We start from the raw sequence: 57,201 nt of genomic DNA on the forward strand, positions 1-57,201 counted from the left end.
CGCACCTGTTTCATTCTCCCTGAAATCGGAACGTATGAACCGTGCTGAACTATGCACTCAGACGACTGATGATGCTGCCGATCGTCCTCTTCGCACTGTCGTTGATGATCTTCGCGCTGCAGATGTCGCTTTCGCCGACCCAGAGACTGGCGGCCTATGCGCCGTCGCCCGATTATCTCAAGGGTGGTCAGGAGAGCATCCGCAGGATGATCGAGCAGTATGGGCTCAATGATCCCACCTACATCCAGTATGGCCGCTGGATCGGCGGTGTGCTCAGCGGCAATCTCGGCTGGTCGGAAACCGCCCGTCAGCCGGTGTCGACGGCGCTGATGTCGCTGTTTCCGGCAACACTGGAACTGGTGGTGCTCGCCTTCGTTCCCTGCCTGCTGCTCGCCGTCTGCCTCGGTTCGCGCGCCGGCATCTATCTCAACCGCTGGCCGGACCACGTCATCCGCATCTTCACGATTCTCGGCTGGTCTTTCCCGGTTTACGTCTTCGGCCTGTTGATGCTGTTGATCTTCTATTCGGCGCTTGACTGGTTCCCACCCGGCCGGCTCAGCCAATGGGCCCAGACCGTGGTCAGCTCCAGCGACTTCGTCCGCTACACCGGCGCCAACACCGTCGACGCATTGCTGAACGGCAGTCTGGCGATCTTCGCCGATGCGCTTCGCCACCTCGCAGCACCCGTCATCACGCTGACCTATGTCAACGTCGCCAGCATGACGCGGGTGATGCGCACCTCGATGCTGGAAACGCTGCGACAGGATTATGTGCGCACCGCCCGTGCCAAGGGTCTGCCGCGCCGCGTCGTCGAATTGCATCACGCCAGGCGCAACGCACTTCTGCCGCTTGCGACCATCGCCGGCATGGAACTGGCCGTAATGATGGGTGGCGTCGTCATCACCGAGACCATCTTCGATTATGCCGGACTCGGCCAGTTCGCCGCCAAGACCGCCGCCAATCTCGATTTTCCTGCCGTTCTCGGCTTCGGCCTCTATTTTGCGGTTGTCCTGGTGCTGATGAACCTGATCGTCGACCTCATCTATCCGTTGCTCGATCCGAGGGTGAAGACGCAATGAAGTTTCTTCGTTACCTCGCACGAAATCCGGTGTCCCTGTTCGGCGTCGTGATCCTCACCGCCTTCGTGCTGATCGCCGTTTTCGCGCCGGTCCTGGCGCCGCCGCAAAGCTTCCAGCTTTCCCCCTACGACACGCCGCGCGCCGGCTTCCTGGCAACGCCGCAGCCACCGTCGCCGGAGGCCGTTTTCGGCACCACGCAGGGCCAGTACGACATCTTCTACGGTGTCGTCTGGGGCACGCGCACGGCATTCAAGATCGGGCTCGGGGTCGTCGCGATCTCGGTGCTGATCGGCACGGTCGTCGGTGCAGTCGCCGCCTATTACGGCGGGGTCGTCGAGGAAGTGCTGATGCGCATCGTCGACGTGTTCATGGCAGTGCCCTTCCTGATCGCGGCGATGGTGCTGACGGCGCTGCTCGGCAAGGGCATCGTGCCGATCACGATCGCGCTGACGACATTCGGCTGGATGAGTTATGCCCGTATCGTCAGAAGCGAGATCCTGAGGATCCGTGAGATGGATTACATCCACGCGGCGAGGAGCTACGGCGCCAGCGACCTCAGGCTGATCGTGCTGCATATCCTGCCGAATGCCATGTTCCCGGTGCTGGTTCTGGCGACGATGGCGACCGGCTCCATGGTGCTGTCGGCCTCGGCGCTCAGCTTCCTCGGTGTCGGTACCGAAGAAGGCTACGCCGACTGGGGGCAGTTCATCGCCTATTCGCGCAACTGGATCGTCGGCCAACCCGGCAACCCCTTCCAGTTCTGGTACACGCTGGCCTTCCCCGGCGCTGCCGTCTTCCTTTTCGTGCTGTCGTGGAACCTGGTCGGCGATGCGCTGCGCGACATGCTCGACCCCCGTCACGCCCATTGAGACCCAATGCCTTTAAGGTCCCCCAATCTCTTTAAGATCAAAGGAGCATTTTCCATGTCCTCTCTGTCTGCTGCTGCCATCGAGCTTTTCGAGGATCTGATCCGATACGAGGTCGAGGACAAGGCGATCCCGTCGATCTCCTACGCCCTCGTTGATCGAGATGGCGTGCTCGCCGAGGGCCATGTCCAGCGCCATGACCGCCATTTCGACATGGGCAAGGACACCTGCTTCCGCATCGGCTCGATCACCAAGACCTTCACCTCGCTGGCAATCATGCAGTTGGTTGAAAAGGGCCTGGTCGATATCGATGTCGACGTCTCGACCTATCTGCCGGGGTTCAAGCCGATAAATCCGTTCGCCGGCGCTGAAGGCGGGCCACACGGTTCGGTCATCAGCCTGCGCAAGCTGATGACCCATACGGCCGGTCTCGTGCGCGAGCCGAAGAGCGGCCACTATCTCGACGCCACCCGGCCGCCGCTCGAAGATACCGTTAACGAGCTCGCGAGCTCGATCCTGAAGCAAGATCCGAGCCTTGGGGTGATGCACTATTCCAATGCCGGCATCGCGGTCGTCGGCCGGGTGATCGAGACGGTGACCGGCCAGAGCTATTCCGACTATGTCGCCGCCAATATCCTGAAGCCGCTCGGCATGGACAACTCCTCCTGCGGCATGGCGCCCGGCATTCGCGAGCGGCTCGCGCCTGCCGACATGTGGACGCTCGACGGCGACACTCCGGCCCCGGTCTTCAGCCTCGGCGGATCTCCGGCCGGCAACATCTTCTCCACCACCGGTGACATGGCGCGTTACGCGCAGTGCCTGCTGCGTGGCGGCTTCGACGCAGAGGGCAATTCCATCATCTCGCCAGCCTCGCTGCGCGAGATGTGGACGCCGTTCGGCAAGCGTCCGGCCGGCCACGACAGGACGCTCAACGGCTATGGCCTGTGCTTTGGTTCCGGCGACGTCGATGGCTGGACCTCCGTCGGCCACGGTGGTGCCGTCTACGGCTACGCCTCACAGATGATGCTTCTGCCTGCCGCCGGCGTCGGGGTGCTGATCTTCGCTACCCTTGATTTCGCCAACCAGATCGCCTCGCGGCTTGGGGTGGACGGCGTGCGCATCGTCCTTGCAGAGCGCAAGATGGGCAAGATGCCGGAGCGCGTGCAGCGTCCTCCGGAGATCTCCGAAGCGCAGTTCAAGACCCTGCCAGGCTATTATCGCGACGACGCCACGCAGGAGATCGTCGAGGTCAAATCCAAGGACGGCAAGATCTATCTGATGGGCGAGGGCGTGCCGCACCAGATCCGCCCGATCGCCGGCAACGATTTCGTCATCGACGGCCGTATCTACGGCCGCGGCGCGGACTACGCCCACATGAACCTCTCCTTCCCCGAAGCCGGCAAGCTCATCTGGAAGGATGCGAGTTGGACACGCATCGAGGCACCTGATGATGAGACCGTTCCCGACGGGATCGCGCCGCATCTCGGCGAATACGGACCGGATTTCAACATCACCTACCTGACCTACAGCCATGGCGGGCTGAAGTGCCTGATTGAATATTTCTGCACCCACACTTGCGAGCCGGTCGAGGAAGGCCGCTTCCGCATGCATGGACGGCTTTACGAAGACGAGATCCTCGAGCTCGACGCCGTCGACGACAACGGCAAGCGCGGCATCCGCGTCGGGCCGATGTTCCTGGAGCGGCGCAGCCCATCCCAGGCGGAAGCGGCGTGACCCGGACCATGGCCGCTCCGATCAAGATGGAGTCACCCTTGGGTGCCCGCATGTTCATCGGCGGGCGCGAGGTCGACTACTATTGCGGCACGTCCTACTTCTGCCTGCACGGCCACCCGGAGGTGATCGAGGCGGCCTGCGATGCGACCAGACAGTACGGCATGGGGCCTGGAACGCTCGCCCATATGCAGGTCTATGCCGACCTGCAGGAGCGGCTGCGTGACTGGTTCGGCACGGAAGAGGTCGTCTACATGATCTCCGGCTACACCAGCCCGATGGTGCTGCTGCAGGGCTTGCGCGACGATTTCGACGTGATCCTGATGGATTCGGCGACGCACTACAGCACCCGCGACGCAATCCCGACGCTCGGCAAGCGGATCCATGAATTTCGCCATGCCGACCCGGACGATCTGGCCGCGCAATTGTCGCAGCATGTGAAACCGGGCGAGCGGCCGGCGGTGCTGACGGATGGCGTTTTTCCGTCCTCGGGCAAGTTGGCGCCGCTTGCAGATTTCCGGCAAGCGATGGCCTCCTATGATGGCGCATTGCTCTGCATCGACGATTCCCACGGCGTTGGCGTCCTTGGCGAGACCGGCCGCGGATCGCTGCAACATGCGGGGCTCGAAGGCGAGGGCAACTATCTTGCCGGTACGATGAGCAAGGCATTCGGTGCGCTTGGCGGCATCGTCCCTGGGGATGCGGGTCTTGCCGCGAAGATCGCGGGCAATGCCATGATCATGCGTGGTGCCTCGCCGGCGCCTCCGGGTCTTGCGGCCGCCGCCGCCGCATCGTTGCGGGTTCTGCAAACGACGCCGGAAAAGCGTGCCAATCTCATCCGCAACGTCAAGCATATGCGCAGCGGGCTGCGGGCACTGGGTTTCGAAGTCGTTGACACGCCAGTGCCGATCGTCACCATCAAGGGCGTCACCGACCTCGAGCAATTGCGCGATCGTCTTGCGGAGCGCGACATCATCGTCAGGGTGCAGCAGCCCGGCGGCTATTCCGATGCGTCAGACGTCTCGACCATGCGGCTTGCGGTGTTTTCCGAGCACACGCCTCACCAGATCGACCGGCTCCTACAGTCGATGGCCGAGCTTCTTTAAACCTGAGAGGCAGCGCCGCGGCCGATGATGGGTTCGGCGAGAGCTCGGCCGTCTACCGACCGGGCGTCGACGGAGCGCGGACGTCTGTACGTGAGGGGTGAATACATAAGTAATTGAAATATTAGGCGGGGCGCTATCCGCATGAGTTCTCCGGCGGCCAGCGCCAGCGCATCGGCATCGCCCGCGCGCTGATCCTCGAGCCTAGCCGGTGGAGCGGCCAGGGGGTCTTGTTCGAAAATAGACGTGGTGTCGATATGAAAACGACTGCCCGCGCGATCCGGACGGGATAAATAGACGTAGAATTTCTGGAAACTGGGATGAACCAATGGACCGCATGCCGAAGATCGCCGTGATCATGGATGAGAACACCAGTTCAGGTGGCGGACGCTATGATACCTCGAAGAATTACTTCTCTGCGATCCGCCGCGCCGGCGCTTTTGCCTTCGGCATCCCGTACATTCCTGATCTGGTTGACCAGGTCGTCGAGGAGTTTGACGGGTTCCTGAGCGTCGGTGGCCGTATCAACTTTCCGAAAGACTGGTACGTCGATGGAGACCAATCCCAGTATCCGCCATCTGATCGTCTTGCCGTCGATATGGCGTTGATGGAAGGGTTCCTCGCGCGCGAAAAACCTGTGCTTGGCATCTGCAATGGCATGCAAATGCTTGGGTGTCTCAACGGCTGCCGGATGGTCTCGGATGTCCATTCGTCGTGGCCGGAAGCCCTCAATCATGACCAGGCAAATGTGTCGCATGACGTTCGCGTCGTCGCCGGCACCAGAATGGCTGAAATCTTCGGCGCCGACACATTCGCTGTGAACACGTTTCATCGAGAGGCGATTGTGGAGGTATCCGGCGCCGTGACCGTCACGGCCCGAGCATCCGATGGAGTCGTCGAAGCGATCGAGATCGGCTCGCAGTCTTTTGCCATGGGGCTGCAATGGCACCCGGAATTGCTGGACGCCGAAAGCCATCCGGGCGCTCGCGTATTTGACGCGTTTGTGGAAGCTGCAAGCCGCTCATCCCGTTAAGAGGGCAAAACGACACTGCATCGCGAGGGTAGGCTTCTATTGGCGCGCTCAGTTATTGTGGCCGCTGTAGCGTAGCAGTTCCGGAACACGCAGAGCCAAGATCGCAAGTGAAATGGCCAACAGCGTCCCGCTGATCAGCGCCACATTGGCAATGCCGATGATTTCTGCCGCCGAGCCGAGCAGCAGGCTCGAAACCGGCATCACGCCGATGGTCAATTCCTGGATGCCCATCACGCGTCCCTGCACGTGCGGTTCGGTCATCATGAGCATGAGCGTGGTCTGCAGGATGCCGAACGGTGACGCCGACAGTCCGATGAGCCCCATGAGAACAAACGATAGGGGCACCGAGGACGACAAGGCGAAGGTCGCCCATAGGGCTCCCCAGATCGCCGTGCCAATCAGGAAAAGGCCGCCCTTGTAGCGGAAGTCTCCGAGACTGGCGATGACAAGAGCCCCAGCCAGGCTGCCGGTACCGGCGCATGTTAGTAACAGGCCGAGCCCCTGAGGCGTCAGGCCCAGATGTTCCTTGGCGATTACCGGCATGAAGCCCTGGTAGATCGGCCACAACAGAATATTGGCCAGGAACGTGACGGCCAGGACAGACCGGAGGAGGACGTTCCCGGAGATGGTGCGAAAGCCTGCCGCGACAAGGCTCGCGAAGCTTTCTTCTCGATCTGGTTGCCGGCTGCTCTTCAGGTTCCTCATCGGCCAGAGCGCAACGAACGAAATGAGATACCAGCAGGCGGAGATGGCGAGCGCCGATGCAGCGCCGAATGCTAGGATCATCGTTCCTCCGAGCGCCGGCCCGATCATCTGCGTCAAGCTCAGGACAAGCGAGTTCAGAGCATTCGCGTTGCTGAGCTTCTCGCGATCGACGAGATCGGCGACCAGCGCGAAACGTGCCGGCTGGGATGGGGATTGCGCCAGGCCAATGCAGAAGCCCCCAAAGACCAGGCCCCAGAAGGATATTTTGTCCAGTGCTACGAGAAGCGCAATCACGCTGAGGACGGCAAAGGCCCAGCCGGACGCAGCCAAAAGCAGCCGGGGCCGGTCGAAGCGGTCCGAGATCACGCCCGCGAGGGGACCAAGCATCATCGGTCCCAGCCTTGCCGCGGTGAAGAGGGCGACGGAAAACTCCGAGCGGGTGGTCTCAAACACCAGCCAGCCGAGCACGAGCGTCTGCGTCCAGAGGCCCCCGAAAAAGAAAAGGTTGGATATCCAGAGCCTTCGATACCCTGGATAAAGGAGAAGAGATGACGCGATCCTGGCCAGGAAACCGACGCGAAGCGCGCATGTGGAGGCGCGCTCGCCTGGGATCGTGTCGGAACGGGCTGCGCTGTCCAGTTCTTGCGTCATCACATTGCACCTTTCCAGGCGGCTGTTCGCCCTCGGGCTCGCCGCCTTTCGAGAGGCAGCTGCTCGTTGCTGCGTCTGGGGTGCCAATGCGATGTTCGCCGCTGCCGCATTGGGCAATTCGCGACCGGAGCGCGCGACATGGCCTCGCCTATAGGGATGTATTCGGCTGTTCGGAAATTAAGAAAACCGATGGAAACCATTGCGTTAGCGAATGGACCGGGGTGCGAGATGCAGGAACCGATTTTCCGTTCCAAACGCGACGATCCTTCATGAACTCGTCGGGCGCATACCTGGCGCGCTCCAGGGCTTCTAGGGTAGGTTCGGATGGAGGCTGGCCATCGTTCCGCAGCGAAGCCTGTACTTTTCCCTTTGCATGCAGATTGTATACAAGATAATAAATGCAACGCATTCAATCTTGGTTTGACGCGTGATCTGGACCGCCTGGTGATCGCATGGTGCGGCGATCCGCCGTCATCCTCGCCGCAATCGGCTCCAGCACATTTTGGGGGACGAATGAACCGCTATCCCATGTTCAATCCCCAGCTGTTGCTGAGCTTTGTGGCCATTTGCGAAAGCAACAGCTTCACCCGCGCAGCCGAGCGGGTGAACCTTTCCCAATCGACAGTCAGCCAGCAAATTCGCCGACTGGAGGAAATGCTCGGGAAGGCGCTTTTCGAACGCTCGTCACATCAGGTGCAACTGACGGAGGAAGGGGTCAAGTTGCTGAGCTATGCGCGTCGCATCATCGCGCTGAACGAAGAGGCGCATGACGCCTTGGCGGGCCCATGGCGCGACGGCGTGCTGCGCTTGGGAATGCCCGAGGATTTCATGGTGCCGACGGCCGATCTGCTGGCGGCTTTCAATAGCCAGCATCCGCACCTGCGGCTGGACGTGACGAGCGGTCTCAGCGCCGATCTGCAATTCGCCTATCGGGACGGGGAGCTCGACCTTATTCTCGTCAAGCAGCGCCGCAAGCAACAGCCGCGCGCGGCAAGGCCGGAACCGTTGCTGTGGCTGGACAGCCTCGTGCGCCCGGCGATCGAACAGGTGCCGGTGCCTTTGGCTGTGTTCCCGCTGAACGGCCTCTACCGCGACGAATTATGTCAGGCGCTCGATACTCTCGGCATCCGCTGGCGTATCAGCTACAGCAGCGCCAGTCTCGCAGCGCTTGCCGCCGCCTCGGCTGCCGGGCTTGGTGTCAGTCTCTTGCCTGCGAGCTGCCGTCTGCCTTCCCACCGCGTGCTGGGCGCTGCCGAGCGTCTGCCATCCGTCGATGACTTTGAACTGGCGCTGTTTTACCGCGACGATGCTAGCCCCGCAGCACTGGCGCTGGCGGAACGCCTCATCGAGTACTGTGACCTGCGGAGGTAGCGACAGAGGGGAGGCGTCCACCCCTTTGTTATTCACGATCGCTGCGTGGTCGCCCGCTTGCATTGGCAAATCGAATAGCCAGCATTGGTAAATGTCGCTGCCATGCGGTGGCGCCGTTCGGTAGATTGGCGGCCCTAACCCAATCCATGATGAGGCAACGCAACAATGTTGGAACAGATGCTACGGCAAAGCCGCAGAACCTTTCTCAGCCGGAGCGGGGCGCTGACCACGGCGTGCGCTGTCGCCGGGTTGTCTGGCGGAGCGGTTCGCGAGGCATCGGCCAGCGCGGGTGAGAGCGCTGGCGAGACGAACACCAAGACGCTCGCGGATCGCCACTACATCCTGACCGGCGTGCGATTGGAGGAGGGGTTCGAGTATGACGGCGATGTCGTCGTCGCCACACGGACTGCGCTCTACGCGTTGGAGATCAAGGACGGCGCGATCGTCGCCTTGCACGCGGAAAATGCGAACCTGCCCGAAGGTGTGCTGCGCTATCAGGCGCACGGCCAACTGTTGCTGCCGTCGATGCGCGATATGCACATCCATCTCGATAAGACGTTTTATGGTGGCCCATGGCAGGCGCCGCGCCCGCGTCAGGGCAAAACCATCATGGATATGATCGCGCTCGAGGAGAAGCTGCTTCCTCAGTTGCTGCCGACCTCGCGCGAGCGCGCCGAGGGCCTGATCGCGCTGCTGCAGTCCAAGGGAAGCACGGTCGCACGCAGCCATTGCAACATCGACCCGGTCAGCGGTCTCAAAAGCCTGGAGCACCTGCAGCAGGCGTTGGAAAACCATCGTGATGATTTCGTGTGCGAAATCGTCGCCTTCCCCCAGCACGGCCTGCTTCACTCCAAGGTTGATGGCCTGATGCGTGAAGCCATGCAGATGGGCGTTCAGTATGTCGGCGGCCTGGATCCGACGAATGTCGACGGCGCCATGGAAAAGTCACTCGACGCCATGTTCCAGATCGCGCTGGATACCGGCAAGGGTGTGGACATTCATCTGCATGAAACGAGCCCCGCCGGCGTGGCGGCGGTCAACTACATGATCGATACGGTGGAGAAGAATCCCGCTCTGCGCGGCAAAGTCACGATCAGCCACGCCTTCGCACTGACGACACTTGCTCCGGAGGTGCTGGAGGAGACGGCGTCGCGCCTGGCGGAACAGAAGATCTCGATTGCCTCGACGGTGCCGATCGGTGGACTGATGATGCCCTTGCCGCAGCTCGCCCAGAAGGGGGTCTTCGTCATGACCGGAACCGACAGCGTCATCGACCACTGGTCGCCATTCGGCAGCGGAGACATGCTGGAAAAGGCATATCTCTACGCGCAGCTTTATCGTGGTTCGGACGAATTCCGTCTGTCCCGGTCCATGTCTATCGCCACCGGTGGCATTCTGCCCCTCGACGACAAGGGCAAACGCGCTTGGCCAAATGCCGGCGATGAGGCCTCGTTCACGCTCGTCGGAGCGAGCTGCTCGGCAGAGGCGGTGGCCCGGATGCCCGCCAGGACTGCGACCTTCCACAAGGGGCGTCTCGTGTCGGGTGGGGTCGGCGAAGCCTGATAGAGCTTGAACTGCACCGACGTTCGTCATCACGAGCCGGCAGTCTGCCTCGTGCCGAACGTCGAAGTGTTACAAGGTTGGTAGCGCGGGTGTCCATGAAATGGCTCCCGCCCCGACTGTCGCACTAGGCTCCCGGTTACCTTCCGGGAGTGCCGCGTTTCGCCTAGGCAAGGCCTTCCGCGACAGCGTAGGCGGACAGCACTTCCTTGATGTTTCTGTCTCCGTCGGTCGGAAGCAAAGCCCGGGTCGTCACCGAATCGAGGTGATGCGCCATGAGGGCTGCCGCCTCGTCGGTTTTGCCGGCGATCAATTTGTCCAGAAGCTCCTGGTGCTCCGATACGGCGCATTCCGAAGAATGCGGTCGGCCATAGAGCGCAAGGATAAGGGAACTGCGGGCGACCAGTTCGTTCACGTAGCGGATGAGGCTGGCGTTGTTCGTCATCTGTGCCAGCAGCGTATGGAATTCGCCCGCCAGACGGATCGACGGAGCGCGCTCCTTCTTTGCCGCTTCCTCGGCAGCGATATGAGACGAGAGAATGCCGATTTGCTCGTTCGTCAATTTTCCAGAAAGCGTCTCGACCACCAGCCGTTCCAGCGCCATTCGGGTCAGGAACAGATTGCGCCCTTCCTCAAGGGTTGGTCGCGCGACCACGGCGCCCCTGTTCGGCCGCAACTCCACTAGCCCTTCCTCGCTGAGGCGAACCAGCGCCTCGCGCACCAGGGTCCGGCTGACACCCAACCTTTCGCCGATCGAATCTTCCGGCAGCTTCGATCCTGGAGACAGCGCCTGATCAAGGATTGCGCGTTTCAGGACGCGATGAACGGCCTGAGCGCGGCCGCCGCCGCCTTCGCTCTCTTTCTTTGCCATACTGGTCACTCCAAGCCGTAGCAATTGTCTCCTCGAATTGCATACAAAACGGCGAGATGTCTAGTGAATTGGCATCGACCCTCGGCAACAACGGTGGGCGCAAAACGAAAAGGCTTGTTGCCAGGTGACCCCTCTCGTGTTCTGGCCGAGTTCGTTCGCAAGATGCCGGTCAGTCCACACGAGGAGGGCCAAGGGTCGAAACCCATCGAGAGAGCAATATTTCGCTCAGATCGGTGAATGCATGGCTTGTGCGTAGCGTGACGGGTTGAAGCGCGTATAGAGGAAGAAAACGCCGACGACGCAGACGAGATGCAGCGTCCACCCAGGGGCGAAGCTGCCGCTGATGTCGTGCAGAAATGCCGTGGCGAAGGGGCCGAGTGACGCGATCAGGAAGCCGCCGCCCTGCATCAATGCTACCAGCACACCGGCTTCTTCCGGCCGCGGCAGATGATCGAGGGCCGTAACGATTGCCAGCGAGAAGCTGCTGCCGAGGCCGGCACCGCACAGGCCAACCCAGATCGCGGGCGCCGCTTGGGGCAGGAACGCAAGACCGGCGAAACCGATCGCCTGCATCGCCAGCGTCAAGCGCAGGAACGCACGGCGATCGATGCTACGGCGGGCCAAGACCGGAAGGGCGAGGGCGGCAGCCGCCTGACAGATGGCCATCAGCGCTACGAGATTGCCGCTATCTCCGTTGCTCCAGCCGAGAGACTGGTAATAGGAGGCGAGCCAGGCGACGGCCGAAGAGTAGCCGGCGTTGACCAGGCCGAAGGCGAGAATGAGCGTCCAGGTCCGGGGCCGGCGGAGCAGCCGGCCGGTGAGCGCCTTGTCCGGGCGATCGCTGCGCGAATCCGACAGGATCAGCCACGCGGCACTGAGAGCAACAAGCGCCGGTGCCGCGAGCCAGGCAAGAGCCGGGCGCCAGCCGTAGCCGGCACTGACGAGGAATGGCGTCAGCCGCGCGCCCAAAGCCCCGCCGCCCATCAGGATGGCGGAATAGAGGCCGGTGACCACGGGTATGCTGCGCGGAAACTCCGCCTTGATGATCCCCGGGAAAGCCGCCTGGATAAAGGCGACGCCTGCGCCGCAAAGGGCGGCCGTCATCACCAACGCTATGCCGCCCGGCGCGACGAGCCGAAGCAGGGAACCGGCAGCCAGCACAACGAGAGCGATGAGAATGCCGCGCCGCGTGCCGATCAAGGCCTGCAGCGACGGGGATACGAAGGCACCCACACCCATCAGCATCATCGGCAACAATGTCAGCAGGGCCAGGCTGCCATATCCCATGCCGGTATCGGCGACGATCTCGGACAGCACAGGCCCGGGAGCGGTAAGAAATGGCCGCAGATTGACGGCGACCAGCACGACGAGAATGAGCAGCATCCATTGGCGGCCCGTCGTGGGCTGGGTTGATTTGGGCATGATCGGGTATTTCCTTTACGTCTTCTTTTTGTTTGTGGCCCGAAGGGCACTTGCGCGGGGGCGCGTCAGTCATTCGCGATGGGAGGCCCCCCAAGGTCACCAGCGAAGCCGGGGTAGCGGCGGGCTAAAAAGGATGTCGGCGACAGGTTCCCAATGCCGTTGGGGTTTGGCCGGCGCGGAAAGGCGGCAAAGGCCTTGTCATCCACGCTTACGCCGAAGCCAGTTCCCGCCCCATGATGCGCTCGACCGAGGGGGCAAGGCGGAGAAGCTCGCGGGTATATTCGTGTTTCGGCGCGGTGAAGAGGGTTTCGGTATCGGCGAGCTCGACGATCTCTCCAGCCTTCATCACGGCGACCCGGTCGCACATCTGGCGGATCACCGCGAGGTCGTGGCTGATGAACAGCATGGAGAGCCCGGCGAGATCACGCAGATCCTTCAGGAGGTTGAGGAGCTGTGCCTGCACCGAGACGTCCAGCGCTGAGGTCGGCTCGTCGCAAATGAGCAGCGACGGGCGCGGACCCAGAGCGCGGGCAATGGCGATGCGCTGGCGCTGGCCGCCGGAGAAGGCGTGCGCGAAGCGTGCGCCGGCATCGGCGGGAAGGCCGACCGCTTCGAGCAATGTCTTTGCGTCCTGCCTGGCTTCATCCGCATTCGAGGCCAGCTTGTAGAACAGGATCGGTTCCGCAATGGCGGCGTTGATCCTCAGGCGCGGATTGAGCGCCGAATAGGGGTCCTGGAACACCATCTGCAGGGACTGGCGGATCGATTTTTCACGTCGGCCGCCAAGCGCCGTGCCCTCGAAATCGATGGAGCCTGCGCTCTGGGTGACAAGACCAGCGATGGTGTTGGCAACGGTGGTCTTGCCGCAGCCGGATTCGCCGACGAGGCCGAAAATCTCGCCGCGCCGGACATCGAAGGACACGCCCTTGACGGCCTTGAAGACCGATGTCTTGCGAAGCAATCCGCGGCCGCCGTATTCCACGGCAAGGTCGCGCACGGAGAGCACCACCTCGTCGCGACTGCCGGTCTCGCTCTTCGCACTCTTGCGGCGCACCGTGGCGCGCGCGTCAAGCGTTACCTTCGTTTCTTCGCTCGGCACGGGCAGACGCTCGAGCCGCGTATCGATGGGCGGCACGGCCGCGATCAGTGTGCGGGCATAGGGCGCTTTGGGTGCTGTCAACACGTCGCGCGTCGGGCCGCTTTCCACGATCGCACCGTTCTGCATGATGGTGACGCGGTCGGCGATCTCGGCGACGACGCCCATATTGTGGGTGACAAGCAGCACGCCGACGCCCCGCTGGTCGGCAAGATCCCGGATGAGCTTGAGGATCTGCGCCTGCACCGAGACGTCGAGTGCTGTCGTCGGCTCGTCGGCCACGATAAGCTGCGGATTGCAGGCGAGTGCTGTGGCGATGACCACCCGCTGGCGCTGTCCGCCGGAAAGCTGGTGCGGGTAGCTGCCAAGCCGACGCTCGGGCTCCGGGATGCCGACGGCCTTCATCAACTCCAGCGCGCGGGCCTTCGCCTCCCTTGAGGAGAGCTTCAGATGCGTGAGCATGCCTTCGCACAGCTGGCTTTCCACCGTGAAGAGCGGGTTGAGGCTCGTCATCGGATCCTGGAAGATCGCACCGACGTCACGCCCGGGCACGATGCCTTCGGTACGGCCGGTGCGCAGGTTGATCTCCTTACCGGCGATGACGATCGAGCCGGCGGCGATCTTGCCGGGGGCCTGCAAGAGACCCATCAGCGCGTTACCGACGGTGGTTTTGCCGGCGCCGGATTCGCCGACGAGAGCGTGGATTTCTCCCGGCCGGATCGAAAGATCGATGTCCTTGACGGCCACAAGCGTGTCGCCGTTGGCCAGAGGATACTCGACGCGGAGGTTGCGAATATCGAGAACGGGGCGCGTTGTTTCGGTCATCTCATCGGGCCATCAGTTTCGGGTTGAAATGGTCGCGCAGATAGTCGCCAATCACGTTGACGGCCAGCACGAGGATGACCAGCACTGTCGCCGGCATCACTGCGATCCACCAGAGGCCGGAGAACAGGAACTGGTTGCCGATGCGGATCAGTGTGCCGAGCGAAGGATAGGTCGGCGGCATGCCGGCGCCGAGGAAGGAGAGCGTCGCCTCCGTCAGGATCGCGCCGGCGAGGTTGATCGTGGCGATGACCATTACCGAACTCATGATGTTCGGCAGGATGTGGCGGCCCATGATGCGGGTGGATGGCAGGCCGATGACCTTGGCGGCGCGCACATAGTCTCGCGCGATCTCCACCATGGTCGAGGCGCGTACGGTTCGCGCGTATTGCACCCATTCGTTGATGGCGATGGAGAAGATCAGCACCAGCGGCGCCCAGGCGAGCATCGTCTCGGCGCTGAGCTGCGCGCGGGCAATGCCGCTGATGAGCAGTGCGACGAGAATGGTGGGGAAGCTGACAAAGATATCGGCGATGCGCATCACGATGCCATCGACCACGCCGCCGAAGAAGCCGGCAACCAGGCCGAGCACGACGCCGAGCACGGCTGCAAAGACCACTGCGCCGAGGCCGATGACGACGGAGATCCTCAAGCCGAACAGGATGACCGAGACAAGGTCGCGGCCCTGGTTGTCGGTGCCGAGCAGGAAGCGGGAATCGCCGCCCTCCATGAAGGCTGGCGGAATTTCCATGTCCATCAGCGAATAGGAGGCGACGTCGCGCGGGTCCATCGGCGCGATCATCGGGGCGAAGATGACGAGGACCAGCATGATGACGAGCACCAGGCTGGCGATGACGACGGAAACCGGCGGAAGTCGGCGCATCAGGGATTGCGTAGCCATTATCGTGTCCTCAGGCGCGGATCGATGAAGGTGTAGAGAATGTCGACGATCATGTTGATCATGACGAACAGGAAGCCCACGAAGAGAAGGTAGGCGGCCAGCACCGGCACGTCGGGATAGCCGACGGCGTTCGTGAATAGCAGGCCCATGCCCGGCCATTGGAACACCGTCTCGGTGACGATCGCGAATGCGATGAGTTGCCCGATCTGCAGGCCTGTGACGGTGACGACCGGCATCAATGCGTTGCGCAGCGCGAGCCGACCATAGATGTAAGTCCGCGGCAGGCCGCGCGCGAAGGCGAAGCGGATGTAGTCCGACGACAAGACGTCGATCATTTCCGAGCGCACCAGCCGCATGATCAGCGTGAGCTGGAACAATGCCAGCGTGATCGAGGGCAGGATCAGCGACTTCAGGCCTGAGAGCGAGAGAAAGCCGGTCTGCCAGAACCCGATATCGACGAGATCTCCGCGTCCGGAGGACGGCAACCATCGCAGGTTTACTGCGAAAACCAGGATCAGCAGCAGGCCTGTGACGAAGGTGGGCATGGAAATGCCGACAAGTGTCGCTGACTGGGTCAGCCGCGAGAAAAAGGCATGCGGCTTCAGCGCGCAGAGCACCCCGAGCGGTATGCCGAGCGACAATGCCAGCACGGTGGCAACGATCACCAGCTCCAGCGTTGCGGGAAGGCGGCTGAGCAACAGGGTCGTCACGGGCTGCTGGTAGCGATAGCTTGTGCCGAGGTCGCCGGTCAGAACCTGACCCACAAATTTGACGAACTGAGCCAGGACCGGCTTGTCGAGGCCGAGTGCGACGCGCACTGCGTCCTTTTCGGCCTGGGTCGCCCCCTCGCGCACCATGGAGGCGACCGGATCGCCGACGAAGCGGAACATGACGAAGGCAATGGCCGTCACCGCGACCATCACGAGGATGGCCTGAATCAGCCTGACTGAAAGAAGTCTGATCATCGGATAGTCCTTACGGGGAGCGATGTTGCCCAAAGGGCGGCCACCGGGTTTATGCGCTCCCGCATCCTCCGTTCCGTCGCCGGTCCTGGAGGGGTTGACCCGGTTTGCGGTCCAGTCCCGGCTTGATTTCTCCTGCCAGGACTGCGCCTTGGGAAAATCCCGATTACTTCTTGATCTGCGCGAACCACGGACGGACATATTCGTCCGGGAACTGCGGCATGTCGACCTTGCTGCTCATCGCCCATGCGACCGGCTGCTGATGCAGCGGCAGGTAGAGGACCTGGTCATGGGTGATGCGGAACGCCTGCTTCAGATCCTCGACGCGCTTGGTTTCGTCGAGTTCCGTCGACGCAGCATAGGCGAGCTTGTCGATCTCGGGATTGGAGAGCCCATCGGCGTTGCTCCCGCCGAAGGTGCCGTCATTGGTGGCGAGCAGCGCCTGCAGCGGGCTGAAGCCGTCCATCGGCGGCAACGAGGCCCAACCGAGAAGATAGACGTCGAACTCGCCCTTGTCTGTCCGTGGGAAATAGGTCGTCTTGCTCTCGACGCTTACATTGGCCTGGACGCCGATCTGCGCCCACATGGAGGCAACGGCAAGGCAGATCTGTTCGTCAGCGATATAGCGGTCGTTGGGGCAGGCGAGCCCTGTCTTGAAGCCATCCGGATAGCCGGCTTCGGCCAGCAGCGCCTTGGCCTTGGCGACGTCGTAGGGCAGCGGCACATCAATGTCTTCATCGTAGCCGGTCACCGCCGGTGCGACGAGCATGCCGGCCGTACGGGACTTGCCGCGCATCAGGCGCTTCTGGATCGTGTTGGTGTCGATCGCGTGCCAAAGTGCCTGGCGAACGCGCACATCGCGCAGCGGATTGGGCTGGCCCGGTGTTGCATGCAGTTCCGGCCGGTAGCTGAAGACGAAGAAGATGGTGCGCAGCGACGGGTTTTCGACGACCTTCAGACCCTCGGTGGCCGCAATGCGTTCGACGTCCTGCAGTGGAACCGGTGCAATCATGTCGACTTCACCCGACAGCAGGGCTGCGACGCGCGTCGCGTCGGAGGCGATCGGGCGGAATTCTACCTCGTCCAGATTATGCTGCGGCTTGTCCCACCACTCCTTGTTCACTTCGAATACCGAGCGTGAGTCCGGCTCGTAGGCCTTCAGCTTGAAGGCACCCGTGCCGTTGGCATGGTTGCTGGCATAGGTGACGACGCCGGTCGAAGCATTGCCCGGCTTCAGTGCGTCGTGCTCTTCCATCCAGGGCTTGCTCATGATGTAGATGGCGGCAAGATCGTTGAGGAGCAGCGGGTAAGGTGCGCGCAGGATAAGGTCGACGGTATACTCGTCCACCTTCTCGACACCGACAACCGTGGAGAGGTTTTCGCGGTTGCGCGCGCCGGGATCGATCTGGCGCTGGATCGTTGCCACCACGTCGTCGGCGTTGAAGGGCTGGCCCTCATGAAACTTCACGCCCTGGCGCAGCTTGAAGCGCCAGCGCGTGGGCTCGACGACTTCCCAGGACGTGGCAAGCGCCGGCTCCAGCTTCAGATCCTTGTTGCGGCGCACCAGAGGATCGAAAACCATGTGGTGAACGCTCTGGGTGAAACTGTCGACCTGAGCGTTCGGGTCGTAGGAAATGACATCGCCGGATGAGGCCCACCGCAGCGTTTCGGCAAATGCGGGCGCAGACAGCGGCGCCAGAAGGGCGAGTCCCGCCAGAAGGGTCTTTATAGAGGTTTTCACTGGTTTCTCCCGTTTAACGTATACATATTGTCTTTGCTATTGGATACGAATGTTCCCAAAAATAGTGTACATCTGATGCAAACAATATCAAGATGGCGAAAGTCGATTTGGCAGCGCTTTGTCAAAAAAGAACGCCAAACCCGGCAGCCGGAGAGGGAGCCGTCCATGACGAATGCACTACTGATTGAAAATGCCACGATCATCACGATGGATCCGGGGCGGCGGGTGCTCGATTGCGGCCATGTCCTGGTCGAAAATGGGCGCATCGCCGCCATCGGTAACGGAAGCCTTGCTCGAGAAACACACGCCGAGCGCATCGACGCCGCCGGCATGGTGGCCATGCCCGGATTGATCGACACGCACGCTCATGCCGGACATATGCTGACCAAGGGGCTGGGCAGTGAAGCCGAGGACTGGATGTCCGTGACGGGGCGGATCTACGCGACTGCGACAGATCCCGAATTCTGGGCCGCGGAAGCGGCACTGTCGGCCGCCGAGAGGATCAAATGCGGCACGACGACCGCGGCGCTACTGTTTGGCGGCGGCCCGGATATCATGCGCAGCGAGGCCCCGGAGGCGGCCGAAGCGCACCTCGCCGCGATTGCCGCCATGGGCGTGCGGGAGGTTCTGGCAGTGGGGCCGAACCGCCCAGGACAGCATCATGTGTATCGCCAGTATACGCCGACGGCCCACAGCGACATCGTCGTCGACCCGGACCGGCAAATCGACGTGGCCACGGAGTTGGTCGATGCTTGGGCGGGACGTGATGAGCGGCTACAGGTCGTCTTTTCCCTGCCGGTATTCGATGAGCAGGAACTGCGCGATGAAACGGTATACAGAATTGCATGCAAGGTCCGCGATCGCGTGCGTGAGAGAAGAGGCCTCCTAGTCCAGGACGGTCATCGCGATGGGTCCATCGCCGCCAATGACGTGCGCCTCGGCCTGTTTGACGAGCGATCGCTGCTTGCCCATTGCATAGACCTGACCGAGGCCGACCGCGCAGTCCTGAAACGAACTGGTGCCAAGGTTGCTCACAATCCCAGTGCATTGATGTCCGTATACGGTCGCTGCCCGGCACCGGAACTGATGGCGGACGGCGTCACGGTTTCCCTCGGCACCGATGCTGCGGCACCCGATAGGCCCTTCGACATGTTTCGCAACCTGTTCCAGGCGCACCGTTACCACGCGCGCCATTTCGCGGACGATGCCGTGTTGCCGCCGCTGCAGCTGCTTGAGATGGCAACGATCGAGGGCGCGCGCGCACTGATGATGGAGCATGAGCTCGGCTCGCTCGAGGCCGGCAAGCGCGCCGATATACTCCTCGTAAACATGCGTCAGCCCCATCTCTGGCCGCCGCACGATCCGGTGCAGCGCATCGCGCGCTTCGCCAACGGGGCGGACGTGGATACGACCATCGTCGGTGGACGGGTGCTGATGCGCGGGAGGCGCCTTGTTGGTCAGGACGAAGACGCGATCCTGGATCGCGCCTTGCGCGCCTTTGATCTCGCGATGGCTCGTGCCGGACTGAGCGAGCGTCGTTAAGCACTGGGACAAAAGAGGATATCAAGGTGACTGCAGACCTACTCATCCGCAATGCCCGTCCCTTCGGCGGCCCCCTCGAAGACCTATGCATCCGTGACGGCTGGTTCGTTACGGCCGATCGCGCCCGAACCGCCGTCGAGATCGATGCGGCCGGACATGTCGCCCTGCCGGGGTTTGTCGAGGCTCATACCCATCTCGACAAGACACTCATCGGCATGGACTGGTTCGAAAACCGGGTTGGCCCGACCCGCAATGACCGGATCCTGGCCGACCGCAACGCCAAGCGCGAACTTGGCATCAATGCGCGCCGGCAGTCGGCCCGTCAGATCATGCAGACGCTTGCCTACGGCGTTTTGAGCATTCGCAGCCACGTCGACGTCGATACCGAGATCGGCATTGCCAATATCGAAGGTGTCCTCGAAACGCGCGAGGCAATGCGTGATCTGGTCGATGTGCAGATCGTGGCTTTCCCGCAGAGTGGTATGCTGCCGCGCGCGGGCACGCTCGAGTTGATGGACGCGGCTCTCAGCGCCGGCGCCGACATCGTCGGCGGTATCGACCCTGCTTCCATCGAGCGCGATCCGGTGCGTCACCTCGATGCGATCTTCGCCCTTGCGGATCGTCACGCAAAACCGATCGACATCCATCTGCACGAACCGGGCGACCTCGGTGCATTTTGCCTTGAACTCATCATCGAACGCACACGCGCCTTGTCTCTACAGGGGCGGGTCATGGTAAGCCATGCCTACTGCCTGGGGATGCTCGATGCCTCACGACAGGCTGGGCTGATCGAACGGCTGGCAGCCGAGCGTATCGCGGTTATGACTGTGGGAAGTCCATCGGCGCCCGCATTGCCATTAAGATTGATGCGCGCGAGCGGTCTCACCGTCGCCTCCGGTTCCGACGGTATTCAAGGCACCTGGGAGCCTTATGGAAATGGCGACATGCTGGAGCGGGCGAAGTATCTGGCGCAGCGCAACGGCATGGCCAATGATGTCGATCTCGAATATGCGGCCCGCGTCTGCACGTTCGGTGGTGCAGAAGGCATCGGGCTCGGCGATTATGGTCTCTCCGAAGGTTGTTTCGGCGATCTGGTGCTGGTGCCGGCGCGCACGTTGGCGGAAGCGGTCGCGCTAACCCCGCGCAAGCGCACCGTTATCCGGCGCGGCCGCGTCGTCGTGGACGGCGGCGAACTGGCAGGTGACCTGCCGGCCATCGAGTGACGCTTTGTAGACGTCGACAGACAATCGCAGGAACGGTCGGCCGAAGGGGTCGGCCGCGCCTTTGCCGTTCCGATTGGGGGATGATAGTTGTTTGCGGTCCATCTCTCGGCAGACTCTTTCGACCGCACGCCCCGCCACTTTTCAGGTTCTTCATGATGACGCCCAAACCCAGCGCCAGCAATGCAAAATCCTCGGTTCCAAAGTCGGACGTGGTCTATCGTATCCTGAAGCGCGCGATCCTAGACCAGGCCTTCGCTGCGGGAACCAAGCTGCCGGAGGATTCGATCGGCGAGCGGCTCGGTGTTAGCCGCACGATCGTGCGCCAGGCGCTGGCCCGGCTGAACGGCGAGGGACTGATCGAATTGCGCCCGAACAAGGGTGCCTGTGTCAGCCATCCCAGCCTCGAGGATGGACACGATATCTTTGCCGTGCGGCAAGCCCTGGAGACATTGGTGGTCGATAGCCTGATCGGCAAGCTGACTGCGCAGAAGATCAAGGAGCTTGAAGCGCATGTCGATGCCGAGGACAAGGCAAGGGTCAGCAATCCATCGACCTCGATTCAACTCGCCGGTGAGTTTCACGTCCTGCTTGCAAGACTGACTGAGAACACGATCCTATTGCGGTATGTTACGGAACTCGTTTCGCGCTCGTCGATGATCCTGTCGCTCTATGGGCGCCCCCATTCTTCCGATTGCGCCGTATCCGAGCACCGCGCCCTGATCGCGGCCCTTGCGCGGGACGATCGCGAAAGGGCATGCGAGCTAATGGGCCATCACATCGGCGCCATCACGGCCCGAGCCTTGCTGAAAAGCAACGTTGAGGACGGCTTGCCGGATCTCCTTGCTGCCTACGCCAAGGAAGAGGGTCTTTAAGCCGCGGGCGCCTTCTGGCACTCGGCTTGACCTATGGGAAGCTCACGTTCGGGAATGCGTACTCGCGCGTTTTGTATGCAATTGATCCGAGCGCACAATCAAGGAAAGCTCGTCCACATCTGCCGCGCGCGGGAGTGGCGTGGTTCCGCCTCTACGCGCTTCATCTGCCACTTGATCTCCGCAAGATCATGATTTCTTTTCCATATATGCCTGCCAGCTTTCCGCGGCGAGTTACTTGCCTTGCTGGAGAAGGGTCCATCTCTCTAATATTTCTCATTATTGTATGCAATTAAGGTGTACGATATTGACGTTATAATGGATGCAATATAGCTTGATCTTCGGGATTGGCACTGTCGGGGAGGGCAGCATGCGCATCGTACCCGTTGCCGACCGGCGGGCCGGCGATGCTTTCCTGAGAATCTATAGTTCCCACCGAAGGATGTATGTCGGTGTCGGCCGTGTCTGCGCGCTCGAGCGATCAGTGCTTTTGGCCGCCCTTTGCCGTTCACCGACGCCATTCCCCAATGTAGTCAACGGCGGGCGTGAGCGCTGCCGCCCCGATTGTCGTCGTGCCGGGCGTCGGGGTTCTTTGCTGAATTTATCAACAGGCAAGCAGGAGATCCGGACTTGAACATAGATTTCACCACGCTACCGCCTCCGGATCGCTATCGACTGCTGACCAACTTCATCGGTCCGCGCCCCATCGCGCTCGTTGGCACGCGATCGCCAGCCGGACACAACAACGCAGCGCCCATGAGCTTCTTCAACGTGTTCTCCCATGAACCGCCGTTGGTGGTGCTCGGGATCCAGAACCGTGGCAATGGCGACGAGAAGGACACGGTCACGAACATCCGCCGAACCGGCGAGTTCGTCGTCAACATGGTCGACATGGCGCTCGCCGATGCGATGATCGTCTGTGGCGTCAATTTCGCCTCGGAGGTCGATGAACTCGATTTCGCGGGCCTGACGCCGATACCGTGCAACCAGATCGACGCCGCCCGTATTGGCGAAAGTCCCTGCAGCTTTGAATGCAGGGTCGAGCAGATCCTCGACTATCACAAGCGCGTGCTGGTCATCGGCAGGGTCGTGCACATGCATATCCAGGACCGGTGCCTCGATCCTGCGGGGCGTTATGCGAACCCCGAGACCTATCAGCCGATCGCGCGGCTGCATGCCGACAATTACATCACCTCAGATCGGCAATTCGAACTTAAAAAGCCGGAGGAACTGCTGCCTCTGGAGCTCGCGCAAGTGAACCCAAGGCCGGAGAGGGCCGCCCGATGATCCGCATACATGTCATCAATCCGAACTCGACCGCATCAATGACCGATCAGATCGCACGGGCCGCCGAAGCTGTGCGATCGGAAGGCTCTGTGATCGATGCGGAGACCGCAATCGGTACGCCCGTCTCGATCGAAGGCTACGCGGACGAGGCGATGGCCGTCCCGGCGATGCTGGCGGCGATCCGTGCTGCGGAGAAGCGGGGTGCGTCGGCACATGTGATCGCCTGTTTCGATGATCCCGGCCTTGCGGCTGCGCGCGAAGTGGCAACTGGCCCGGTCATCGGTATCTGCCAGGCGGCGGTACAGGTGGCAATGACGGTGGCAACCCGCTTTGCGGTGATCACCACCTTGCCGAGGTCGGTGCCGGTGATCGAGGATCTCGTCAAGCAATATGGTGCTGCCGCGCGCTGCCGGCGCGTGCGCTCGGTCGACCTGCCTGTTCTAGCTCTGGAAGCCGACCCGGAAAGTGCGCGTACCAAACTCCTCGGCGAAGCGCGCGCGGCGATACGCGAGGATGGCGTAGACGCCATCGTCCTTGGCTGTGCCGGCATGGCGCAGCTGTGCGATTGGCTCTCCCGCGAAGCTGGAGTACCCGTCATCGATGGCGTGGTGGCGGCCGTCAAGCTCGCCGAAGCATTGGCGAGTGGCGGCTTTCGGACCTCAAAGGCAGGTGCCTACGCCTATCCCCTCGACAAGTCGGGTGATGTCGCGGCCGCCCGCTGAGCCATTCGGCCGCATTAGAAAAACGCGCGGCCGATGGATTGGCGTCGGCACTGACCGCGCGAACAGGGATACGTGCGCCGAGATCAGGGATGTCGAAGGTCGGATTTTTGCGGTGATACGGCAACGCGCTGTGGGAGGCCGGTTTCATGCAGAGTGCACGAAGCTCAACCATCCTGCGGCTCAAGTCTCAGGTGCTGCCTCTGCGCGGGCGCACCCGCGAATCTCGTCGAGTGAGCGCACGCCGAGGCGTTCCATAAGCGCATAGAGATCATCGAGGAGGCGAGCGGCCGGAATGTGCGCTTTGAGCGGGTGCAATCCGGTTGCCCCCCACACATGCGGCGGGGCAACCGGAAACATTACGCAGCGGATCGAAGTCCGACCGCTGCGGCGAGACCCCTTGCCCGTTCCAGGCACGCAGGTTGCTGATCGGCAAACCGCTCGGCGCCGATTTCCATGATCAGCGTCGTATCCGGAAGGAAGGTCAGTTCGGAGAAGATGTCATCCCAGGCAATGTCGCCCCAGCCGATCGGCAGATGCAGATCGCCGATGCCGAGCGCGGTCGCTTCGGCCGGATGATAGAAGCGGTTCATGGAATAGGGCAGGCCGAAACTGTCGTGAACATGGAGGTGGCCCGTCACCGGCGCCATTGCCCTCAGCTCGTCACGGAAATCAAGCCCGCGATGCGTGGCCTCGATATAGGCATGCGAGAAATCGATGAGCGCGACGACGTTGTTCGAGCCGATCGCTCGCACGGTTTCGGCGACCTGGCTCGGTGTCTGTCGATACTGGCCGCTTTCCGTCGTGAAAATGTTTTCGAGTGCGATGCGGACCCCGTATCCTTTTGCGATCTGCGCCATCTCCGCGAGTGCGTCGCGTTCCATCCTGTCGAGATCAGCGGCATTCTCTCCGGGGGCAAGCTGTGCTGCGCCGGAGTGATGGACGAGGATCCCCGCACCAAGCCGGTCGCACAGCTCGAGCATCGCCCTCACGACCTTCTTTTGCAGATGGTGGTGCTGGCGGTCCATGAAGTTGGAAACGATCTGGCCGTGCAGCGATAGCTTCTTGAAGGTGTACTTCTTCGTCATCTCTTCGACGCGCTGGACACGGTCTTCGATGATGCGGCCGCCACTGACGATCTCTTCGCCATAGATTCCGATCTCGCAGGCGTCGGCTCCGGTCTCGGCAATTTCGCGCAAGGAGGCGTCAAGGCTCGAAAGATCGCCCTTGCCCGTTCGATTGCAGAATCCCACGGCGGATATGATGTCGTTCATCACGGTTTCTCCTGATTTGTTGAAGTGATCAGACTGCTTGGAGCGTCGGATGGCTGGCGGCGCTACTGACGGCGCGGGGCTCCAGATCGACGTGGATTCGCCGGCCGGTCTCCTGGTCGAAGAGATGCAAATGCGCCAGAGGCAGCTCCAGGGTGATCCGATCGCCCGGCCGGGCGCGCGTATGCTCGTCGACACTGGCGGCGAAGGGATGGCCATTCAGTTCCGAGTGGATGACGCGGCCGGAGCCGAGCTCCTCGACGAAATCCACCTTGATCGAGACGCCTTTTGCTTCAGGCGCAACGACACATTGTTCCGGGCGAATACCGACCGTGATCTGCCTTGCGCCCAGTCGCCCAGCAAGCGCCCTGTCTATCGGCATCTTTGTGCCGCCGAACGCCAGGCAGGCGTTGTCAACGTCGACAGCGGCATCGAACAGGTTCATCGCCGGCGAGCCGATGAAGGATGCGACGAAGATGCTTGCCGGCCGGTGGTAGATGTCGAGCGGCTGGCCGACCTGTTCGACCACGCCCTTGTTCATCACGACCAGCTTGTCCGCCAGCGTCATCGCTTCCACCTGATCGTGGGTGACGAAGATGGACGTTGCCTGGAGACGCTGATGCAGCTTGCGGATCTCCGCCCGCATGGTGACGCGCAGCTTGGCGTCCAGGTTCGACAGCGGCTCGTCGAAAAGAAACACGTTCGGTTCGCGAATGATCGCGCGCGCCATGGCGACGCGCTGGCGCTGGCCGCCGGAAAGTGCCGCCGGCTTGCGATCGAGATAATCGGAGAGTCCGACGATCTTCGCCGTTTCCTCGATCCGGCGCAAACGCTCCGCCTTCGGGACACCGGCCACCTTCAGGGCATAGCCGATATTTCCCGCGACCGTCATGTGCGGATAGAGGGCGTAGTTCTGGAACACCATGGCGCAACCGCGTTCACGTGGCTCGAGCCTGTTTACGACGTGGCCGTTGATGGCGATTTCGCCGGCGGTGATGTCCTCGAGCCCCGCGATCATCCTCAAAAGCGTTGATTTGCCGCAGCCGGACGGGCCGAGGATCACGACGAATTCTCCCGACGCAAAGGCGAGGTCGATGCCATGCAGGGTGGGGTTCTTTCCGTAGGATTTACGCACGGCGCGAATTGCGATGTCAGCCATGGGCGCGGACCTCTCTGTCTGTTCTGTTTGGGGAAAGCGGGGTCATTTTTCCGTGGCCACGAGGCCGCGAACGAACCACCGCTGAAGGACGGCAACGACGATGAGCGGAGGCAGCATGATGATCAGCGATCCGGCGAGCGTCACGTTCCAGTCCGGCGTGCCGTTGTCGGACGGCAGGAGTGCGACCAGCGACATCATCGTGGTCTTGTATTGGGGGTCCGTCACCATCAGGAGGGGCCAGAGATACTGGTTCCACCCATAGACGAACATGATGGTCGTCAGTGCGAGCATGTTGGTGCGCGAGAGCGGCAGCAGCATGTCGATGAAAAAGCGGATCGCGCCTGACCCGTCCATGCGTGCGGCCTCCGCCAGCTCGTCGGGCAGGGTCAGGTAGAATTGGCGATAGAGGAACGTTCCGGTCGCGGTTGCGATCAACGGCAGCGTGAGGCCGGCATAGGAATTGAGAAGGTTCCAATCGACGGAAACTTCGAAACCGGTGACGGCGGAAATCAGCAGTCGAACCGGCTGAAACAGGTCGGCAGCGACCGCATAGGTGGGCACCACGCGCACCTCGAGCGGCAGCATCAGGGTGATGAACACCATCCAGAAGAAGAAGCCCTTGAGCGGCGTTCTGAAGAACACGATGGCAAAGGCCGTCAGCGCCGATAGCGCCACCTTGCCGACCGTGACGAGGCTGGCCATGACGAAGCTGTTCAGCATCGCTGTTCCGAGGTTGGCGCGCGACCAGGCGGCGCTCATGTTCTCGAAGAGGCGGTCCTGCGGCACGAAGCTGAAGGGTATGGCGTTGACCTGCTGGAATGTCTGGCTGGCGCCCGACACGATGACGATGAAGGGGCCGATCAGCAGCAGGAAGCCGAAGATCATCACGCCATAGGTCAGCGCGTTGGCGAAAGGTGTCCGCTGGATCATGGGAGCCTCACTTGTAATGGACTTGGCGCTCGATGAAGCGGAACTGGATAAAGGTGAAGATCATGATGAGGCCTATGAGCACGAGGCTCTGGGCCGAAGCGCCGGAGTAGTTCAAGCCGCGGAACGCCTCTTCGACGATGCGGTAGACCATCACGTCGGTGCCGTGGTTCGGGCCGCCATCCGTGGTTCGGGCGACGATGCCGTATGTGTCGGCACCGACGAAACCTTCGGTCATCATGATGACCAGCAGGAAGAAGAGTGTTGGCGCCAGCAGCGGGATCTGGATGTCGACTGCGCGGCGGATCGGGCCGCATCCGTCCATCGCGGCCGCCTCGATCAGCGATCGAGGGACCGACTGCAGACCAGCAAGAAGGAAGATGAAGGTGTAGCCCGCCCATTTCCAGGCGAAAACGACAATGACGAGAATAAGGGCATGGCTGCCGTACTTGGCTGGGTTCCAGAAATCCGGAAACGTGGCGTTGACCGATGCCATCAGCCCGCGCTCAGGCGACAGGATGAAACGGAAAGCCATGCCGGCGGCCGGCCCCGCAATCGCGTAAGGCAGAATGTAGAGGAACCGGAACGGTGCGGAGCCCGGCAACTGCCGGTCGACAGCAAGGGCAAGAACAAGGCCAATGAAAATGGTGGCAAGCGTGCCGCAAAGGGCGAATGCCAGGCTGACGCCAACCGAGTTCCAGTAGAGCGGGTCGGCGAATACTTCCTGGAAGTTGGCAAAACCGACGAACTCAGCGGCGCCGCCGAATGGCGGCTCCAGCGTGAAGGCCCATCGCAACACGGCGACCGCCGGCCAATAGAAAAAGAGCAGGATCAAAATGATCTGTGGAAGGGCGAATAGGCTGGGCAGCCACCAGCTGCGAAAGGCCGCACGCTTGTCCATGTGTTGTATTTCCGATGCGCAAGAATAGAAATCGGAGCCTGCCGATGTTGCGGCAGGCTCCGGGCGGATCAGATGTTAGTTCAGGGTCTGTCCAGCGTAGGTCTTCTCGAAGCGACGCAGAACGGCGTTGCCGCGTTCAACCGTCTTGTCGAGCTCGGCCTGGACGTCTGCGTTCTGCATGAAGATCGCTTCGAGGGCGGTCGCGAACTCCTTGCGGATCTGCGTGAAGCCGCCGAGGCGGATGCCGCGGGTGTTTTCAGAGGTCGGGGTGAAGGACAGGCTCTGGATGGCGAGTTCACGCCCCTTGTAGGGTGCCTTGTCGTAGAACCCGTTGGCCTTCATGGCGTCGAAACCGGTCTTGGTCACCGGGATATAACCCGTCACCGTTGACCACCACTCGGCCATTTCCGGCGTCGCAAGGTAGTTGAGGAAGGCGGCCGCGCCCTTGTATTCCGCTTCCGGACGACCGGCGAGCACCCAGAGCGATGCGCCGCCGACGAGCGAGTTCTGCCGCTCCGTGCCCTTCCATACGGGCAACATGGCGACTTCCCACTTCACACCTTCGGGAAGGGTCTTGCCGATCGTGCCGTGGTCGGCGATCGAGGTCTGTATCATCTGGCAGGTCTGGGACGTGAAGGCGGGGACGATGTCCATGCCGAGTTGCTTGGTCTTGACCACGAAGAGCTTCTCGTCGGCCATCTTCTTGAAGAACTTCACGTGATCGACGAACTTGGTCTTGTTGACGACAAGCTCGGCGTCCAACCCGTTGTAACCGTTGGCCTTGGTGGCGAGCGGCTGGTTGTGGATGGCCGAGAACTGCTCCATCAGCGGCCAGGTGTCGAAATTGAAGGCGAGCGGGCATTCGTGACCGGCGGCCTTCAGCTTGCGGGCAGCTTCCTCGACCTGTTCCCAGGTGTCCGGCTTGAAGTCGATGCCGGCCTTCTGGAAGGCGTCGACGTTGTAATAGAACATGGCCGTCGAGGAGTTGAACGGGAAGGAATTCAGCTCGCCTTTTGCCGTGGCGTAATAGTTGGCGATGCCGCCGAAATAGTTGTTCCAGTCGATGGTGTAGCCGTTGTCGGCCATCAGCTTCTTGGCGGGCACGAATGCGCCCGACAGCATCATGTCCAGGGTGCCGGCATCATAGATCTGGGTGATTGCCGGCTGCTTCTTGGCGCGGTAGGCGGCAATCGTGTTCTGCAGGGTCGTGTCGTATCCATTTTGAGAGGTGCAGACGATCTCGAACTCGGACTGGCTGTCGTTGAACTTCTTGCAGGCATCCTGGACACGTTCGCCAAGATCACCCGAAAGGCCGTACCAGAATTCGAACTTCGTCTTTTCGGCTGCGGCCGCCGACGCGCCAAACGCGACGCTTGCCATCAGGCCGATGAATACGGACGTAGTGACGGAGACTCTCATTGCAAAACGCTCCTTGCAGATTGGCGGGATCGGTGGCACGAATGAAGCCGGGCGCTTGCTAACAGTTGAGTGTGACAGTCCTTGCCAATCTGCATGATGGAAAAATGAAAGTTTGATTACGCTTGTCAGGCGGCGGCGCGCTCCCTGGTTGCGGCAGGTCTGTTCTTGCCGGGGAGCCCGAAGAATAGCGGCGCTCGACTGTCCGGTACGTTGGACTTCACGCGGATGCTTGCTGTGGAGCAAGGAAGGGGGCGGGCGTACCGGCTAGCTATGCGGTGGCTCCGGACATTTTCGGAGACAGCGTAGAAGGAGCTTGATTGTGGTGAGGCGACGCAACGGTTGGGGACTGGCGTTCATCGCTGCCTGCCTGTTCGTGCTGCAATCGGTCGCCGGCGCATTTGCCTTCAGCTCGATGCCTGCCTTCTCGCAACTCGACGCTTTCGGCAATGCACTGTGCATCAGCGCGGATCACGCCAGCAACGGCAATCACGACGGCGGCCATGGCAAGGCTGCCGATTGCTGCCTTCTTGGATGTTGCGTGTCCTCGCAGGTCTTGGCGGCGACTCCGCAGCCTGGCGACGATCTTAACCACCAAGTCGCGTCGGCGGTGCACACGTTTTGGTCCGCGGCAGAGCCGTTGCCGGCGGGCGAGCATCGCCTCGGTTATCCTCGCGCGCCCCCTCGGCTGCTCGCCTGATCGGTTGCGTTCGCTCCAGCCTATGTCGGGGGGAGGGATATCCTCCCCTGGCGTCCGCCGGTCCATCGCGACGATCTTCGACGCCTCCCGACGTCCCTGTCGTGTGCTCCAAGCCTGACTGCAGGCCGGTCTTGAGCCAACGGGGACCCGTGCACTGACCGTCTTGTGCGATCGCTGCCCGCCACCGACCAAGAATGTCGGCAACCTTTTCCGGATCACTGCATCCAATCCCTGACAGCCGCGGGGGGATTTCCCGCGACCCAACACAAGCCCAATAATCTCAAAGGAATAGCCATATGTTGTCGAAACTCATCACCACCGCTGCCTTCATCGCGATAGGCACCACGGCAGCTTTTGCCCACTCCACGCTCGAAACAACGGAGGCGCATGTCGGCGCGTCCTACAAGGCCGTCATCCGCGTCCCGCATGGATGCGAGGGCAAGCCGACGATCGCTCTGCGCGTTCAGATCCCGGAAGGCATGATCGCCGCAAAGCCGATGCCGAAGCCGGGCTGGACGCTGGAGAAGGTCAAGGGAGCCTACGAAAATTCCTATGACTACTTCGGCACGCCGATGAAGGAGGGCGTGAACGAGGTCGTCTGGAAGGGCGGCAGCCTGGCCGACGACGAATATGAGGAGTTTGTCTTCCGCGCGTTTCTGACTGAGGGCCTGCCAGTCGGCAAGACACTCTACGTGCCGCTGGTGCAGGAGTGCCCTGATGGCGCGACCGAGCGTTGGATCGAGGTCCCGGCAGAAGGCAAGTCGAGTGACGATCTCGAATATCCGGCGCCCGGCATCAAGCTGCTTGAAAAGAAAAGCGGGCACTGAGCAGCGCAACGTGGGGGCGAGGGCCAAGTGACCGGAGATCACGCATGATGCTGGTATCATCGAGCTTCACTCGTCTTGCGAGGCTGGTGGTGATCGCGCTCTGCGGGATCCTCATGCATGCCGCCGCGACCTTCGCCCACGCATCGCTCAACACAAGTGAACCGCAGGATGGCGCGGTCGTCGGCACCGCGCCATCGGTCTACGTGCTGACCTTCAGCGAGCCGGTTTCGCCGTTGTCCTTAAAGCTCGTCAGACCGGATGGAACAGCGATCCCGCTCGAGCGGTTCGACCTGAAGGATCGAGTGGTCGTGATCGCGGCGCCATCCGATCTTGGGCACGGCACACATGTGCTCAGCTGGCGCGTGACCTCTACCGACGGGCATCCGATCGGTGGATCGGTCGTCTTTTCTGTCGGCGCGGCCAGCACCGCTCCGTTCATGAACGAAGACGAGATCGACTGGGCCGTGCGCGCCGGTCTCCTCCTATCGAAGCTCGCGCTTTACGTGGGGCTGTTCATCGGCGTCGGCGGTGTGTTTTCGCGCCACTGGCTGCTCTTTGGCTCGCGATCAGGGTGCAAAGTCGTTGCAGCAGCGCTCGGTATAGGGCTTCTCGGCGCACTTGCCGCTGTGGGTTTTCAGGGGCTCGATGCACTGGGCGTTTCCGTGACGCAAATTGTCGAGCCGGTCGTTTGGTCCACGGCGATGGCAACCAGCTTCGGCGGTACGGCCATTGCCGCCTTCGCTGCCTTTTGTGTGGCCGCCATCGCTCTGCCGGCGAAGGGTCGGTCTGCTCGACTGTCATCTCTCGTCGCGCTGATCGCGTCATCCGTCGCCTTGTCGCTGAGCGGCCATGCATCGACAGCCGAGCCGCAATGGCTGATGCGTCCGGCGGTCTTCCTGCACGTCGCCACGATAAGTCTCTGGGTTGGAGCGCTCGCTCCCCTGGGCCTCGCGTTGCGGCGCGAAGACCCGATGGCTCTTCAGGCGCTCGGCCGGTTCTCGGCGTTCGTCCCTTACGTGCTCGTTGTTCTTATCGTGGCGGGTTTCATCTTGGCCTTTGTGCAGGTGGAGAAGCCGCAAGCGCTGCTGGAAACTGCCTATGGCCAGGTGCTCATGGTCAAGATGGCGTTGCTGTTCGGACTGTTTCTGTTGGCGCTTGCAAATCGCTGGCGCCTGACGGAACCGGTAATGGCTGGCGAGCGGGCTTCGGCGAAGCGGCTGGTCCGCTCGATCGCCGCGGAAACACTGATCGTCGTCCTGATCTTCGGCGCCGTTTCTTGCTGGCGCTTCACGCCGCCGTCGCGCGTGCTCTTAGCTCTGGCGGTTCGGCCTGCAAGCGTTCACATCCACACGGACAAGGCGATGGTCCTCGTTGAGGTCTTGCCCGGACGGGTGGGCGAGGTCGACGTATCGATCAACCTCGCCACGGGCGAAGTCGAACCGCTTGCCGCCAAGGAGGTGACGCTCGTCCTATCCAAGCCTGATTCCGGCATCGAGCCGTTCAAACGTGCGGCAGCGCGGAGCGGCGACGCAGATTGGCGGATCGAGCGCGTGAACATACCGCTGGCGGGCACCTGGCAGGTACGTGCCGATGTTCTGATCAATGACTTCGAGAAGGTAACGCTGAGCGATCAAATCATCATTGGGCCGTGAGCGCGGAGGCCGCCGCACAATCTCGCGCGCACGCCAGCGGATCGCCTGTGGGCGTTCAATCGCTACTGCCGTGGAGGTGTTCCGTCTAGCCCTGGCTGGTTATCCGATAGACCGTTTAGGTTCATTGCCTTCGGATGAAGCCTCTGTCAGCCTTTTCCGATTGCGGTTGCGCCGACGTCGCAGTCCCCGCTGCAGCGGCCAATCGCAAGCCTGACTCTGGGCCTCTGCTTGGCTAGTGGAGGCTCTTTTTTTGGACGCGGGCGTGGGCGGTAGCCGACCGGAGGCGGTCCGCTCGACATAAATCGCGGATCACGTCCCGCATTAATAATTTAGAAATATCGAATGTTCATTCTGCTCCGCCATGCGCGGTTTCCTGCTGATGGCGATTTACGCGGGCGGATTGTGGGTGGTCGACACGACGATGTGTGAAGGCCGCTACACCCAGGAGTTTGGGCATGAGGTTCAATCCGCGACCAGACAGGCCCGGTATTGGCTGAACGTCCAATTGAACTTCCTGGCCGCCCGCTTCTAACTGACCATTGCTACGCGGTGCCGGAGAAGCGGGAAGCCGACCGGGAGGGGCGGAGTTTAGGCGGAAGTCCTTTCACGGAAGCCGCTGTCGAGAGCATTGTGCGCTGCCTGCGTGACGTCGATGTCGTGAATGTGGCTTAATCTCCATCATCAGATCGCCGATTACCAAATACGTCTCGGCGCGTCGCTTTCCTTTTTCGCGATGGCGGTCTCAAGCTGCTCGTGCGATCCCCCCAAGGCAACAACATAGAGTTCCAGCGCAGTCGTCAGAACGTTCGTGCGACGTACGGAGATATCGCTGGTCGAAGCATCGCCTAAGGAGGCAACCATCAATCGAACAGCTCTGTTTTGGAACTCACTCATTCTGCAACCTGTTCAAATGCCATTTGGTGCGGAGCATATCGCCGATTGCTGAACCCTATCTTAAGCGCAAAGGTAGTGTAGGTCGTGGCGCTGAGGTTTTACTCAAGCTGGCGAAGTCGAACCTTCATGGGGGCAAGGTCTCGTCATGACCATTCGGCTTGCGACCGTGGTCTCGCCGACTGCCGGCGCAAATGAGAACGTTTAGAGAACTTTCCTGTGTGACTGCACCATCTGCCGGTGTATAAGAGCCGGATGGTCCAGAGAGCAGGCAGTGCAGATCTTCCGCTTCACGGTGGCCGGGTTCCCCGGTGGCTTGGCGAGCGCATGACGAAACTTGGTGCGATCATCACCCAGGCGATCGTCATCGAATATGGTCGAGACGAGTTTCTTCGGCGGTTGGCACATCCGTTCTGGTTTCAGTCTTTCGGATGCGTCATGGGCATGGACTGGCACTCTTCCGGCATCACCACCAGCGTCATCGGCGCCCTGAAGCGTGGTTTGTCGCCTCTGTCAGGCGAACTCGGTATTCATGTCTGTGGCGGTCGAGGGCGGAATTCCCGGGAGACCCCCGGCGAGCTGATTGCAATTGGCGAGCGCGTGGGCCTCGATGGAAGTGGCCTGGCGACAACCAGCCGCCTCGTCGCAAAGGTCGACAGTGCAGCAGTTCAAGACGGCTTCGACCTTTACCTGCACGGTTTTATCGTCACCGACGACGGCAAATGGGTCATCGTGCAACAGGGCATGAACGGCGAAAAGCGGCAGGCCCGGCGCTACCATTGGCTTTCGGAGGGGATCACCAGCTTCGTGGATTCGCCCCACACGGCGATCGAAGGCGCGCGGCAGGGCGAGATCGTCAACCTTGCCGACCGCCGCGCCGCGGCCTCGCGCAATAGCCAGCTCGATCTTCTGGCTTCGCTGGGGCCGGATCGGATCGTCCGGGAGGTCGCAGCCATCGAGCCAAGGCGGGTGACTAAGCAAAGCGCGCAGCCAATGCTGCCGCATCTGATTATGCCTGAACATCACGACGTGCGCGAAGAAGACGTCAATATGAAACGCCTGCATGCCACGCTCGCTGCGGCCGCCGACCGTGGCCCAGAGGATTTCGAGCATCTCCTGCTGGTGCCGGGCGTTGGGGCGCGCACCGTCAAGGCGCTGGCGATGGTGGCCGAAGTGGTGCACGGTGCGCCATGCCGGTTCGCCGATCCGGCGCGCTTCTCGCTCGCCCACGGAGGCAAGGATCGCCACCCATTCCCGGTCCCCCTGAAAGTCTACGACGAGACAATCCGGGTGATGAAGTCCGCCGTGTCGAAAGCGAAGCTCGGTCGTGACGAAGAGATGCAGGTTCTCAAGCGCCTCGACGATCAGGCTCGCCAGTTCGAGAGATACGTGACCGGCCCGGATCTCAAGGAGATCGTGGCCGGCGAGTTTCGACAATCGCAAGAGTTCGGCGGTCGCAGCGTCTTTGGCTGGGAAGGGCCGGAAGAACCGTCGAGAGATGCAGGGCGGTCACGCCGTCAAGGCAACCGCGACCGGTAGGCGGCTCAATGCGACCGCAAGGCGTTGCAGCGAATCTCTTTCTTTGATCTCTTCGAGGAGTTCTCGCCGGAACTCAAACCTCCTCCCAAGGGTTGGAAGGTCGTGCGAACAAGCTTGCGAGGGCGAACCAGCAGAATCCACGTCAAGAGGAGTCTCGCGATGGAAGAACTGCAGAGCATCACGGTATCTGAGGAACGGCTCGAGGATTGCCGGGACGTCGTTGAACTTGACCTCCAGCTTTTGATCCGCGAGACGATCGACTCCGGGTTTTCGGTGGAGGAGGTGTTGATCGCGATCAGTGAGCTGGTGGCGGAAGATTTCGCCCACGCCGTCAAGGTCGCCAGCGTCCACTAGAGCATCCCGCATTCAAGTGGAATCACTTGAAGCGGAAAGATGCTCTGGAAACCAAACGCGCGGGGCTCTAGGGAACGCGTTGCTGTCCGAAACGGAGTATCCGGTCGCGCAGCGAAGGCTCGGCGACACGCTTCGCCGCTTCCCGATAGTCGAACCAGGCGAGCTTTCGCTCTCCCTTCTCGGGGAATTTCCCGCGCATGCGCGTGACTTCCAGGGGGTGGAGTTGAACCCTGCAGGAGATCTTGAGCCCATGGTCCAGCCTCTTCTTGTAGAAGTAGTGGCCGAAAGGAAACCTCTGGCAGGGGCCCTTCACGCCAGCCTCTTCAAAGGCTTCTCTCGCAGCCACCTCATGCGCGCGCTTTCCTTTCATCGGCCAGCCCTTCGGAATGACCCAGCGTCCGGTGTCCCGGCTGGTAATGAGAAGGATCTCCAGTGTGTTGTCTTTGCGAAAGCGATAACACAAGGCCGCGTACTGCATGCGCGGCGGCCGGCGAAGCATCAACTGCACGTCAGAGACAATCTGGTGTAGAAAATTCACAGAAACGCTATCTCCTTTGTCGCCCTATGCGGCAAACGGGCTCTGCCTGCCACTCGCGGACAGTAACATCCGGATCGGCGGTTCTGTTCCGTCAACACATTGCGCGAAAGTGGAGCGCGCGACGGATTGGGCCGCCAATTCAAAGCGTTGACAGGATCCGATTGCTGAGTGATCCCCGATAGGTCTTTTTGATATCCACCTTGTTTTCCAGCGAGTCCAATATCTCGTCGCAGAAATCGATGTCGAGGAGTTCGCGAATGGTCTGGAGGCCGCCAGGCGTGAATACGTTGATCTCGAGAAGCTTGTCGCCGACGATATCAAGGCCGACCAGGAACATGCCGTCTTCAACCAGCTTCGGCCGTAGCGTCTCGGCGATCGCCAGCATCTCCTTCGTAATGTGGGCCGGCTTTGGAGTGCCGCTTGCGTGGATGTTGGACCGGACGTCTCCCTTGGGCGGCACGCGTCTGAACGCAGCATAGACGTCGCCCCTGTGCAGCGGTCGTCCGTTCATCAGGAACAACCGCGTATCGCCGTCCGACGCCTTCGGAAGGTAGCTCTGCACGATAAGATAGCCGACGACGCCGACAGCCTCGACAATTTGGGTAAGATTGCCCTCCGTGCTGGTACCCACCCGGAAGACGTTTCGACCGCCAGAACCCTGCAACGGTTTGATGATCACCCCCTCGGAGTGGCTGTCAATGAACGTACGGATTTCATCGATGTCCTTGGAGATCAAGGTTGTCGGGCGAACGGTCACCGGGAAATCCTGGAAGTAGAGCTTGTCCTGGGCCAATGCCAAGCCGCAGGGATCGTTGACAACGATCGTACCGCGCTCCGCGGCGAGACGGCCGAAATTCGCCCCGGCGTGAGATGCCCAGGGTCGGTTTTCGGCGTCCTCCGACGGATCGTTGCGAAGCAGCAGAACGTCCACTTCTTCGACGTTGACGATGGTTTTGTCGGCGTCCGTAAGTGCTCGCAAGAGCGTCTCGGGCTTCTTCGGTCGCGTGCCGACGAAACCGGCCGCCCGTATCATCAGTGTATCGTCAGGGCGCAGGATAAAATCACCAGGCGTGACGTAAAGAACCTCGTGTCCGCGAGAGAGCGCGGCAAGCGCCAATGCGGTCGTCGTATAGGCCGGCGCTTCGGTTTCGAGTGCGTTGACAAGGAGGGCAATACGCATTGGGGCTCCTAGCTTCGGGGGAATTTGATCGCTGTTCACGCCGCGTCACAAAATGAATGCGCGGCACATGACCCAAGAAATAGGGCGGGCCGCCGGTGGCAGCTACTCCTGCGTATCGCGCCAGTCGGTAATTGGCGTTTTCGTCGCGATGCCGTTGTCGATGGTGAGCACGCTATCGAAGAAATCGACCCCGCTTTCTGACTGGATCGACGAGGTGTCGTGCATAACGGCGATCACCGTCGCCTCCGGGCAATGGCCCTTGATCGATTGATGGAACGCCCGAACCGCGTCGCTATCAAGGGCGCTTGTCGCCTCGTCGAGGAAGAGCAGGCCTGGCCTTAATAGCAGGATTCTCGCAAGGACCAGTTTCTGCTTCTCGCCTCCCGACAGAAGCTTGTCCCAGTTCTGCCCATCGCGACCATCGCTCGAAAGCCCTTCCGTAATTTCTTCGAGCCCGGCTTCCTCCAACGCCGATACGACAGAGGCGACGTCATGGGCGTCAGCCTCATCCGGCAGGCAGACGAGATCCTTCAGGCAAACACCCTGGAGCTTGACGTCCTGGGCAGCGTAGAGGCTTCGCACGTTCTCCGGCGTCGTGATCGTGCCGCGTCCGTGTGCCCACAGACCGTTGATTGCCTTCAGAAGCGAAGTCTTGCCGCTTCCAGATTCACCGACCACCAAGGTCCACTCTCCGGGAAGGAAATTCAGTTCGTCAGCGGTCAGGAAAGCCTGGTCATCGCCGGCATGCATGAGCTCGACCGCTTGGATCGTAAGTCCGCGCGCGGTGTCCTGGGTCTTGTACTCGAACACCGAGGGGCCGCTGCGAGCATAGTAATCCTGCGGCTGCTGCACCGCTTCTATTGCTTGGGCAAGCTCGGTGATCCGGTGTGCATTCGCCCTGAGCGTCGCGATGTCGGGCATCGCATGGATGAACCACGAGCATTCGTTGATCAGAGCCGTCGCCAGCTCGGCGCCGGTGACATAGTCCTGCAGGCTGATCGTTTTGTCGACGTAGGGGAGTAGCCCTGGCGCATAGGCAACGATGCGTGAGCCGAGGAAATTATGCACCAGCTCGAAGCCCATGTAGCCGGCGGTCACGCGGTTGAGCCTCGTCCAGGTGTGGTCGATCTCGCGATATCGGCGCCCGTTGATGGCCTTCTGCGCCGGTTCGCCCTTGATGACCGCAACATGAAAACTACGGTGCAACAATTGGTTCAATTCGCTGCGATAGCTGCCCTCGGCCGATTGAATGCGTGTGGACAGGCCCTGCAGGACACTGCCGAGTTTGGCTGCGATGAACGTATTGAGCGGCACGTAGATCGCGATCGCCAGAAACATCAGGCAGGCGCTGCCGTAGCTGCCGAGCAGATCAAGCCCCCTGACGGGGCTCGATGTTTCGATCAGTTTGCTCCCGACGAAGCCAAGCGACAGCACGACGCCGGCGATGCCCACGCCAAGACCGATGGCACCTCCTGTCATGCCCTTTATGGCTTCCTGTACCCTCTGGTCGATGTTGTCGGGCGACGAGCTCTCGCCTTCGGTCGCGGCGCCAAATCCGTTCTGCTGAAGGTGGAAATGGGTATGGTTGGAATCGAGCAGCGCCTGGTTGAAGCGTTCATCCAGCCACTGGCGCCATTTCCGGTGGAGTGTGGTCGAGAAGAAATGGCGGACCGCAGTGAACCCGGCATCCCTGATGATCGCGATCGCCGCGAGCGTTGCCGCGGTGATCAGGAGCGACGAAGGCGTGGTGGGCACGGTGGGGTGGTGAAAGTTGGCGATCCGATTGACGAGCTCGCCGGACGTCAGGGCGAAGTAGACGCTTGCTTGCGCCGACAATCCGGTGAGCAGCAGGATGAGAAAGGTTAAGCCCCATGCCTCGCGCCAACGTTCGGAGAGCCAGTAGGCCAGCAACAGGCCCCAGAAGCTGCGCATGGAGGAAACAGGGCTGCTCCGGCGCGGTCGTTCCCGGCCGAGGGTCCATTTGACCAGTGCTGCTGTTCGTTGTGCGTTGCTGCGCACGACCTCACTTAAAGCCATCTCCATGAACTGGGGCGAGGATCGGGCTTGTCAAATCCGAAGAATGCAGCGGCAGAGGGATCAGGGTCCTTGCCAGTTGCCGATGCCCTTTTGTCTCCGAGGCTTAAGCGTCGGAGATTGAAATGCCGTCGCGGTCAATTTTGCGGGTTCACGCTCATCGGTTCCGATCGCCTGGAGGGCTGCTGCGAGCAATCCGTCGCGGAGAGCGACGCTTCGCCGTCGCCTGGTGAGCCGCCACTTCCCTTTGTCGGGCCTCTGGCGGCCTCGAAGCATTGCGCCTCAAACGAAATTGAACTCCAGGTGGTGAGCGATGTGGAACATGTCCGCGAAGGTCATGCGCTCCGGGGCGCGCAGCCGAAGCCGGCCACTGTGCACCCATTCGTCCGCGTAGCGACCGGGCAGGAAGTCGTATAGGCACCTGACAGAAGCAGTTTGGCGGTCGAGAGGCTCCTCGCCTCCGCTCCCGATGTTGGCTTACGTTCGGGCGATCGCTTCGGCCAGCCGAAGAAGAAGAGGTCTCATCCGATCCGCCGGAACACCGGCATAGCCGAGAATGAGCGCAGCCGGCTGAGGCGTCGCGATCGTGTAGTCCGACAGCGGATAGCATTGCAGTCCCGCATCGAGCACGGCGCGGTGCGAGGCCTGGTCTTCACGACCGTCTTGCAGCCAAGCGAGTGCGTTGAGCCCGCTTTCGGAACAGTCAACGCGGGCAAGTCCTGCAAGGACGTCCCGCCCGGCTTGCATGAACGCCTCGCGGCGCTCGGCATAAAGGCCACGCATGCGGCGCAGATGACTGGCAAAATGTCCGCCGCCGATGAACTCGGCGAGCGCGAGCTGGGTTTCGACCGGCACGCTGCGATGGATCAGTGCCGACAGGTTGCGGAAAGCACCGATCAGTTGCGGTGGCAAGACGAGATAGCCGATACGCAGACCCGGATAGAGCGCTTTGCTGAAGCTGCCGGCATAGATCACGCGTCCGTTGCTGTCGATGGAGCGCATGGAGGGAAGCGGCGCGCCGTCATAACGGAATTCGCTGTCGTAATCGTCCTCGATGATCCAGGTATCGTTTGCTCGCGCCCATTCGAGGAGGGCAAGCCGGCGCGGCAGCGACAGTGTGACACCGAGCGGGTGGTGGCGCGATGGCATGACGAAGGCGAGCCGCGCATCGGGATAACGAGCCATGGCTCCTTCGACATCCAAACCGTCTGCGTCGACATTCGTTGGGCACAGCCGCAGCTCGAGCGTGCGGAACAGGTTGCTGGTGGTGACGGGCCCCGGGTTTTCGAACCATATCCCGTCGCCAGGATCGGCGAGCGCCAGGACTGCGAGCGTGAAGGCGGCATGCCCGCCCGGCGTGATGACGATCTGCTCGGGATCGCAGGGATCGCGCCGATGCAGGGCCAGATATTCGGCAATCCTCTGCCGCAGAACCAGCTCGCCCGCAACGTCGCCATAGCCCATGGCCACGGCCTTGCCGCCGCGCGTCACCGAATTCCAGCATTTCCGCCAGACGGCAAAGGGAAACCGGTCGAGCGCCGGACGGTTGGGGAGGAAAGGCCTGTCTTCCATCTGGCCGATATCGGCTGACATCCGGCGTGACAGCTCGCCAATACGCGACAGGCGCGGCGGTGCAGTCTCTGCGGCATCCCGCGGAGTTGGGGTGAACCGGTGTTTCGCGGATTGGCGGGGCAAGGCCGCCGACACGAAGGTGCCGGCTCCCTGTCGGGCTTCCAGATAGCCCTCTGCTTTCAGGTTATCGAGCACTCGCACCAAGGTCTGGCGCGACAGGCCCAACTCCCCGGCAAGGATGCGGCTCGCAGGCAGGCGTGTTCCGGCACGCAGGTGTCCCTTGAGGATCGCCATGCGCAACTGATCCTGCACCTGGCGGAATTTCGGCAGGGCGATCGCGGCATCGAGGCGAAGGAAAGGCAGGATCGGGCCTTCAAGCTGTTTGACCACCGATGCATCTCCAAAATTGGTACAGTCAATTTCACCATAATGGACGTTTATTCGTTGTCCAATTGTTACATCCTGTCCCTACACGAAAACGCACCGATGCAGCCCTCCGCAGGACGCAGACAAGGTGCGGGGGAACCGGAACTGACGGCGGTGCCGACGACCGGATGCAAGGACAGAAGTAGCCATCGCCCACGATCCGTCGCAGACGGTCAACAGGAGGAAACCATGAAGAGACTTCTATCGCGCGCAACGAGCCGCGCCTTCATCTCCACCCTTGCCCTGGCCGCGGCGCTGCCGGGTATCGCCCGCGCCGAGGCTTCGCAAGAACTCGTGGCAGCCGCCACCAAGGAAGGCACGCTGACAGTCATCGCGCTGCCCCATGACTGGTGCAACTACGGAGAGGTTATCGCCGACTTCAAGGCGAAATATCCGGGCATCGAGGTCAACGAGCTGAACCCCGATGCCGGCACGGCCGATGAGCTGGAAGCGATCCGGGCGAACAAGGGCAATACGGGCTCGCAGGCACCAGACGTCGTCGATCTCGGCCTGGCCTTTGCGCCGGCCGCCGCGCAGGAGGGCCTGCTTCAACCATACAAGGTGGCGACCTGGGACGAAATCCCTGACAACATCAAGGACGAGAAGGGCTATTGGTACGGCGACTACTACGGCGTCATGGCATTCGGTGTGAACAAGGACCTGCTTGAGTCCGCACCGGCCGACTGGTCGGATCTGTCGAAGTCCGAATACTCCGGGGCCGTGGCGCTGACCGGCGACCCGCGGTCCTCGGCGCAGGCGATCCTGGCGCTGATGTCGGCAGGCATCGCGCGAGGCGCCAAGCCTGGAGCGGAATCCGGCGGCAAGGGCCTTGAGCTTTTTGCCGAACTGAACAAGTCCGGCAACTTCGTGCCAGTGCTCGGCAAGGCCGGCACGATCGCACAGGGGCAAACGCCGATTGTCGCTGCCTGGGACTACAATCTGCTGGCCTGGCGCGACGCGCTGAACGGCAATCCGCCGATGGACGTGGTCGTGCCGGCAAGCGGAGTCGTCGCCGGCGTCTATGTGCAGGCGATCTCGGCCTATGCGCCGCACCCGAACGCCGCCAAGCTCTGGATGGAATATCTCTATTCCGACGAGGGTCAGACCGCCTGGCTGAAGGGCTACTGCCACCCCGCGCGTTTCAACGCCATGCTGAAGGCCGGCAAGTTCCCGCAGGAGCTGCTCGACAAGCTGCCGCCGGCCGAAGCCTATGAAAAGGCAATCTTCCCGACAGTCGATGAACTTTCCGCCAACAAGACCGCGGTGGTCGAGGGCTGGGACAAGGTGGTCGGCGCCAACGTGAAATAACTCTCCCGGTCGGCCGGAGGCTTACCTGTCAGGAGGCCTCTCGCCAGCCTTTGGCGCAATTTATTCCAGGGACAAATCCGATGACGACAAGCGTCGCATCCCTGCCGGCGGCCTTCAAGCCGCGGCAGGTCCTCAGCTGGCTCGGGGTTGCCCCTTTCTTCCTCTTTGCCACGCTCTTCCTCATCCTACCCACTCTCAACATCGTGCTTGGCGCGTTCCGCAACGCTGAGGGACAGGTGACGCTTGAGAACCTTGGCAAGCTTCTGGCGCCCTCGATACGGTCGGCCTTCTGGATTTCGATCGAGCTCAGCCTGCTGACCGCAGTACTTGGATGTCTTTTCGGTTTCCTGATCGCTGCCGCCATAACCCTCGGTGGCCTTCCGCGCCCGTTGCGCAATGCCATCCTCACTTTCTCGGGCGTCGCCTCGAATTTTGCCGGTGTGCCACTCGCCTTCGCCTTTATCGCAACACTCGGCCGCCTCGGTTTCGTGACCATGCTGTTGCGCCATTGGTTCGGCATCAATCTTTACGGGGCCGGCTTCAACATCGTCTCGTTTCTCGGGCTGGCACTTACCTATCTCTATTTCCAGATTCCGCTGATGGTGCTGATCATCACGCCAGCACTGGAGGGGCTGCGGCGCGAATGGCGGGAGGCGGCGGAAAGCCTTGGCGCCAGCGGTTTTCAATACTGGCGACTGGTGGCGTTGCCGGTGCTGTGGCCCTCGCTTCTCGGCACGCTCGCTCTGCTTTTTGCCAATGCCTTTGGTGCTGTTGCGACCGCAATCGCACTGACCGGCTCATCACTCTCGATCGCGCCGATCGTACTGTTTGCGCAGATCCGCGGCGACGTGCTCAACGATCCGCATCTGGGCTACGCCATCGCCTTTGCCATGATCCTGCTGACCGCCATTGCCAACGCGATCTACATCCTCCTGCGCATGCGTGCGGAAAGGTGGGTCAAATGACGGAGAGACGCCTCTGGTCCTGGCTCGCCGTCGCCTTGGGCGGGCTCTACTTCCTGCTGCCGCTCGTCGGCATGTTCGATTTTTCCATGCGCATGCAGCGCGATGGCTACAGCTTCGAAGCCTATCGTGTCGTGCTGGCCGATCCGCAATTCCAGCAGACCTTTGGCTATTCGGTGGTGTTGGCACTGCTGACGATTGCACTCGGCATCCTGATCGTGGTCCCGACCGCCTATTTCGTGCGGCTGCGTTTTCCCGGGTTGCGCCCGATCGTCGAGTTCCTGACGCTGCTGCCGCTGGTCATTCCGCCGATCGTCATCGTCTTCGGCTATATCCGCATCTACAACACGTCCTCGGCCCTGCCGCTGACGGGAAGCTGGTGGGGCACCAACCTCCTGCTTCTGTTCGGCTATGCGACGTTGTCGCTACCTTACATGTATCGCTCGGTGGACACGGGCCTTCGCACCATCGATATCGGCAGCCTGACGGAGGCGGCACAGAGCCTTGGGGCCGGTTGGGCGCGCATTCTCGCCGTCGTCATCCTGCCGAACGTCTTCGTCTCGGTACTCTCAGGGGCTTTTCTGACCTTCGCGATCGTCATCGGTGAATATGTTTTCGCCGCGTTGCTCAACGTCGGGTCCTTCGGTCCGTACATGGTCTGGATGGGCGGCAACCGCGCCTACGAGCCGTCGGCGCTCGCGGTGGTGGCCTTTGCCATTACCTGGGCCTGCATGGGGCTGATCCAGCTTTTCACCCGCTTTTCCAAATTCTCTACCGTGAGGCGTTGACCATGGCCTTTCTCGACATCCTTCATCTGGAAAAGTCCTTCGGCGCGCAGCGCGTCGTCAAGGATTTCAATCTCAATATCGAGAAGGGCGAATTCATCTCCTTCCTCGGGCCCTCCGGCTGCGGCAAGACCACGGTCCTGCGTATGGTCGCCGGCTTCGAGACGCCGACGTCCGGCGCGATTTGCATCGACGGGCGCGATGTAAGCGGCTTGGCTGCCAACCGTCGCAACATTGGGATGGTGTTCCAGGCCTATGCACTTTTTCCCAATCTTACGGTTGAGCAGAACATCGGGTTCGGCCTGCGAATAAAGGGCGAGGGAAAGGCAGCGATCAGCGCGCGTGTTGGTGAAATGTTGGAGCTGGTCGGCCTGCCGAAACTCGGCGAGCGCTACCCGTTCCAGCTTTCCGGCGGCCAGCAGCAGCGGGTGGCCTTGGCGCGTGCGCTCGCAATCCGGCCGCAGGTTCTGCTGCTTGATGAACCTCTATCGGCCCTTGACGCGAAGATACGCACGAGCCTGCGGGAGGAGATCCGCCGTATCCAGCGTGAGCTCGGCATCACCACCATCTTCGTGACGCACGATCAGGAAGAGGCGCTGTCGATGTCGGACCGCGTAGTGGTCATGCATCAAGGCATAGCCGATCAGGTCGGCACGCCATTTGAAATCTACAATCGGCCGGCGACGCGTTTCGTGGCGCAGTTCGTTGGGACACTCAATCTTCTCGACGCCCGCCTCCTCGACGCAGCCGCGGGGCGGGTAGGGCTGGGGGATATCCCGGTGGCGCTGAACCGGGAACTGCCCGGCCGGGCTGGTGACCGGTTGAGCCTGGCGCTCCGGCCGGAAACAGTGGTGCTGGGGCGAAAAGACGAGGGCAGCGTCGTTCTCTCCGGCCATATTGCGGAGGTGCATTTCCTGGGGTCTGTGATCCGCATCCGTGTCGCGGTTGCCGGTCAGTTCGTCTCGCTCGACACCTTCAACCAACCCGACACGCCGCCGCCTTCGGTCGGCACCCCGGTCGAGGTCAGCATTTCTGATCGTGACCTGCTCGTTCTTGCCGCCTGACGAAGCTCGTGAAGGAACCGGGATGGTGACCGATATGCCATGGGAAATGACGCATCGTCCGAACTGGAGGCAGAGGATAGAGGGGCTGTCGGCCGAAAGTCGCGCGCGGCTCGCTGCGCGGGCACGACGCGCGCCGCTGTTTGCCCATGCCTATGCCTTTCACCTGAACTTCCGCTTTGGCGGCATGAAACCCTTGGATCTAGTTGAATTCGCGAGAGAGCAGCGTCTCGCGGGCCTCAAGATTCATGTCGAGGACGGCGAGCAGGCAAGTCTCGCCAGAATGCCGGACGAGGCGTTGAGCGCCTTTGGCGCGGCGGTGAGCGGGTTCAATCTGGAGCTGCATGTCGAGACCAGCACGACGGAACTTGCCGGGCTCTCGGATGCGGTGCGCATCGCGCTCTTGACCGGAGCCACCTCGCTTCGCTGCTACCCGCGTTACGAAGGGCGGGTTTCTGAGATCGTTGCGTGGACGATCGCAGATCTCAAGCGGCTTGAGGTACTCGATCCTGAAGGCAGGCTCCGGTTCACGCTTGAACAGCATGAGGATCTAAAATCAGCAGAGTTGATCGAAATCATCGAGGCGGTCGCTAACCCGCGCCTCAGCCTCCTGTTCGATTTCGGCAACATGATCAATGCGTTCGAAGCGCCGATGTCGGCCCTGGCAGCGCAGGCGCCATACATCACCGAGGTACATGTCAAGGACTGCCTCGTGCGGGCGGACCGCGGGGGTTGGGCGCATCTCGCCTGCCTGTCTGGAAACGGCGATTTGCCGATGCTCGCGATGTTGGTGGAACTCTTGCTGCTTGGCGGCGACAGGCCCCAGGTCCTGGCCTTCGGGCTGGAAGAGGAGGAGGGCTACTTCGCGCCTGCACTCCGCTTTGCTTCCGAGGCCGGGGACCCGTTCATTCCCGCCCGCTCGCCAAGCTTCACGACGATCGGAACGGGCAATCAGGAGACGCGGCTGCGCCAGGAGATAGCGGCCGCCCACAGGCAGGTCGAAACCGTCCGAAGCCTGTTGCAGAAAATCATAACCCAAGCTGAGAAGGTCCAAGAATGACGGCCGAACACGTCTGCCCGCCGGCGTTTCTGGCATTCGCCCACGAACTGGCCGATGCCGCCGCCACCGTTATACGCCCCTATTTCCGCCAACGGCTGGAGATCTCAGCCAAAGCGGACAGCAGTCCCGTTACTGAAGCCGATCGCCTTGCCGAAATGACGATGCGACAGATGATCGAGATGCGCTTTCCTGACCACGGCGTTCGTGGCGAGGAGTTTGGCGTTTCCAACGCGGATGCGGAATGGGCTTGGGTGCTCGATCCGATTGACGGCACGAAGTCTTTTGCTTCCGGCTCGCTGGCTTTCGGTACCCAAATCGCTCTCCTGCATCAGGGCACGCCGCTCCTTGGCATCATCGATCAGCCGGTAACAAACGAACGCTGGGTTGGCCAGCGCGGATGCCCGACCCTCTTCAACGGTGTACCGGTCCAAACGAGCGATACGGCCCGCCTCAAGGAGGCGATCGTCTATACGTCGGCCCTTGAGCAGTTCGATCTCGATGCCAGAGAGCGCTTCTCGCGCCTGGCCGCCGGCGCGCGTTTCACGCGCATGTCGCATGATTGCTACGCTGCCGGCCTGCTCGCGCTTGGTAGCGTTGACCTCCTGGTCGAGAGCAACGTGTTCGATTACGACATCCTTCCGCAGATACCCATCATCGAAGGGGCGGGCGGTATCGTTACGGACTGGGAGGGCCACCCACTGGCTGACACACACAGGTACGAGACAGTCCTCATGGCAGCAAACGAGACGCTCCATGCCGAAGCGCTCGGTCGGTTAAAGCGCGGGAAGTACCCGGCAGTGGACTAGTGGGCCAGTCGCATTTTCTAACGAGAGGGGTCGGAGGGATGATGCCCTTCGAATAGCGGGCGATGTTTCGTGAGCGCCTGACTTGCAAACTCGGTAAAGGCGCTGACACGGGCCGTGCGGCGCAGATCCTCGTGGGTGAGAAGCCAGAGTTCCCTCGTCATTTCAGCAACCGGCGGGCCGATGCGCATCAGGCCGGACGTCGTATCGCCGAGATAGCAAGGGAGAGCGGTAAGCCCGATGCCGGCTGCTGCCGCTTCGCGCGCGGTAACCAGCGAGTCACAGCGCAGCACCGCTGGCACCGGCAGCGTCGCGCGCATCCATCGTGCGACGCTTGTGGAAGCAAGCGCATCGCCGAGCCCAACCCAGCGTTCCCTCGCGAAGTCGATCTCGTCGACTGATGCCAAGCCGCGTTCGTGCAGGTAGGAAGGTGCCGCATAAACGGCGAAGGCAACACTCGCGATCCGGCGGCCAACGAGAGCGTCGGGGGAATCGACGGCTGGGCGAATGGCGACGTCCGCGTCGCGGTGGGAGAGATTTGCCAGGGCATTCGACGTGCTCACCTCAAGCAGGACGCCGGGGTGGCGCTGCTGGAAGGCAGCCAGTATCGACGGCAAAATCGAAGTCATGAGGGTATCGGTGGTGGTGATCCGCAGGCTGCCTTCCAGACGCAGATCTTGTCCCGTCAGGCGCCGTTCGAGTTCAGTGACCGTTTCGGCCATCTGCCGCGCCACCGCGAGCAGTTCCTCGCCCCCGGCAGTCAGCGTGTAGCCGGACGGGAGGCGATCAAACAGCCGAACACCCAATTTCTGTTCGAACGATCCGACGCGGCGGAGCACGGTGGTGTGATTGACGCCGAGCGCGCGGGCGGCAGCGGCAAGAGAATTCGCCTCCGCGACCGCCAGGACAAAGCGGAGATCTTCCCAGTCGATTTGGTGGTGGCTGTGCATGATTGCGCAAACTTACAACAGGGAAGCGGACCGGGCGAGCGAAGTTGCAGTGCTGTCCCCGTCATTCTCGGTCGGGAAAGCCGATCTCGATCAGGCGTCTTGGTGTTTGGTCGGCGCGTTGTGGTGGATGTGCAAATATGCAGTGTTAAGCGGCAAAGAGACAGATCGCACTGCGAGAAAGCACGGTCTAACTAAATAACCACGATCGGGCGGGCCGGTCGATGGAGACACGCAGGATGACCCCCATCCAACTTTACACCTACCAGACGCCGAATGGTCACAAGGTCTCGATCATGCTGGAGGAGACCGGACTGCCCTATGATGTTCACGTCATCGACATCGAGGCCGGCGAGCAGAGGACACCGGAGTTCCTGGCCCTCAATCCCAACAACAAGATACCGGTTATCGTCGATCCGGATCAGGATCGCACCGTCTTCGAATCGGGCGCGATTCTGCCCTATCTCGCCGCGCGATCCGGTGTGCTCTTGCCCGGCTCCGATGCCGAGCGCATCCAGGCGCAAAGCTGGACTTTGTTCCAGGCAGCCCATGTCGGCCCGACATTGGGTCAGCTTTGGAACTACAAGGTCTTTGCACCGGAGAAGATCCCCTATGTCATCGGCCGCTTCGAGGCGGAAGCAAACCGTGTCTACCGGGTGCTCGAAGGGCAACTGGCGCGCTACTCCCACATCGCGGGTGAGGCATACGGCATTGCCGATGTGATGACCTGGCCATGGATCCATGCCGGTCTTACCAAGCTCGGCCTCACGCTCGACGCAACGCCCCAACTCGCCCGGTGGTACATGGCGGTCGGTGCCCGCCCGGCTGTGCTGCGCGGACTTGTCGTCCCGCGGCTGCCGGTCCGCGAGAGCATCAGCGCCTGATCCTTTCTCCCTATCCACGCTCAACGTCATTCTCATCAAGGAGGTCCCGTCATGGAGACCCTGTTCGTCCCAATGGCTCTGGTTGCGGGCGGTCTGCTCGCGGTTCAGGCCGGCGCCAATGCGCAGCTTTCGAAAGCGGTCGGATCACCGTTCGCGGCGACCACGCTCCAGCTCGCGATTGGCACCGGTTTGCTGTTTCTCGTCGCCCTGTTCACCGGGACCCTCGCCGTGCTTGGCGCGGTTCCGCGGGCTGAGTGGTGGCATCTCATCGGAGGCACTGCCTCGGCCGTCTACGTCGTCTCGACGATCGTTCTATTTCCCCGCCTCGGCGCAGTGGTATCGGTCGGCCTCTTTATCGCCGGGCAGATGCTCGCTTCTCTCGCACTCGATAGCTTTGGGCTGCTTGGTGTGGCGCAAACCGGGCTTCGGGCCGGAGCCGCGGCTGGCACGCTTGTCGTGCTCATCGGTGTCGGCATGGTCGTGTTCGGCCAAGGCGCAAAGGAGAACCTTAAAGCCGACAAACTTGGATGGATCGCCTTGGCACTCGTGGCCGGCGCGGTCCTCCCGGTCCAGGGGGCCGTCAATGCACTGCTGCGCCAGGAGCTTGGCGGTGCGCCGTTTGCGGTGGGCGCGATCTCGTTCTTCGTCGCCACGCTCGCCATGGCAGCGGTGATGCTGGTGGCGCTCGCCAGGCAGAAGACACCTCGCCCCAACATCGGCGGCGTGCAAACCATGCCCTGGTGGGGTTGGCTCGGCGGTTTCGCCGGAGCGACTTATGTCACCACGGTGTTTACTGCGATCCCGGTGATCGGCGCTGCCGCAGCCGTTGGTTTCACTGTCGCAGGTCAGCAGGTCGCAAGCGTATTCGTCGATCGCTACGGCTGGTTCCGCCTCCCGCAAAGGTCGGTGTCGGGCTTGCGTCTTGCCGGTGTGGTGCTGCTGCTTGCGGGTGTCGCTCTCATCAAACTCGTCTGAAGCAAGACGCACCTTATCGCAGTCGGCGATCCGCCGACTGCCCGAGAACTTCCATGTCACTCAGTCGCTTGGCTGGTCACACCCATTCCGAGCTGCATTTCCTGTACGGTGGCGCGCGTCGCCTCAACATAGGCATCAACGAGATGGCGATTCTTTGTATCGCGAAGCCAGCAGAGGCTGAGGTCAGATACAATGTTGGGGCGGAAGGGCCTGATCGTGAGGTGATCGCGCTGGCCGTAGGCGAACACCGGGTCGACAATGGCAATCCCGAGCCCGTTGGCGACCATTTCACACACCGCCGGCGCAAGGGTCGCGTCCATGATGTAATTCAGGCGGGTGCCGTAGCCATCAAGTGTGCTTTCGATCTTCTGCCGGATGCGGTTGTCGGCGGCAAAGCCGATATAGGGCTCGCCGTCGATGTCGGCCGGCTCGACCTCTTGTTTCGCCGCGAAGCGATGGCCCGCCGGCGCTATGCAGACAAGGTCGCCGCCGCGTAGGGGAACACACTCGATATAGGGGTTGTCCGTATTGCGATTGATCAGGCCGATGTCGACCTGTTTGGAGAGCAGCCATTCAACGATGAATTGCGAACTGCGGATCACCACGGAAATATAGGCATCGCCATACCTGGCAAGAAAGCGCTTGTTGGTGTGGCTGATGAAGGGACCGGACAGGGCCGGCATCACGCCAACGGAAATTTGCCCAAGCTCCTCGCGCCGGATCAGGTCGACGGCGCGCTCGATCTGCTTGATACCGGCAAAGACACGATCAATCTCCTTGTAGAGCCGCATCCCGTGTTCCGAAGGGATGAGCCGGCCCTTGACGCGATCGAACAGCGCAAGTTCCGTATCCTCTTCCAAATGCGCTAATAGCTTGCTCACCGCAGGTTGCGAGATATGCAATATCTCGGCTGCACGGCTGACCGTTCCACATTCGATCACGGCCTTGAGGGCCTCGATTTGTCGCAGGTTCGGTGCGCGCTTCATTCCATAACTTCTCAAAAGGGGGCGGCCTGCAATCACCCTAGCGCCGTCACCGGATGTTGACAATGTGACCGCTCGCTATGCTGGAAAACACCGGCGACCGGCGCCGCGACGCGAATTGCGATCCTATAACCTTTTGGAATAGAGGCAGACTCAAAAACAATTAGACGGGTCAAAATTGCTGCGCCTATCTATGTGCAGGCTGCAGTCGGATCTATCCGGTTGCGCGATTGGCGATCGGCCCGGCATTGCGCCACGCACGGACCGACGCTCATCAAGTCACGCTGGGAGGCGCGAGGAGGAACAAATGATTATCGGGCAGAAGATCAATCGCAGGAACGCACTCAAGCTGCTGGGAGCTGGCAGCGCGACGCTGCTCGCAGCACCGTACATCATCCGGCCGGCCAGCGCGCAGAGCTCGGTTCTCAACATCACCACATACGACAAGTTCCTGCCGCAGGACTTCATCGAGCAGTTCCAGAAGGAAAGCGGCATTGAGGTGCGCATCCGTCTGACGGACGACCAGGGCAAGCAGTACAATCTTCTCACGGCAGAAGGCGCAAATCCGACCACCGACATCGTCACCGTTGCGGGCCATCGCTATGGCCAGTTCATCGGCTCGAAGCTGGTACAGGCACTGGACACAGCCAGGCTGCGCAATTGGTCGAACCTCAACCCGGCCTATCAGGACGCGTCCTGGGCGCGTTACGAGGGCAACCTGTGGGGGTTGCCGATCCTGGCCGGCTACGAAGGCCTGGTCCGCAATACGGACTACGTGCCGGAGGCCGACAGCTGGGGCATCATGTTCGACGAGAAATACGAGGGTCTGACCGCGTACCTGGCGGGCGACTTCATGTCGATCACCATGAAATATCTCGGCCATGATGGCGATTTCGTCACCTACACCGACAAGGCTGAAGAGGCCCGCAAGGCCGCAAACGAGGCACGAGACTTCCTGATCAGGCACAAGCATATGGTTCGCAAATACTACGATGCAGCCAGCGAAGTGCAGCAGATGTTCATCAACGAGGACATCCACCTCGCGCAAGCCTGGTCTGGCCCGGCCGCCAAGCTGATCATGGACGGCGTGCCAGTGAAACTGTCCGTTCCGAAAGAAGGCACCTACGGGTTCTGCTACACGCTGAACATCGTCAACAACGCGCCTAACGCCGAGAACGCCTACAAACTGTTCGACGCCATCCTGGCCAATCCCGAGGTCGGAGCGGCGATGACGCGCACGTCCGGCTTCAGCTCGACCATCTCGGGCGTCGACAAGCTGCTCAACGACAAGGAGCGGCTGGCTTCGACGTTGCCGCAGGACGAACTTGAGCGCGTCACCTTCTTTAGCTCGACTAACCGTTCGCTGAAAAACGAAATCATTGATCGCGCCGTCGCCGAACTGAAGGCGGCTTAAGCAACCATAGAGCGGCGACTGGCCCTGGCCCCGTTTTAACGACGGGGTCAGTACGACGACGCACGTCCGGTCGCCGCCCAACGGGTCAAGGTTTGGGACAATTCAATGGCCGTGGGAACAAGTACAGCGGATGGGGGTATCCCCGCCTATGCCGCTCAAATGAAGTACTCGACAGGCATTGCCCGGGTGATCCACTCGCCGGCCTATCGATATACGTTGGGTGCCGTTACCGAGTGGCGATACGGACGCATCCTGCTGTTGGCCGGCGTGCCGGTTGTCTGGATGCTGATGATGCATATCGGCCCCATCTACGAAATGCTGCGCATCAGTCTTCTGTCCAGCTACCCGCCGCAGCCTGGCGTGGAAGCCAATTTCACGCTCGACAACTACGCGCTGTTCTTCAGCGAGAAACTCTACTGGATGCCGCTGCTGCGTAGCTTCGTCTACGCCTCGATTGCAACTGCCGTAACCCTGATCGTGGTCTATCCGGTGGCCTATTATGTGGCAAAAGTGGTCTCGCCCGGGGGCAGGTCGCGAGCGCTACTCTTGCTCTTGGCACCGTTCTGGGCCGGCGAAATCATCCGCATCTTCTCGGTCATCATGCTTCTGGCCAATCGTGGTGCAGTCAACGTGCTTCTGCGGGAGATCGGGCTCACCGACCGTCCCATCCAGATGCTCTACACTTCCTTTTCGATCAGCTTCGGCCTGGTCTACATGGTCTGCCTGTACATGTTGTTGCCGCTCTATTCGGCGATCGAGAAGATTCCAAAGTCCCTGCTTGATGCGTCAGCCGACCTCGGGGCAGGGCCGTTCACGCGCTTTCGCCGCATCGTGCTGCCGCTTTCGCGTGATGGCATCGTCTCGGGTTGTTCGCTGGTCTTCCTCACCTGCATGGGCGTGTTTGCTGCCCCCATCCTGCTTGGCGGGCCGACCACGAGCATGTTCTCCGAAACGATCAGCAGCTTCTTCCACGGTGCTAGCAGCCGCTGGCCGGCGGGTGCCGCCTTCGCAATGATCATGCTGGCTGCATCCCTCGTGACCGTGGGTCTGTTCATGCGGGTCGTCGGCGGCTCGAAGCAAAGGACATTCTGATGCGCGCCATGTTTCTCGATTGGCCGGGACTGGCTCTCAAGTCCTTCTACTGGCTGTTTGTCCTCTATCTGTTTCTGCCGCTGTCGCTGATGGTCGCTGTCAGCTTCAAGGATGCGAGCTTCATCTCGTTTCCGCTCGGAAACCTGACGATCGACTGGTACGCCAAGGTCATTCAGGACAAGCAGTTCCTGGACGCCTGCCTTTACACCATCATGATCGCCGCGGCGACGACAGCCATCGCAACGGTGATCGGGGTCTGGATCGCGATGTTGATCGGATCGCTGCGCGGTGCCGCTCAATACGTGGCCTTCGCCGTGGCCTGTCTGCCAGCCGTGGTGCCGGGCATGATTTCGGCGATCTCGCTGCGCATTTTCATCACGACCATAGATCTTCCGACCGGCACGGCAGCCATCATTCTCGGCCACGTCGTTCATGCCGTTCCTTTTGTGGTGGTTATGGTGCTGACGCGACTGCGTTCCATGCCGGGCAATCTGGTCGATGCCGCGCGCGATCTCGGTGCGGACAGCATCGTCACCTTTTTCCGCGTCACCCTTCCTTACCTGGGACCGGCGATATTCGGCGGCATGATCTTCTGCCTGCTGCTGTCGAGCGATGACTTCGTCCGCACCTTCTTCCTCGGCGGCTATCGCCCGACGCTGCCGATGCTCATCTTCGCCCGCGTACAGTCCGGCATGTCGCCGGAGATCAACGTCATGGCCACGCTCGTCCTGGTCGTAACGGCCGTGGTCGGGCTTTACGCAGAATATCTCACACGTCGTTCGAGGATCCGCTGATGGAACCGGTTGTTCAGTTCGAAAATGTCAGAAAGAGCTTCGGTAGCTTTGTCGCGGTCGATAATCTCAACCTCAACATAGAGCGCGGCAAGTTCGTCACGCTGCTCGGCCCTTCCGGCTGCGGCAAGTCGACGACGCTGCGCATGCTCGGCGGTTTCGAAACACCCACGAGCGGCCGCATCCTGCTCTCCGGCCGCGACGTGACCCAGGTTCCGCCGAACCGGCGCAACGTGAACATCGTGTTTCAGGATTATGCGCTGTTTCCGCACATGACCGTCGCGAAGAACATCGCCTTCGGCCTGGAGTTGAAGGGGCGCGACAACCGGCAGATCCAGAAGCGGGTATCGGAACTTCTGGAACTCGTACAGTTGCAGGAACTCGCAAGCCGCCTTCCGTCCGAGCTGTCGGGCGGTCAGCGCCAGCGTGTCGCTTTGATGCGAGCGCTGGCGCCCGATCCTGACGTTCTCCTGCTCGACGAGCCGCTTTCTGCACTCGACGCGAAGCTTCGCCAGACCATGCAGGTCGAGCTCAAGGCGATCCAGGAGCAGACCGGCAAGACGTTCATGTTCGTCACCCACGATCAGGAAGAGGCACTGACCATGTCGGATACGATCGTGGTCATGAACAATGGCCGGATCGAGCAGATGGGCGATCCGGCGACCCTGTACAATCAGCCGGGCTCCGCTTTCGTGGCGACCTTCCTCGGCGAAACCAATCTGTTGCGTTCCGATGTCGTGGGCACCGAGGCCGGCGAGGCTGCGGTGCGCTGGAACGGTGTGACGATCAAGACCTCCGCCGGCGCGCTTTCTCCGAAGCCGGGCGATGCGATCTATGTCGTGTTGCGCCCGGAAGCGATCCAATGTTCGGCCCGCGAACCAAGCGTGCCGAACCGGGTGCAGGGGCGGATCCGCCAGCGCGTCTTCAAGGGCAACCACACATCGCTCAAGGTTGAGATCGGTGACGGGCATATGCTCAACGCGCTCGTCCATCCGAGTGAAGTGGAAGGCCTCAGCCGCGACGACATCTGGGTGGGCTGGCCGTCCGAAGCGACCACAATGATCCCCTCCCGAAACGCGGCGTCATAGCCGCAGCGTCTTAACGACGGGCGCCTGGCGGCGCCCGTTACCCGATATCAGTTAAAATGGAAAACGATATGCGAGTAGGTATCGCGGGTGCGGGCTCTATTGCCTTTGGCACCGCCGCACTTCTTGAAAAACTGGGACACAAGGCAACGCTCTGGTCGCCATCCGGCACAGGGACCTTGGCGCTCACCGCGGGAGAAAGCCTGACGGCCGAGGGTGCCGTCGAAGGCGTGTTCGATCCGGCGGTCGCTCAGAGCGCAGCAGATCTGGTCAGCGGCGCGGATGCGGTCGTCATCGCGTTGCCGGCCTACGGTCACAGGTTCGTCCTGGACGCAATCGCGCCCCATCTCACGGCTGGACAGGTGGTGATTTTCAGTTCGCACACCTCGTTTGGAGCGCTCTATCTTTCCTCGCTTCTGGCTCAGCGCAGCATAACCGTGCCGATCGTTGCCTGGGGGACGACGATCGTCAGCGGCAGGAAGCTCGGCCCGGCGTTGGTCCAGGTGAACACCATCCGCAAGCAGGTCGACCTGGCGACCGTTCCGACGTCGGAGAGTGCCCGGGGATACGCAGTCTGCACGGCGCTCTTCGGCGATCATTTCGTTGATCGCGGCAGCCTGCTGGCAATCGCCCTGTCGAACCTGAATCCGCAAAATCACCTAGGGATCGCGCTTGGCAACATGTCGCGCATGGAACGCGGCGAGAGCTGGGTTCAGGCCCAGAACGTCACCCCCAATATAGGCCGTCTTCTGGAGACGCTCGATCGCGAGCGCCTGGCCATAGCCGAGAAGTTGGACCTGAAAGTGCGCGACATTTTCCAACATTTCCACCTGTCGTTCCATGTTCCCGTCAGCACCATCTCGCAAATGAACCAGGAGATGCACCAGGCCGGCCACTGCGGCACCGGTCCCGCCACGGCGGACAGCCGTTACGTGACGGAAGATGTCCCCTTTGGCTTGGTCGTCACGGCTCAACTCGCGCGCCTGGCCGGATGCCCGGCGGTCCTGCATGAGTCGGGTATCCGCATTTTCTCGGCGATGTACGGTCGGGACTTCGAAGGCGAGAACGACATCCTTCCGGAACTGGGGCTTGAGCGACTGGATCTCGAAGGTCTCGATGCGCTCTGCCGCAGCGGCTTCCCGCCGGTCGCAGCGAATTGCCCGCAGAGGCGGCGCATCGAGCCGAGGGAAGCGTCTGAATGAACGATTTTCTGTCCCATCTTCGTTCTGAACTCGAGGGCCTGAAGACGGCCGGGCTTTACAAGTCGGAGCGTGTCATCACCTCGAAGCAGGCGGGCGCGATCGAGGTCGCCTCGGGCGACCGCGTGCTCAACTTCTGCGCCAACAACTATCTCGGCCTTGCCGACAACGCGGAACTGACTGAAGCCGGCAAGAAGGCGCTCGACCGTTACGGCTACGGCATGGCCTCGGTGCGCTTCATCTGCGGCACGCAGGAGGAGCATAAGCAACTCGAGGCGCGCATCTCGTCGTTTCTCGGCCTGGAAGACACCATCCTCTATTCCTCCTGTTTCGACGCCAATGGCGGCCTGTTCGAAACGCTGCTTGGCGAGGAGGACGCGATCATCTCCGACGCGCTCAACCACGCCTCGATCATCGACGGCGTGCGCCTCTCCAAGGCCAAACGCTTCCGCTACGCCAACAACGACATGGCGGCGCTGGAGGAGGAGCTGAAGAAGGCGGAGGGCAGTCGCTTCAAGCTGATCGCCACCGACGGCGTGTTCTCGATGGACGGCATCATCGCCAACCTGCAAGGCGTCTGCGACCTCGCCGACAAATACGGCGCCATGGTCATGGTCGACGACAGCCATGCGGTCGGCTTCGTCGGCAAAAATGGCCGCGGCTCGGCCGAACATTGCGGCGTCGAGGGCCGCATCGACATCATCACCGGCACGCTCGGCAAGGCGCTCGGTGGTGCCTCGGGCGGTTATACCTCGGCCAGGGCCGAGGTCGTCGAGTGGCTGCGGCAGCGCTCGCGGCCCTATCTGTTTTCCAACACGCTGGCGCCGGTCATTGCCGCCGCCTCGCTCACGGTCTTCGACCTGATCGAGAACGGCGATGCACTGCGGCAGCGGCTCTATGCCAATGCCACC

50 protein-coding genes (1 of these 50 running past the window's edge) are annotated in these 57,201 nt (G+C 61.6%); 31 read left to right on the plus strand and 19 right to left on the minus strand.

What is annotated here, in order from left to right:
* The first annotated feature begins 41 nt into the window (after window positions 1-41).
* The 5 genes from ACTJKE_RS26530 (at window position 42) to ACTJKE_RS26550 (ending at window position 5,812) form a co-directional block, all read left to right on the plus strand.
* Window positions 42-1,079: an ABC transporter permease gene (locus ACTJKE_RS26530; RefSeq protein WP_440692950.1), complete on the plus strand. Its 1,038-nt coding sequence runs from the start codon at window positions 42-44 to the stop codon at window positions 1,077-1,079.
* Window positions 1,076-1,948, plus strand: coding sequence for an ABC transporter permease (locus ACTJKE_RS26535; RefSeq protein WP_058327195.1), 873 nt, complete (start codon window positions 1,076-1,078; stop codon window positions 1,946-1,948). The genes ACTJKE_RS26530 and ACTJKE_RS26535 overlap by 4 nt, the downstream gene beginning before the upstream one ends.
* 54 nt (window positions 1,949-2,002) lie before the next feature.
* Entirely contained in the window at window positions 2,003-3,679 is a 1,677-nt protein-coding gene (locus tag ACTJKE_RS26540) for a serine hydrolase domain-containing protein (RefSeq protein ID WP_440638457.1), read from the plus strand.
* A complete protein-coding gene (locus ACTJKE_RS26545) occupies window positions 3,676-4,782 on the plus strand; it encodes an aminotransferase class I/II-fold pyridoxal phosphate-dependent enzyme (RefSeq protein ID WP_309140471.1) in 1,107 nt (368 codons plus the stop codon). Before ACTJKE_RS26540 ends, ACTJKE_RS26545 begins: the two co-directional genes overlap by 4 nt.
* 325 nt (window positions 4,783-5,107) lie before the next feature.
* Window positions 5,108-5,812: a gamma-glutamyl-gamma-aminobutyrate hydrolase family protein gene (locus ACTJKE_RS26550; protein ID WP_113133036.1), complete on the plus strand. Its 705-nt coding sequence runs from the start codon at window positions 5,108-5,110 to the stop codon at window positions 5,810-5,812.
* A 48-nt stretch (window positions 5,813-5,860) separates the two neighbouring features.
* On the opposite strand, the gene ACTJKE_RS26555 is transcribed toward ACTJKE_RS26550, so the two are convergent.
* Window positions 5,861-7,168: an MFS transporter gene (locus ACTJKE_RS26555; RefSeq protein ID WP_113133037.1), complete on the minus strand. Its 1,308-nt coding sequence runs from the start codon at window positions 7,166-7,168 to the stop codon at window positions 5,861-5,863.
* 513 nt (window positions 7,169-7,681) lie between these two features.
* Between ACTJKE_RS26555 and ACTJKE_RS26560 the strand changes: the two genes are divergently transcribed.
* Window positions 7,682-8,539: a LysR family transcriptional regulator gene (locus ACTJKE_RS26560; RefSeq protein ID WP_440638454.1), complete on the plus strand. Its 858-nt coding sequence runs from the start codon at window positions 7,682-7,684 to the stop codon at window positions 8,537-8,539.
* A gap of 165 nt (window positions 8,540-8,704) precedes the next feature.
* Window positions 8,705-10,102, plus strand: coding sequence for an amidohydrolase family protein (locus ACTJKE_RS26565; RefSeq protein WP_440638452.1), 1,398 nt, complete (start codon window positions 8,705-8,707; stop codon window positions 10,100-10,102).
* A 163-nt stretch (window positions 10,103-10,265) separates the two neighbouring features.
* Here ACTJKE_RS26565 and ACTJKE_RS26570 read toward each other — a convergent pair whose 3' ends face one another.
* The 6 genes from ACTJKE_RS26570 to ACTJKE_RS26595 all read right to left on the minus strand — a co-directional run bounded on the left by ACTJKE_RS26570 (window position 10,266) and on the right by ACTJKE_RS26595 (window position 17,914).
* The gene (locus tag ACTJKE_RS26570) at window positions 10,266-10,970 is read right to left on the minus strand and encodes a GntR family transcriptional regulator (RefSeq protein WP_058327190.1); all 705 of its coding nucleotides are present in this window, start codon (window positions 10,968-10,970) and stop codon (window positions 10,266-10,268) included.
* 225 nt (window positions 10,971-11,195) lie between these two features.
* Entirely contained in the window at window positions 11,196-12,392 is a 1,197-nt protein-coding gene (locus ACTJKE_RS26575) for a cyanate transporter (RefSeq protein ID WP_058327189.1), read from the minus strand.
* 208 nt (window positions 12,393-12,600) lie between these two features.
* Window positions 12,601-14,313 (minus strand): dipeptide ABC transporter ATP-binding protein, encoded by a 1,713-nt coding sequence (locus ACTJKE_RS26580; RefSeq protein WP_440638449.1) that lies wholly within the window; start codon window positions 14,311-14,313, stop codon window positions 12,601-12,603.
* Window position 14,314: 1 nt separating this feature from the next.
* On the minus strand, window positions 14,315-15,211 hold the full coding sequence (locus ACTJKE_RS26585) for an ABC transporter permease (protein ID WP_058327187.1): 897 nt from the start codon (window positions 15,209-15,211) through the stop codon (window positions 14,315-14,317).
* A complete protein-coding gene (locus ACTJKE_RS26590) occupies window positions 15,211-16,176 on the minus strand; it encodes an ABC transporter permease (protein ID WP_058327237.1) in 966 nt (321 codons plus the stop codon). Before ACTJKE_RS26590 ends, ACTJKE_RS26585 begins: the two co-directional genes overlap by 1 nt.
* A gap of 163 nt (window positions 16,177-16,339) precedes the next feature.
* Window positions 16,340-17,914 (minus strand): ABC transporter substrate-binding protein, encoded by a 1,575-nt coding sequence (locus ACTJKE_RS26595; RefSeq protein ID WP_058327186.1) that lies wholly within the window; start codon window positions 17,912-17,914, stop codon window positions 16,340-16,342.
* Between the two features lie 75 nt (window positions 17,915-17,989).
* Between ACTJKE_RS26595 and ACTJKE_RS26600 the strand changes: the two genes are divergently transcribed.
* The 5 genes from ACTJKE_RS26600 (at window position 17,990) to ACTJKE_RS26620 (ending at window position 23,557) form a co-directional block, all read left to right on the plus strand.
* Window positions 17,990-19,456, plus strand: coding sequence for an amidohydrolase family protein (locus ACTJKE_RS26600; protein ID WP_440638446.1), 1,467 nt, complete (start codon window positions 17,990-17,992; stop codon window positions 19,454-19,456).
* A gap of 26 nt (window positions 19,457-19,482) precedes the next feature.
* Window positions 19,483-20,679 (plus strand): amidohydrolase, encoded by a 1,197-nt coding sequence (locus ACTJKE_RS26605; RefSeq protein WP_058327184.1) that lies wholly within the window; start codon window positions 19,483-19,485, stop codon window positions 20,677-20,679.
* Window positions 20,680-20,834: 155 nt separating this feature from the next.
* Window positions 20,835-21,551: a GntR family transcriptional regulator gene (locus tag ACTJKE_RS26610; protein ID WP_058327236.1), complete on the plus strand. Its 717-nt coding sequence runs from the start codon at window positions 20,835-20,837 to the stop codon at window positions 21,549-21,551.
* Window positions 21,552-22,178: 627 nt separating this feature from the next.
* Complete coding sequence (locus tag ACTJKE_RS26615) at window positions 22,179-22,835, plus strand: flavin reductase family protein (protein WP_058321904.1); 657 nt, start codon at window positions 22,179-22,181, stop codon at window positions 22,833-22,835.
* Window positions 22,835-23,557, plus strand: coding sequence for an aspartate/glutamate racemase family protein (locus tag ACTJKE_RS26620; protein WP_058327235.1), 723 nt, complete (start codon window positions 22,835-22,837; stop codon window positions 23,555-23,557). Before ACTJKE_RS26615 ends, ACTJKE_RS26620 begins: the two co-directional genes overlap by 1 nt.
* 356 nt (window positions 23,558-23,913) lie before the next feature.
* Here the strand turns inward: ACTJKE_RS26620 and ACTJKE_RS26625 are convergent, their stop codons facing one another.
* From ACTJKE_RS26625 to ACTJKE_RS26645, 5 genes are all read right to left on the minus strand, one after another.
* Window positions 23,914-24,828, minus strand: a complete 915-nt coding sequence (locus tag ACTJKE_RS26625; RefSeq protein WP_058327183.1) for a sugar phosphate isomerase/epimerase family protein — start codon at window positions 24,826-24,828, stop codon at window positions 23,914-23,916.
* Between the two features lie 28 nt (window positions 24,829-24,856).
* Window positions 24,857-25,984 (minus strand): sn-glycerol-3-phosphate import ATP-binding protein UgpC, encoded by a 1,128-nt coding sequence (locus ACTJKE_RS26630; RefSeq protein WP_058327182.1) that lies wholly within the window; start codon window positions 25,982-25,984, stop codon window positions 24,857-24,859.
* Between the two features lie 42 nt (window positions 25,985-26,026).
* On the minus strand, window positions 26,027-26,914 hold the full coding sequence (locus ACTJKE_RS26635; RefSeq protein ID WP_058327181.1) for an ABC transporter permease subunit: 888 nt from the start codon (window positions 26,912-26,914) through the stop codon (window positions 26,027-26,029).
* Between the two features lie 7 nt (window positions 26,915-26,921).
* Window positions 26,922-27,812 carry a carbohydrate ABC transporter permease gene (locus ACTJKE_RS26640; RefSeq protein WP_058327180.1) on the minus strand — a complete coding sequence of 297 codons (891 nt, stop codon included), beginning with the start codon at window positions 27,810-27,812 and terminating at the stop codon, window positions 26,922-26,924.
* Between the two features lie 75 nt (window positions 27,813-27,887).
* Window positions 27,888-29,231 (minus strand): extracellular solute-binding protein, encoded by a 1,344-nt coding sequence (locus ACTJKE_RS26645; protein WP_113511243.1) that lies wholly within the window; start codon window positions 29,229-29,231, stop codon window positions 27,888-27,890.
* Window positions 29,232-29,553: 322 nt separating this feature from the next.
* On the opposite strand from ACTJKE_RS26645, the gene ACTJKE_RS26650 reads away from it, so the two are divergent.
* From ACTJKE_RS26650 to ACTJKE_RS26660, 3 genes are all read left to right on the plus strand, one after another.
* Window positions 29,554-29,928, plus strand: coding sequence for a hypothetical protein (locus ACTJKE_RS26650; RefSeq protein ID WP_156436856.1), 375 nt, complete (start codon window positions 29,554-29,556; stop codon window positions 29,926-29,928).
* 296 nt (window positions 29,929-30,224) lie between these two features.
* The gene (locus tag ACTJKE_RS26655; RefSeq protein WP_440661431.1) at window positions 30,225-30,755 is read left to right on the plus strand and encodes a YcnI family copper-binding membrane protein; all 531 of its coding nucleotides are present in this window, start codon (window positions 30,225-30,227) and stop codon (window positions 30,753-30,755) included.
* A 44-nt stretch (window positions 30,756-30,799) separates the two neighbouring features.
* Window positions 30,800-32,407, plus strand: a complete 1,608-nt coding sequence (locus ACTJKE_RS26660; RefSeq protein ID WP_058327176.1) for a copper resistance CopC/CopD family protein — start codon at window positions 30,800-30,802, stop codon at window positions 32,405-32,407.
* Between the two features lie 693 nt (window positions 32,408-33,100).
* Here the strand turns inward: ACTJKE_RS26660 and ACTJKE_RS26665 are convergent.
* Window positions 33,101-33,301, minus strand: coding sequence for a hypothetical protein (locus ACTJKE_RS26665; protein ID WP_245296086.1), 201 nt, complete (start codon window positions 33,299-33,301; stop codon window positions 33,101-33,103).
* A 252-nt stretch (window positions 33,302-33,553) separates the two neighbouring features.
* On the opposite strand from ACTJKE_RS26665, the gene ACTJKE_RS26670 reads away from it, so the two are divergent.
* Both ACTJKE_RS26670 and ACTJKE_RS26675 read left to right on the plus strand, forming a co-directional pair.
* On the plus strand, window positions 33,554-34,837 hold the full coding sequence (locus tag ACTJKE_RS26670) for a DUF763 domain-containing protein (protein WP_057249763.1): 1,284 nt from the start codon (window positions 33,554-33,556) through the stop codon (window positions 34,835-34,837).
* A gap of 159 nt (window positions 34,838-34,996) precedes the next feature.
* Entirely contained in the window at window positions 34,997-35,191 is a 195-nt protein-coding gene (locus tag ACTJKE_RS26675) for a hypothetical protein (protein WP_057249919.1), read from the plus strand.
* Window positions 35,192-35,258: 67 nt separating this feature from the next.
* On the opposite strand, the gene ACTJKE_RS26680 is transcribed toward ACTJKE_RS26675, so the two are convergent.
* The 4 genes from ACTJKE_RS26680 to pdxR all read right to left on the minus strand — a co-directional run bounded on the left by ACTJKE_RS26680 (window position 35,259) and on the right by pdxR (window position 40,905).
* Window positions 35,259-35,729, minus strand: coding sequence for an NUDIX hydrolase (locus ACTJKE_RS26680; RefSeq protein WP_058327175.1), 471 nt, complete (start codon window positions 35,727-35,729; stop codon window positions 35,259-35,261).
* A gap of 139 nt (window positions 35,730-35,868) precedes the next feature.
* On the minus strand, window positions 35,869-36,909 hold the full coding sequence (locus ACTJKE_RS26685; protein WP_058327174.1) for a glutathione synthetase: 1,041 nt from the start codon (window positions 36,907-36,909) through the stop codon (window positions 35,869-35,871).
* Between the two features lie 102 nt (window positions 36,910-37,011).
* Window positions 37,012-38,841, minus strand: a complete 1,830-nt coding sequence (locus tag ACTJKE_RS26690; RefSeq protein ID WP_058327173.1) for an ABC transporter ATP-binding protein/permease — start codon at window positions 38,839-38,841, stop codon at window positions 37,012-37,014.
* Window positions 38,842-39,420: 579 nt separating this feature from the next.
* Complete coding sequence (gene pdxR / locus ACTJKE_RS26695) at window positions 39,421-40,905, minus strand: MocR-like pyridoxine biosynthesis transcription factor PdxR (protein WP_058327172.1); 1,485 nt, start codon at window positions 40,903-40,905, stop codon at window positions 39,421-39,423.
* Window positions 40,906-41,130: 225 nt separating this feature from the next.
* Between pdxR and ACTJKE_RS26700 the strand changes: the two genes are divergently transcribed.
* The 6 genes from ACTJKE_RS26700 to ACTJKE_RS26725 all read left to right on the plus strand — a co-directional run bounded on the left by ACTJKE_RS26700 (window position 41,131) and on the right by ACTJKE_RS26725 (window position 46,923).
* The gene (locus ACTJKE_RS26700) at window positions 41,131-42,249 is read left to right on the plus strand and encodes an ABC transporter substrate-binding protein (protein WP_058327171.1); all 1,119 of its coding nucleotides are present in this window, start codon (window positions 41,131-41,133) and stop codon (window positions 42,247-42,249) included.
* A gap of 80 nt (window positions 42,250-42,329) precedes the next feature.
* Window positions 42,330-43,214, plus strand: coding sequence for an ABC transporter permease (locus tag ACTJKE_RS26705; RefSeq protein WP_058321892.1), 885 nt, complete (start codon window positions 42,330-42,332; stop codon window positions 43,212-43,214).
* Window positions 43,211-43,999: an ABC transporter permease gene (locus ACTJKE_RS26710; RefSeq protein ID WP_058321891.1), complete on the plus strand. Its 789-nt coding sequence runs from the start codon at window positions 43,211-43,213 to the stop codon at window positions 43,997-43,999. Before ACTJKE_RS26705 ends, ACTJKE_RS26710 begins: the two co-directional genes overlap by 4 nt.
* A 2-nt stretch (window positions 44,000-44,001) precedes the next feature.
* A complete protein-coding gene (locus ACTJKE_RS26715) occupies window positions 44,002-45,060 on the plus strand; it encodes an ABC transporter ATP-binding protein (protein ID WP_058327170.1) in 1,059 nt (352 codons plus the stop codon).
* Window positions 44,942-46,117 (plus strand): sugar phosphate isomerase/epimerase family protein, encoded by a 1,176-nt coding sequence (locus ACTJKE_RS26720; RefSeq protein WP_440692958.1) that lies wholly within the window; start codon window positions 44,942-44,944, stop codon window positions 46,115-46,117. Before ACTJKE_RS26715 ends, ACTJKE_RS26720 begins: the two co-directional genes overlap by 119 nt.
* On the plus strand, window positions 46,114-46,923 hold the full coding sequence (locus ACTJKE_RS26725) for an inositol monophosphatase family protein (protein WP_058327168.1): 810 nt from the start codon (window positions 46,114-46,116) through the stop codon (window positions 46,921-46,923). Before ACTJKE_RS26720 ends, ACTJKE_RS26725 begins: the two co-directional genes overlap by 4 nt.
* Before the next feature lie 17 nt (window positions 46,924-46,940).
* Here ACTJKE_RS26725 and ACTJKE_RS26730 read toward each other — a convergent pair whose 3' ends face one another.
* On the minus strand, window positions 46,941-47,870 hold the full coding sequence (locus tag ACTJKE_RS26730) for a LysR family transcriptional regulator (protein WP_440692952.1): 930 nt from the start codon (window positions 47,868-47,870) through the stop codon (window positions 46,941-46,943).
* A 236-nt stretch (window positions 47,871-48,106) separates the two neighbouring features.
* On the opposite strand from ACTJKE_RS26730, the gene ACTJKE_RS26735 reads away from it, so the two are divergent.
* Window positions 48,107-48,751: a glutathione S-transferase family protein gene (locus ACTJKE_RS26735; RefSeq protein WP_058327166.1), complete on the plus strand. Its 645-nt coding sequence runs from the start codon at window positions 48,107-48,109 to the stop codon at window positions 48,749-48,751.
* Between the two features lie 51 nt (window positions 48,752-48,802).
* On the plus strand, window positions 48,803-49,726 hold the full coding sequence (locus ACTJKE_RS26740) for a DMT family transporter (RefSeq protein ID WP_058327165.1): 924 nt from the start codon (window positions 48,803-48,805) through the stop codon (window positions 49,724-49,726).
* A gap of 56 nt (window positions 49,727-49,782) precedes the next feature.
* On the opposite strand, the gene ACTJKE_RS26745 is transcribed toward ACTJKE_RS26740, so the two are convergent.
* Window positions 49,783-50,712 (minus strand): LysR substrate-binding domain-containing protein, encoded by a 930-nt coding sequence (locus ACTJKE_RS26745; protein WP_058327164.1) that lies wholly within the window; start codon window positions 50,710-50,712, stop codon window positions 49,783-49,785.
* Between the two features lie 304 nt (window positions 50,713-51,016).
* On the opposite strand from ACTJKE_RS26745, the gene ACTJKE_RS26750 reads away from it, so the two are divergent.
* The 6 genes from ACTJKE_RS26750 to ACTJKE_RS26775 all read left to right on the plus strand — a co-directional run.
* The gene (locus ACTJKE_RS26750) at window positions 51,017-52,123 is read left to right on the plus strand and encodes an extracellular solute-binding protein (protein ID WP_058327163.1); all 1,107 of its coding nucleotides are present in this window, start codon (window positions 51,017-51,019) and stop codon (window positions 52,121-52,123) included.
* A gap of 105 nt (window positions 52,124-52,228) precedes the next feature.
* Window positions 52,229-53,215 carry an ABC transporter permease gene (locus tag ACTJKE_RS26755; protein ID WP_082663495.1) on the plus strand — a complete coding sequence of 329 codons (987 nt, stop codon included), beginning with the start codon at window positions 52,229-52,231 and terminating at the stop codon, window positions 53,213-53,215.
* A complete protein-coding gene (locus ACTJKE_RS26760; RefSeq protein WP_058327161.1) occupies window positions 53,215-54,009 on the plus strand; it encodes an ABC transporter permease in 795 nt (264 codons plus the stop codon). The genes ACTJKE_RS26755 and ACTJKE_RS26760 overlap by 1 nt, the downstream gene beginning before the upstream one ends.
* On the plus strand, window positions 54,009-55,094 hold the full coding sequence (locus tag ACTJKE_RS26765; protein ID WP_058327160.1) for an ABC transporter ATP-binding protein: 1,086 nt from the start codon (window positions 54,009-54,011) through the stop codon (window positions 55,092-55,094). Before ACTJKE_RS26760 ends, ACTJKE_RS26765 begins: the two co-directional genes overlap by 1 nt.
* 68 nt (window positions 55,095-55,162) lie before the next feature.
* Window positions 55,163-56,293, plus strand: a complete 1,131-nt coding sequence (locus ACTJKE_RS26770; RefSeq protein WP_197423435.1) for an NAD/NADP-dependent octopine/nopaline dehydrogenase family protein — start codon at window positions 55,163-55,165, stop codon at window positions 56,291-56,293.
* Window positions 56,290-57,201: the 5' portion of a glycine C-acetyltransferase gene (locus ACTJKE_RS26775; RefSeq protein ID WP_440692954.1), read on the plus strand. It continues 273 nt past the right edge of the window; 912 of the gene's 1,185 nt are visible here — the first part of the coding sequence; its start codon is at window positions 56,290-56,292; its stop codon lies beyond the right edge, outside the window. The genes ACTJKE_RS26770 and ACTJKE_RS26775 overlap by 4 nt, the downstream gene beginning before the upstream one ends.

Source organism: Ensifer sp. 22521, from assembly GCF_052044795.1.
Classification (GTDB): Bacteria; Pseudomonadota; Alphaproteobacteria; order Rhizobiales; family Rhizobiaceae; genus Ensifer.

What these genes read in the sequence shown, in the direction of transcription:
- ACTJKE_RS26535 (WP_058327195.1), top strand. Translation starts at nt 1,076, where the DNA reads ATGAAGTTTCTTCGTTACCTCGCACGAAATCCGGTGTCCCTGTTCGGC.
- ACTJKE_RS26540 (WP_440638457.1), top strand. Translation starts at nt 2,003, where the DNA reads ATGTCCTCTCTGTCTGCTGCTGCCATCGAGCTTTTCGAGGATCTGATC.
- ACTJKE_RS26550 (WP_113133036.1), top strand. Translation starts at nt 5,108, where the DNA reads ATGGACCGCATGCCGAAGATCGCCGTGATCATGGATGAGAACACCAGT.
- ACTJKE_RS26555 (WP_113133037.1), bottom strand. Translation starts at nt 7,168, where the DNA reads ATGACGCAAGAACTGGACAGCGCAGCCCGTTCCGACACGATCCCAGGC.
- ACTJKE_RS26560 (WP_440638454.1), top strand. Translation starts at nt 7,682, where the DNA reads ATGAACCGCTATCCCATGTTCAATCCCCAGCTGTTGCTGAGCTTTGTG.
- ACTJKE_RS26565 (WP_440638452.1), top strand. Translation starts at nt 8,705, where the DNA reads ATGTTGGAACAGATGCTACGGCAAAGCCGCAGAACCTTTCTCAGCCGG.
- ACTJKE_RS26570 (WP_058327190.1), bottom strand. Translation starts at nt 10,970, where the DNA reads ATGGCAAAGAAAGAGAGCGAAGGCGGCGGCGGCCGCGCTCAGGCCGTT.
- ACTJKE_RS26575 (WP_058327189.1), bottom strand. Translation starts at nt 12,392, where the DNA reads ATGCCCAAATCAACCCAGCCCACGACGGGCCGCCAATGGATGCTGCTC.
- ACTJKE_RS26580 (WP_440638449.1), bottom strand. Translation starts at nt 14,313, where the DNA reads ATGACCGAAACAACGCGCCCCGTTCTCGATATTCGCAACCTCCGCGTC.
- ACTJKE_RS26585 (WP_058327187.1), bottom strand. Translation starts at nt 15,211, where the DNA reads ATGGCTACGCAATCCCTGATGCGCCGACTTCCGCCGGTTTCCGTCGTC.
- ACTJKE_RS26590 (WP_058327237.1), bottom strand. Translation starts at nt 16,176, where the DNA reads ATGATCAGACTTCTTTCAGTCAGGCTGATTCAGGCCATCCTCGTGATG.
- ACTJKE_RS26600 (WP_440638446.1), top strand. Translation starts at nt 17,990, where the DNA reads ATGCAAACAATATCAAGATGGCGAAAGTCGATTTGGCAGCGCTTTGTC.
- ACTJKE_RS26610 (WP_058327236.1), top strand. Translation starts at nt 20,835, where the DNA reads ATGACGCCCAAACCCAGCGCCAGCAATGCAAAATCCTCGGTTCCAAAG.
- ACTJKE_RS26625 (WP_058327183.1), bottom strand. Translation starts at nt 24,828, where the DNA reads ATGAACGACATCATATCCGCCGTGGGATTCTGCAATCGAACGGGCAAG.
- ACTJKE_RS26630 (WP_058327182.1), bottom strand. Translation starts at nt 25,984, where the DNA reads ATGGCTGACATCGCAATTCGCGCCGTGCGTAAATCCTACGGAAAGAAC.
- ACTJKE_RS26635 (WP_058327181.1), bottom strand. Translation starts at nt 26,914, where the DNA reads ATGATCCAGCGGACACCTTTCGCCAACGCGCTGACCTATGGCGTGATG.
- ACTJKE_RS26640 (WP_058327180.1), bottom strand. Translation starts at nt 27,812, where the DNA reads ATGGACAAGCGTGCGGCCTTTCGCAGCTGGTGGCTGCCCAGCCTATTC.
- ACTJKE_RS26645 (WP_113511243.1), bottom strand. Translation starts at nt 29,231, where the DNA reads ATGAGAGTCTCCGTCACTACGTCCGTATTCATCGGCCTGATGGCAAGC.
- ACTJKE_RS26655 (WP_440661431.1), top strand. Translation starts at nt 30,225, where the DNA reads ATGTTGTCGAAACTCATCACCACCGCTGCCTTCATCGCGATAGGCACC.
- ACTJKE_RS26660 (WP_058327176.1), top strand. Translation starts at nt 30,800, where the DNA reads ATGATGCTGGTATCATCGAGCTTCACTCGTCTTGCGAGGCTGGTGGTG.
- ACTJKE_RS26665 (WP_245296086.1), bottom strand. Translation starts at nt 33,301, where the DNA reads ATGAGTGAGTTCCAAAACAGAGCTGTTCGATTGATGGTTGCCTCCTTA.
- ACTJKE_RS26670 (WP_057249763.1), top strand. Translation starts at nt 33,554, where the DNA reads ATGGTCCAGAGAGCAGGCAGTGCAGATCTTCCGCTTCACGGTGGCCGG.
- ACTJKE_RS26675 (WP_057249919.1), top strand. Translation starts at nt 34,997, where the DNA reads ATGGAAGAACTGCAGAGCATCACGGTATCTGAGGAACGGCTCGAGGAT.
- ACTJKE_RS26685 (WP_058327174.1), bottom strand. Translation starts at nt 36,909, where the DNA reads ATGCGTATTGCCCTCCTTGTCAACGCACTCGAAACCGAAGCGCCGGCC.
- ACTJKE_RS26690 (WP_058327173.1), bottom strand. Translation starts at nt 38,841, where the DNA reads ATGCGCAGCTTCTGGGGCCTGTTGCTGGCCTACTGGCTCTCCGAACGT.
- ACTJKE_RS26700 (WP_058327171.1), top strand. Translation starts at nt 41,131, where the DNA reads ATGAAGAGACTTCTATCGCGCGCAACGAGCCGCGCCTTCATCTCCACC.
- ACTJKE_RS26705 (WP_058321892.1), top strand. Translation starts at nt 42,330, where the DNA reads ATGACGACAAGCGTCGCATCCCTGCCGGCGGCCTTCAAGCCGCGGCAG.
- ACTJKE_RS26710 (WP_058321891.1), top strand. Translation starts at nt 43,211, where the DNA reads ATGACGGAGAGACGCCTCTGGTCCTGGCTCGCCGTCGCCTTGGGCGGG.
- ACTJKE_RS26715 (WP_058327170.1), top strand. Translation starts at nt 44,002, where the DNA reads ATGGCCTTTCTCGACATCCTTCATCTGGAAAAGTCCTTCGGCGCGCAG.
- ACTJKE_RS26725 (WP_058327168.1), top strand. Translation starts at nt 46,114, where the DNA reads ATGACGGCCGAACACGTCTGCCCGCCGGCGTTTCTGGCATTCGCCCAC.
- ACTJKE_RS26730 (WP_440692952.1), bottom strand. Translation starts at nt 47,870, where the DNA reads ATGCACAGCCACCACCAAATCGACTGGGAAGATCTCCGCTTTGTCCTG.
- ACTJKE_RS26735 (WP_058327166.1), top strand. Translation starts at nt 48,107, where the DNA reads ATGACCCCCATCCAACTTTACACCTACCAGACGCCGAATGGTCACAAG.
- ACTJKE_RS26740 (WP_058327165.1), top strand. Translation starts at nt 48,803, where the DNA reads ATGGAGACCCTGTTCGTCCCAATGGCTCTGGTTGCGGGCGGTCTGCTC.
- ACTJKE_RS26745 (WP_058327164.1), bottom strand. Translation starts at nt 50,712, where the DNA reads ATGAAGCGCGCACCGAACCTGCGACAAATCGAGGCCCTCAAGGCCGTG.
- ACTJKE_RS26750 (WP_058327163.1), top strand. Translation starts at nt 51,017, where the DNA reads ATGATTATCGGGCAGAAGATCAATCGCAGGAACGCACTCAAGCTGCTG.
- ACTJKE_RS26755 (WP_082663495.1), top strand. Translation starts at nt 52,229, where the DNA reads ATGGCCGTGGGAACAAGTACAGCGGATGGGGGTATCCCCGCCTATGCC.
- ACTJKE_RS26760 (WP_058327161.1), top strand. Translation starts at nt 53,215, where the DNA reads ATGCGCGCCATGTTTCTCGATTGGCCGGGACTGGCTCTCAAGTCCTTC.
- ACTJKE_RS26765 (WP_058327160.1), top strand. Translation starts at nt 54,009, where the DNA reads ATGGAACCGGTTGTTCAGTTCGAAAATGTCAGAAAGAGCTTCGGTAGC.
- ACTJKE_RS26770 (WP_197423435.1), top strand. Translation starts at nt 55,163, where the DNA reads ATGCGAGTAGGTATCGCGGGTGCGGGCTCTATTGCCTTTGGCACCGCC.